Raw genomic sequence first — 54,986 nt, 5'->3', positions numbered from 1 at the left:
CCAGACGATCGACGTCGTTCAAATCACCGCTGAACGGCGCAAAGGGCGCGGCCAGGCGCACGATGCGCTGGGCGGCCTGGTCCAGCAGCGGCTGGCCGGACGACTCCAGCACCTGCACTTCATAGAGCGTGCCGTCGCGGTTGATTGAAACCAATAGACGCAAATTGCCGTAAATCTGTTGGCGTCGCGCTTCTTCTGGGTAGTTGAGGTTGCCGATGCGCTCGACCTTCTTGCGCCACTCGTCTTTGTACCAGGCACCTTTGTCGCGCATGGTCGAGGCGGCGTTGAGCCTATAGATGCGCGGGCGCTTGGCGTACAGCTGCTGTTCGTTGGCCAGTTCGGCTTCGAGGCTGGAGATTTCGTCGGACAGGGTCGAGCTGTCGAAGGTCGGCGCCGGCTTGACGGGCTCGGGCGTGGGTTCGGTCTTGGTCTTTTCGCGCTGGGTCGGGGCTTTTTGCGGCTTGGGTGCGACGGTGGTCACTGCCGCCTTGGGCGCGGCCTGCTTGACCTCCGGCTTGGGCACCGGCGGCGGGGTGACTTTATTCACCTTGTTGTCCTGGAACGGCGCCACTTCGGTGGTCTTGGGCACGGCTTTCTTGTCGAGGGTGCCACTGCCTTGCTGATTGTCCTGGGCGAGGAAGTCAGCCTTCTCGGGCTTCTTTTCACTTTTGAACGTGGCGAGGGTGATTTCCAGGGTTTTGCTGATCTGCTTGGGCTCTACCATGGTGAAACCCACGCCGAGGATCAGGGCCAGGTGAATCAACGCGGCCAGGAACAGGGTAAATCCGAGCCGATCAGCCGGGCGCACGCCGCTGTGGGAGAGTTCGGGGGGCAGGTCGGACGGGAGGGGCATAAAAACCAACATCGCGTGTTTCAGGGTTCGGCATGATAGCGCAATGTTGGTTTTTAGCTTCAAGCGGCAAGTTACAAGCGGCAAGACTAAGCGCGGTTTGCCTTAAACTTGCGGCTTGGCGCTTGTGGCTTGCAGCTTCGCGTCTATCGCGGCCATCAACATTTCGCCGATGTTCGTGCCAAATGCGTTGTCGATCTCGCGAATGCAGGTGGGGCTGGTGACGTTGATTTCGGTGAGGTTCTCGCCGATGACGTCCAGTCCCACGAACAGCAGGCCTTTTTCGCGCAGGGTCGGGCCGACCTGGGCCGCAATCCAACGGTCCTTGTCCGACAGGGGACGGGCTTCACCACGCCCACCGGCCGCCAGGTTGCCACGGGTCTCGCCCGCCGCCGGGATGCGCGCCAGGCAGTAATCCACCGGCTCGCCGTCGATCATCAGGATGCGCTTGTCACCGTCCTTGATCGCCGGCAGGTAAGCCTGGCCCATGATCTGCTGGGTGCCCAGGGCAGTCAGGGTCTCCAGGATCACCGACAGGTTCGGGTCGCCGGCACGGTGACGGAAGATCGAGGTGCCGCCCATGCCGTCCAGGGGCTTGAGGATCACATCGCCATGTTTGGCGGCGAATTCACGCAGCACATCGGCGCGGCGGCTGACCACGGTCGGCGGCGTGCACTGCGGGAAAAGGGTAGCGAACAGCTTTTCATTGCAATCGCGCAGGCTCTGCGGCTTGTTGACGATCAGCACACCGGCGCGCTCGGCCTGCTCCAGCAAGTAGGTGGAGTAGACGAATTCCATGTCGAACGGCGGATCCTTGCGCATCAGGATCACGTCCAGATCGCTCAATGGGCTGTCGATTTCGTCCGACAGTTCAAACCACTTCTCCGGGTTGGCAAACACCTGCAGCGGGCGCATGCGTGCACGGGCCTCGCCGTCGCCCTGGTAAAGATCGCGCTGTTCCATATAGAACAGGGTCCAGCCGCGGGCCTGGGCGGCCAGGAGCATGGCCAGCGAGCTGTCCTTTTTATAGGAAATGCTGGCGATAGGGTCCATGACAATGCCGACGCGAACGCTCATGGGGGATTTCCTCTAGCAAATAAGGGCGCATAAAAGTGGCGTCAGAGTGGCGCTGCGGCTGTTGTGGGTCAAGGAAAAACCACCTGGCCGGTTGCTCGATAGATTGCGCCCGGAGACTGTGCTAAAAAGACTGCCACGGCGCGTCAGCCCTTGAATTCCAAGGCTTGCGGCGCTCATCCTGTGCAACATCAGGCAGTACACACCGGAAACCGATTCGCTGTGGCGATGGCAGAGCAGATATGGAACAGCATTCCAACGCCTTGAGAGTGATGGTGATCGACGATTCGAAGACGATCCGCCGCACCGCTGAAACCTTGTTGAAGAACGTGGGGTGCGATGTCATCACGGCCATCGACGGTTTCGATGCCCTGGCCCGGATTGTTGATCATCATCCGCACATTATTTTTGTCGACATCATGATGCCGCGCCTGGATGGCTATCAGACCTGCGCGCTGGTGAAGAACAACCCGGCGTTCAAGTCGATCCCGGTGATCATGTTGTCGTCCAAGGATGGCCTGTTCGACAAGGCCAAGGGGCGCATCGTCGGTGTCGATCAGTTTTTGACCAAGCCTTTCAGCAAGGAAGAACTGCTGAGCGCGATCAAGGCCTACGTGCCGGGGTTCGCCGCAGTAGAACAAGCACACTGACACCGCCTCACAAGGGCCGGCGTCCACTTATGTAGTGGGGAAAACCATGGCACGTGTTCTGATCGTCGACGATTCGCCGACCGAAATGTACAAACTGACCGGCATGCTGGAAAAGCATGGCCACCAGGTCCTCAAGGCCGAAAACGGCGCGGACGGCGTGGCCCTGGCCCGCCAGGAACTGCCCGATGCTGTGCTGATGGACATCGTGATGCCGGGCCTCAATGGCTTCCAGGCCACCCGCCAGTTGTCCAAGGAGCCGGAAACCAACGGCATCCCGATCATCATCATCACCACCAAGGACCAGGAAACCGACAAGATCTGGGGCGCGCGCCAGGGTGCCAAGGATTACCTGACCAAACCGGTGGATGAAGAAACCCTGATCGCCACCCTGAACAAGGTGCTGGCCGGCTGACGGTTCGCCATCATGACCGAGTCGCAAACCGCCTTTGAGTTGTTGCTGGACATCGACCGCCGCTGTCGCCTGCTGGCCGCCGACCTGCCGTCCCAGGAAACCCGCCTGCAACGCTGGAGCGGGATTGGCTTCCGCCTGGGCCGGCACTGGTATGTGGCGCCCATGGGCGAAGTCGCCGAAGTCCTGCACGAACCGCGTTGCACCTTGATGCCCGGGGTCAAGCCCTGGGTCAAGGGCGTGGCCAACCTGCGCGGGCGCCTGTTGCCGGTGATGGACTTGGGTGGGTTCCTCGGCCTTGAACTGTCCAAGGCGCGCAAACAACGGCGAGTGCTGGTGGTGGAGTTCAACGACTTGTTTGTCGGGCTGCTGGTTGACGAGGTGGTGGGAATGCAGCATTTCGCACAAGACGCCTGGCGGGAGAACGCTACGCCCGACTTAGCGTTTATTCAGGGCCGGTTCGACGGTGACCCGTCGTGGCAGGTGTTCAGCCCCTTTGCTCTGGCCCAGGCCCCTGGCTTCATGGATGTTGCTGCATGACCACCGCTACCGCACTCAAGCCCCAGGCCGGCTCGCGCAGCCGTTCGCAGATCATCGTGCTGTTCATTGCACTGATCGTGTTCATCATGTTGCTGTTCGCCAACTTTGCGTACCTCAACACCCAGTCCACCTACGATAAACAGTACATCGGCCACGCCGGTGAGCTGCGCGTGCTGTCCCAGCGCATCGCCAAGAACGCCACCGAAGCCGCCGCCGGCAAGGCTGCGGCGTTCAAGCTGCTGGGCGATGCGCGCAACGACTTCGCCCAGCGCTGGGGCTTCCTGAAAAAAGGAGACCCGGAAACCGGCCTGCCTGCCGCGCCAAATGCAGTGCGTGCCGAAATGCACGCGGTGCAAACCGACTGGGAAGCGCTGCTGAAAAACACCGATGCGATTCTCGCCAGCGAACAGACCGTGCTGTCGTTGCATCAGGTGGCCGCGACCCTGGCCGAAACCGTGCCGCAATTGCAGATGGAGTCGGAAAAGGTCGTCGATATCCTCCTGCAACGTGGTGCCCCGGCCAGCCAGGTGGCTGTGGCGCAGCGCCAATCGTTGCTGGCCGAACGCATTCTCGGCGCGGTGAACACGGTGCTGGCCGGCGACGAAACCGCCGTGCAGGCCGCCGACGCCTTTGGCCGCGACGCCAACCGCTTCGGCCAGGTGCTCAACGGCATGCTCCAGGGCAACCCCGGCCTACGCATCACCCAGGTCGAAGACCGCGACGCCCGTGCGCGGCTGGCTGAAATCGCCGAGTTGTTCGAGTTTGTCTCCGGTTCCGTGGACGAAATCCTCGAGACCTCGCCGCAACTGTTCCAAGTGCGGGCCTCGGCGAGCAATATTTTCAACCTGTCGCAAACCCTGCTCGATGAAGCCTCGCACCTGGCCACCGGCTTTGAAAACCTCGCCAGCGGGCGCAGCTTCGACACCATCGGCGGTTATGTGCTGGGCCTGTTGGCGCTGACCTCGATCATCCTGATCGGCCTGGTGATGGTGCGCGAGACCAACCGCCAATTGCATCAAACCGCCGAGAAGAACGAGCGCAACCAGAATGCGATCATGCGCCTGTTGGATGAAATCGAAGACCTGGCCGACGGCGACCTCACGGTGACCGCCTCGGTGACCGAAGACTTCACCGGCACCATCGCCGACTCCATCAACTATTCCGTCGACCAGCTGCGTGATCTGGTCGCCACCATCAACCTCACCGCCGGGCAAGTCGCCGGTGCCGTGCAGGACACCCAGGCCACTGCCATGCACCTGGCCCAGGCCTCGGAGCACCAGGCTCAGCAGATTGCCGAGGCGTCTACTGCGATCAACCAGATGGCCCAGTCCATCGATCAGGTCTCGGCCAACGCCGCCGAATCCTCGGCGGTGGCAGAGCGCTCGGTGGAAATCGCCAACAAGGGCAACGAGGTGGTGCACAACACCATCCACGGCATGGATAACATTCGCGAGCAGATCCAGGACACCGCCAAGCGCATCAAGCGCCTGGGCGAGTCGTCCCAGGAAATTGGCGACATCGTCAGCCTGATCGATGACATTGCCGACCAGACCAACATCCTCGCCCTCAACGCGGCGATCCAGGCAAGCATGGCCGGGGATGCCGGGCGTGGTTTTGCGGTGGTCGCCGATGAAGTGCAGCGCCTGGCCGAGCGTTCATCGGCGGCGACCCGGCAGATCGAAACCCTGGTGCGGGCGATCCAGGCCGACACCAACGAAGCGGTCATTTCCATGGAGCAGACCACCACCGAAGTGGTGCGCGGCGCGCGGCTGGCCCAGGACGCCGGAGTGGCGCTGGAAGAAATCGAAGGCGTATCGAAGACCCTGGCGGCGCTGATCCAGAGCATTTCCAACGCGGCGCAGCAGCAGACGAGTTCGGCCGGGCAGATCTCCCTGACCATGAACGTGATCCAGCAGATTACCACCCAGACCTCGTCCGGCTCCACGGCCACCGCCGAAAGCATCGGCAACCTGGCGAAAATGGCCAGCCAGTTGCGCCGGTCGGTGTCGGGTTTCACCTTGCCGCCGGCGCGTCCGGTGGATGAACAGCCCCACAGCCATTCATGATTTCAACGCGGAGCAGTTATGGTTGATCGGCACGACTACGTGGCCCTCGAGTGGGTCAAGGGCGACATTGCCGAAACCCTGAAACAGGCTCGCTCGGCGCTCGACGCGTACGTCGAAATCTCAGACGGCGAGGCGATCAGCGAGTGCCTGGCGTGTGTCCATCAAGTGCATGGCGCGTTGCAGATGGTCGAGTTCTACGGCGCGGCGCTGTTGGCGGAGGAAGTCGAAGCGCTGGCCCTGGCCCTGCAAGCCGGAAGCGTCAGTCAGCGCGACGAAAGCATCCGCTTGCTGCAGCAGGCCCTGACTCAATTGCCGCTGTACCTGGACCGCGTACATAGCGCCCGGCGCGATCTGCCGCTGGTGGTGTTGCCACTGCTCAACGACCTGCGCAGCGCGCGCGGGGAAAGCCTGCTGTCGGAAACCAGCCTGTTCAGTCCGCAACTGCTGACCATCGCGCCGTTGCCGGATGAGGCCCTGGCCCAGCGCGCGATGCCCGACCTGAAAGAACAACTGCGCCAGTGGCACCAACTGCTGCAACAAGCCTTGGCCGGGCTGCTGCGTGAAGACCATGGCCCCAGCAACCTCGAAGACATGGCTCGGGTGTTCGCACGCCTTGAAGCCTTGTGCCAGGGCGCGCCGCTGTTGCCGCTGTGGCAAGTCACCTCGGCAATGGTCGAAGGCATGCTCACGGGTGTGATCGCCAACAGCCCGGCGCTGCGCAGCCTGCTCAAGGCCAGCGACAAACAACTCAAGCGGCTGCTGGCCCAGGGCATCGGCGGGATCAACCAGCCTGCGCCGGATGAACTGCTCAAGAGCCTGCTGTTTTATGTCGCCAAGGTCACCCGGCCAACGCCGCGCATGCAAAGCCTGAAAGAACGCTACGGCCTGGATGAAGCCCTGCCCGACAGTACCGTGGTCGATGCCGAACGCGCGCGCCTGGCCGGGCCGGACCGAAATGCCATGGGCTCGGTGCTGGGGGCCTTGTGTGAAGAACTGGTGCGAGTCAAAGAACGCCTCGATTTGTTCGTACGCAGCGACCGTCAGCACGCCAGCGACCTTGACGCGCTGCTCGCGCCGTTGAGGCAGATCGCCGACACCCTGGCCGTACTGGGCTTCGGCCAACCGCGTAAGGTCATCATCGACCAACTTGCCGTGGTGCTGAGCCTGGCCCAAGGCCAACGCGAGCCCAACGACGCCGTGCTGATGGACGTCGCCGGCGCGCTGCTCTATGTCGAGGCCACGCTGGCGGGCATGGTCGGCACCGTCGAACCGGAAAGCCGCGAAGAAAGCCGCCTGCCCACCACCGACCTGACCCAGATCCACCAGTTGGTGATCCGTGAATCCTGCCAGTGCCTCAAGCAAGCCAAGGAACTGGTGATCGACTGCATCGAAGCCGATTGGGACCGCCAGCGCTTGGAGTCCCTGCCGGAGCTGCTGAGCCAGGTTCGCGGCGCCCTGGCGATGATCCCGTTGCCCCGCGCTGCAAGCCTGATGCGCGGCTGTGCCGATTACGTCGACGAACCGTTGATGGGTAACGACGCACTGCCCTCCGAGATGCAACTGGCGCATTTCGCCGACGTGATCAGCAGCCTGGAGTACTACCTGGAGCGCATGCTCCAGGACCCGGACGCTGCGGGCGAACGCGTGCTGGAACTGGCCACCCAAGGCTTGGCCGCACTCGGTTACCTGCCCGTCGAAAAACCCTGGCGCGAGGCCCTGGTTGCACCGGATGGCGTACTCTCGGCCGAGGCAACGTCGAGCCAATCCCAGTTCGACGCACTCGCCAGCCCAACGTCGCGGCTGAACCCGCCGGCCCTGCAGCGCCCTGGCAGCCTGTTGCCGCCGCCGGCCGATGAAGAACCCATCGACGATGAACTGCGTGAAGTCTTCCTTGAGGAGACCGACGAAGTCCTCGAGGTGCTGCACCGTTACCTGCCCGACAGCACGGACAAAACCGCCCAAGGCGAAATGCGCCGTGCCTTCCACACCCTGAAAGGCAGCGGTCGCATGGTCCGTGCCCTGGTCTTGGCCGAGTTGGCCTGGGCGGTGGAAAACCTGCTGAACCGTGTGTTGGAGCGCAGCGTAGCCCTCGGCCCCGACGTGCAGCAGGTGCTGGACGAAGCGGTGGCCTTGCTGCCGGAGTTGATCGCCGACTTTGCCATCGACGACCAGTGCCAAAGGGATGAGGTCGACGCCCTGGCCGCCCGCGCCCACGCTTTGGCCAGCGGCACATCAGTGTCGGCTGCCGAGCCTCATGATCCGATGCTGCTGGAGATCTTCCGCAACGAAGCCCAAAGCCATCTGGACAGCCTCAATCATTTCCTGCACCAGGCCGCCGAGCATGTGCCGCTGCAAGTCAGCGATGAATTGCAACGCGCCCTGCATACCCTCAAGGGCAGCGCCTACATGGCTGGCGTGTTGCCGATCGCCGAGCTGGCGCGCCCGTTGGATCACCTGACCCGCGAATACAAGGCCCACCGCCTGCCGCTGGACCTGGACGAAGTGGAGTTGCTGCTGGAAGCCGAGGGCCTGTTTCAGCGTGGGCTGCGCGATCTGGACAGCGATCCCCTGGCGCCGATCAACGGTGCGCAAGACCTGATCAACCGCACCCAAAACCTGCTGGCTCAGCAGCTTGACGCGCTGCTCGATGTGCCCGTCAAGCGCGACCCCCAGCTGATCGCCAGCTTCCTGGCCCAAGGCATGGACATCCTGCTCGACGCAGAAAGCCTGCTGCGTCGCTGGCAGCAACACCCCGGCGAACGCCAGGAACTCACTGCGCTGCTGGATGAATTGACCACGCTGGGGGAGGGCGCACACGTTGCCGACCTGTACGCCATCGACGCACTCTGTGAAGCCTTGCTCGACCTGTACGGCGCTGTTGAGGAAAGCAGCCTGGCGGTCAGCGAGCGGTTTTTCCATGAGGCCGAACAGGCCCATGAAGCACTGATCAGCATGCTCGACCAGTTGGCCGCCGGCCAGGAAATTAGCCCGGCGCCGGCCCGTGTCCAAGCCCTGCGCGAGTTATTGGACGAAGCCCTCGACCCGTCCGCCACCGGACTGATCAAAAGCGACGGCAGCCGCACGCTGAGCATTTCCGAACTGGGCGCCGCCACACAGCAGTTGGATCACCAAACGGCGATGGACGATGAAATCGTCGAGATCTTCCTGGAAGAAGCCGTGGACATCCTCGACAGCGCCGGGCAGTCGCTCAAGCGTTGGTTGCTGGAGCCCGACAACGCCGCGCCGTTGTCGTCGTTGCAACGCGATCTGCACACCCTCAAGGGCGGTGCGCGCATGGCTGAAATCGAGGCCATTGGCGACCTAGCCCACGAGTTGGAATGCCTGTACGAAGGGCTGGTGGACCGCCGCTACAGCTACTCTGCCGAACTGTCCCAACTGCTGATGGCCAGCCATGAACGGCTCGCCTTGCAGCTTGAGGAACTGCAGCATCACCAGCCCCTGAGCGACAGCGCCGACTTGATCGCCAGGGTGCGCGCATTCCGCCAAGGCAGCGCGCCAGCCGCACCGGCTGCCACGCCGCCAGCGTCCGGGGCCGACCCCGAGCTACTGGATATCTTCCTCGAAGAAGCGGCCGACATCCTCGACAGCTCCAGTTCTGCGCTGTCGCGTTGGCAGGCCGAGCCGGGTAATCGCCAGGAAGTGGAGACCCTGCTGCGTGACCTGCACACTCTCAAGGGCGGCGCGCGCATGGTCGAGATTGCGCCCATCGGCGACCTGGCCCATGAGCTGGAATTTCTCTACGAAGGCCTGTCCGCCGGTTTGCTCGCGCCGTCCCCGGAGCTGTTTGCGTTATTGCAAGGCTGCCACGACCGTTTGGCGCAGATGATCGACGCGGTGGCCGACGGTTTGTCGGTCGGCTCGGTGGACAAGCTTATCGAGCGCATCAAAAGCCTGGTGCATCCGAGCGACGAACCGGTGACTCCGGTAGCGTTGCCTGCGGGCAAGGCGGAGGCCGTCGTCGATCCGATGACCGACATGGTGAAGATCTCTGCCGAGCTGCTCGACGATTTGGTCAACCTGGCCGGTGAAACCTCTATCTTCCGTGGCCGCATCGAACAACAAGTCAACGACGCGCGCATCGCCCTGACTGAGGTGGAAACCACCATCGAACGTATGCGCGACCAACTGCGTCGTCTCGACGCCGAAACCCAGGGCCGCATCCTCAGCCGCCAGCAAGCCGAAGCCGAGCGCCTGGGTTATGAAGAATTCGATCCGCTGGAAATGGACCGTCATTCGCAACTACAGCAACTGTCCCGAGCGCTGTCCGAATCCGCCTCCGACCTGCTCGACCTCAAGGACACCCTTGAGCGCCGCAACGAGGACGCCCACGACCTGTTGCAGCAACAGGCACGCATCAACACCGCGTTGCAGGAAGGCCTGATGCGCACGCGCATGGTGCCGTTCGAGCGCATGCTGCCACGCCTCAAGCGCATCGTGCGCCAGGTGGCCGGCGAACTGGGCAAGGACGTGGAATTCATTGTCGGCAATGCCGAGGGTGAGATGGACCGCAACGTGCTGGAACGCATGGCCGCGCCGCTGGAACACATGCTGCGCAACGCGGTGGACCATGGCCTGGAATCCCGTGATGCGCGGCTGCTGGCCGGCAAGCCGGAGAAAGGTCGCATCACCCTGGACCTCACCCACGAAGGCGGCGATATCGTCTTCGACATGCGCGACGACGGTGCCGGCGTGCCGCTGGAGGCCGTGCGGCGCAAGGCGATCAAGCGTGGTTTGCTCGACCCCAATCAAGAGATCAGCGACCGTGACGTGTTGCAGTTCATTCTGCAGCCGGGCTTCTCCACGGCGGAAAAAATCACGCAGATTTCCGGGCGCGGCGTGGGCATGGATGTGGTGCATGAAGAAGTGCGTCAGTTAGGCGGCTCAATGGTCATTGACTCGACGCCGGGCGTGGGGGTGCACTTCCGTATCCGCTTGCCGTTCACCGTGTCGGTCAACCGTGCGCTGATGGTGCAGTGCGCAGACGATCAGTACGCGATTCCGCTCAACACCATCGAAGGACTGGTGCGGGTGCTGCCCCATGAGCTGGCGGGGCACTATCAGCACAATCCCCCAAGTTATGAATACGCCGGCCAGCGCTATGAACTGTTCTATCTGGGCGACCTGCTGCACACCGTCAGTCGCCCGAAACTGCTGGGCCAGTATCAACCGGTTCCGGTGCTATTGGTGCAATGCAATGAGCGGCGCGTGGCCATTCATGTGGATGCCATGGCTGGTACGCGGGAGATCGTGGTCAAGGGCCTGGGGCCGCAGTTCGCCGGCGTGCAGGGCTTGTCTGGCGCGACGATTCTGGGCGATGGCCGCGTGGTGTTGATCATCGACTTGCTGGCGCATATCCGCGCCCGCCCACCGGCCTTGCCGGCCCAAGCGGTGGATGCGCCGCTGATCCTCAACGACCCGCTGAAAAAGCGCCCGTTGCTGGTGCTGGTGGTGGATGATTCAGTCACCGTGCGCAAAGTCACCAGCCGTCTGCTGGAGCGCAACGGTATGAACGTGCTCACCGCCAAAGACGGCATCGACGCGCTCGCATTGCTTGAAGAACACACCCCGGACCTGATGCTGCTCGACATCGAAATGCCGCGCATGGATGGTTTCGAAGTCGCCACCCAAGTGCGCAACGACCCCCGGCTGATGCGCCTGCCGATCATCATGATCACCTCGCGCACCGGCCAGAAACACCGCGACCGCGCCATGGCCATCGGCGTCAACGACTACCTCGGCAAGCCGTACCAGGAATCGGTGCTGCTCGAAAGCATCGCCTACTGGAGCAAGTCCCATGCTTGACCACCGCTCCAGCCAACTCACCGGCCTGCTGCTGCCCCTGGCCGACCGCCATCTGGTGCTGCCCAACGTGGCCATCGCCGAGCTGATCGACTTCCAACGCGGCGAACCGGCCAGCGATGCGCCGCCGTGGTATTTGCGGCAAGTGACCTGGCGTGACCGGCAGATACCGCTGATCAGCTTTGAAGCGGTGTGCGGTGAAGCCAGCGTGACCGGCGAACGCTCGCGGATAGTGGTGTTGAACGCGTTGGGTGGGCGGCCGACGCTGAAGTTTATTGCGCTGGTGATCCAGGGCATTCCACGGTCGTACAAGCTTGATAGTGAATTGAGCTACGTGGACGTGCCGCTGTGCCCGCTGGAGCTGGCGGCGGTGCAGGTGGGCGAGCATGTGGCGAAGGTGCCGGACCTTATGGGCATCGAAGCGCTCTTGGTTGAATCCGGCTTGGCTTGATTGCCCACCTATTCAAATCCCTATGAAGTTCCAAATGTGGGAGCGGGCTTTCGCGAGCAAGCCCGCTCCCACACTGAATTGTGCTCGCCTCCAAACCTCAATCAATCCGCGCAAACCGCTCAATCACCGGCTGCTCCCGATGCTCGGCCTGCCACAAATCATAAGCACTCTGCATCGACAGCCATAACTGCCCCGTGCTCACACCTGCCCGCTCAAGCCGCACCGCCAAGTCAGGACTAACAGGCGCACGCCCATGCAAAATCCTCGAAAACCTCTCACGGGCGAATCCCAGGCGCCGGGCCATTTCGGTGATGGTGATGTCCAGGGCAGGGATTACATCTTCAAGCAGGATTTCACCTGGGTGAGGTGGGTTGTGCATGGGCATGTTGGTCTGTCCGACGGCGATGAGTATCAGTCGCGAGGCTAGGCCGGTCATTTCCGAGCAGCAACCCTAAACCATTGTATGAATCTTCCTATCGGCCTTCCGAGTTTGCTCACTCTGGTGCAGTTTGACCCTACAAATGTCGGAATAGGATGGAGTTGTTGTAGGCAAGTTCTGTATCTGGATTGTGCGGGAGGTTCAGTGCCAGGTGGGGTGCTAGGTTCAGCGCTCCTCACAGCCAGCAAGGATTCGCAAATGGCCGTACCGTTAATGCCGCCGGGTGTTTCACTTCTCGAAAATATGGCGACCGCCAAGTGTAAAGGCACTCATCTCCAGCCAGGCTCGGCATTCGCTTATTCCTGGTTTTACTCACAGGTCAGGGCTGCCGGCCCATGGAACTACAAGAAGCGAGGGCGTCAGTACGAAGCTTTTGGTAACTTCAATTATGGTGCTACAGGTACGGTGCTGGGTATTCCCGAGCATGTTCTGTTACGGGCAGCAGGTGTCGCTCAAACATTCGCAAAAACCACCAAGCCGGAATTTGGGTCATGGTGGGGCGCAGACCCTTTTGGCGATGATCCTCGAGATCAATATTGGATAAGGAGGGGTATTGAGTATGCAATTTCTCAGGGCTACTAAGGGCCTCTTGCCGGTTCTGCGCAACTGCCTGCTGGTAGCCTGCCTGATTTATATCGGGGGCAATTGGATCATGTCATCCGGTACACCGGATTTGGACGAAGTGGTTTTGAAACACTCCTTGGGCAACGGCAGCTCAATTTATGGAGCACGTGACGGTCAGGGCGGCGCGACAGTGGGATTTTCCTACAGGTACTACGTTCATAAGGACTTAGGTAGTGATCGGGAGATACTGACAGCGCTGGTTTCGGCACATCCCTTTCTGAAAACTAAAGAGCCGGATGTTCAAGTCACCCGACAGGCTGGCCTCATCCGCCTTACTGTTCGTGGGGAGGTTTATGAATACCGTAGTTACCCGCTCGAAGGTTTGGGGGCTGTGAGAATAGACATGAAGTTGTAGACCGGCTGGCTTCGGATTTTTCCTGCAAGATTTTGGGCTGTGCATGAACTTGTCGCGTGCCGTCAGCGCGCCTAGTCTTTGTCCCGTCATCGCAAAAAACGGTGACACGGACGTGCAAGTCCGACGAAACTGTTTAGGCGTACGAACGCCCAGCCATCCAACGGGCGTTTTTTGTGCTCGCTGTTTTATGGCGGCTGCGCGCAGGAGGTCTTCGGACCTGCTGGGTGTCCTAAACAGGCCCGGTCTTGCACACCTGCGCACGGTCGCCACCCTCATTCGCGTGCAAGCGAACGGTGGCGCTCCTTACTCACTGTTTAGGAGCTTCATCATGGTCAAACCTACCCCCAATCCGCCCCTCTTCACCGTAAACCCGCACGAAAACACCGAAACCCTGCTGGTCAACGCCAGCGAAACCCTGTCTTCTCTTAACGCACTCACCTGCAATCTCGCCTTCGACCTGGACACCTCCCAGCGCGCGATCATGCTCGGCATCCAGCAAATGGCGGAGCTGGGGCAGCTATTAGTGGATCGGGCCCTGGAACAGATTTCCCCTTCTGCAGTCGCTTAAAACTTGATCGTTCCCAAAAAGGGACCTATCGTTCCCTTTTTGGGACTCTTTGGCCGTTGCCATGCACACCTTGCCGATCAGCACTGCACTCTTCACCGTCACCCAACAAAAAGTACTGGGCCTGCTGTTCGGCAAACCCGACCAAAGCTTCTTCACCAATGAGATTGCGCGATGGGCCCAGGTGGGCAAGGGCAGCCTCACTCGTGAGCTTGAACGTCTGCAATTGGCGGGCATCTTGAGCATGACGCGCCAAGGCAACCAGACCCATTACCAAGCCAACCCCCAATGCCCGATTTACTCGGAGTTGTTGGCCATCGTGCGCAAGACCCTGAGCCTGGATGAACCATTGCGCACTGCACTGGCGCCGTTCGCCAAGCAGATAACCTGGGCGTTTATCTACGGCTCCATCGCCAAGGGCGAGGCGCACTCATCCAGTGACATAGATCTCATGTTGATCGGTGAAAGCCTCAACTACAGTGAAGTCATGGAGCAGCTCATGCCGCTCGAAGAGCAACTGGGCCGCACCCTCAACCCGACGCTTTACACCCCTGAAGACTGGATCGGCAAATGGAATGCCGGGAACAGTTTTGTGCAGCGGGTCGTGCAGCAGGACAAGATCAACCTGATGGGGAGCAACCCCCTGGAATCCACGGATGGACAACAAGGTAAACCTGGAGAATCTGTAACGTAGCGGCGGTTTGAAGGCTGAGCCGCCGGATCGCAAAGAGTGTGATGGGCTGATGCGTTCAGCCAGGGATCGGCTGAGGGATGCCGGCAACCCACAGTTATCATTCGCCAGTCGTTTCGACCTGGCTTACAACGCGGCTCATGCTATCGCCCTTACGGCCTTGCGCTTGCAAGGTTATCGCTCGGATAAACGCTATCTGGTCTTCCAATGCCTGGTTCATACCGCAGACGCTGGCAAGGTGCAGGTGAGGTTGTTGGCGTTGTGTCATGAGCGTCGGAACCTCGCGGAATATGAAGGGTACATGGATGAAGATGAGGCGCTGCTGGGCCAATTAATGGAAGGTGCGAAGATATTAATGAGCAATGTGGAAGCATTGCTTGCTGGTCATAGGTGGGAATGAATCACCGGTCAACTGTAGGAGCCGGCTTGCCGGCGATGGCGTGCGGTCAGTTGGCACATTGTTCAATTAGCGACCGCTATCGCTGGCAAGCCAGCTCCTACACAGGCTTTGTTACTCCAGCCGTAACGGTTCACCGCCGAGCTTGATTGATGGCCCTCTCAATCACTCCTAAGGTAAGCCCCACGACAGCAAACCCGTGGAGCGACCATGACAACAACACTCACCCCCGACTCGCGCTGGACGCGGCGGCGCGACGAGAAGCAGCGGCGGCTCGGGCTGGTCAAACAATTTGCAGACGGCGCGGTGCTGCCCAGCGACAGGATCGTCGAGGCGCTTGAAGCATTGATCCTCCCCGGCGACCGCGTGGTACTGGAAGGCAACAACCAGAAACAGGCCGATTTCCTCTCCCGCTCCCTGGCCAAAACCGACCCGGCCAAGCTCCACGACTTGCACATGATCATGCCCAGTGTCGGCCGTTCCGAGCACCTGGACCTGTTTGAAAAAGGCATCGCCCGCAAGCTGGATTTCTCCTTCGCCGGCACCCAATCCCTGCGCATCAGCCAGTTGCTGGAAGACGGCTTGCTGGAAATCGGCGCGATTCACACCTACATCGAACTCTATGCGCGGCTGGTGGTGGACCTGATCCCCAACGTGGTGCTTTCCGCCGGTTTCATGGCCGACCGCGCCGGCAATATCTACACAGGAGCGAGCACCGAAGACACGCCTGCGCTGATTGAGCCTGCGGCATTCAGCGATGGCATCGTGATCGTGCAGGTCAACCAGTTGGTGGATGACGTCACCGATTTGCCCCGCGTCGACATCCCGGCGAGCTGGGTGGATTTTGTGGTGGTGGCCGACAAACCCTTCTACATCGAGCCTTTGTTCACCCGCGACCCACGCCATATCAAGCCAGTTCACGTGCTGATGGCGATGATGGCGATCCGTGGCATCTACGAAAAACACAATGTGCAGTCACTCAATCACGGCATCGGTTTCAACACCGCCGCCATCGAATTGATCCTGCCGACCTACGGTGAATCCCTTGGCCTCAAGGGCAAGATCTGCCGCAACTGGACCCTCAACCCGCACCCAACCCTGATCCCCGCCATCGAAAGTGGCTGGGTAGAAAGCGTGCACTGCTTCGGCACCGAACTGGGCATGGAAAACTACATCGCCGCCCGGCCGGATGTGTTCTTCACCGGCCGCGACGGCTCGATGCGTTCCAACCGGATGTTCTGCCAACTGGCCGGCCAATACGCGGTGGACCTGTTTATCGGCGCCACCCTGCAAGTCGACGGTGACGGCCATTCCTCCACCGTGACCCGTGGCCGCCTGGCCGGGTTTGGTGGCGCACCGAACATGGGCCATGACCCACGCGGCCGCCGTCATGGCACGCCGGCGTGGCTGGATATGCGCCATGACGATGCACCTGAAGCCTTGCTGGAGCGCGGCAAAAAACTCGTGGTGCAAATGGTCGAGACCTTTCAGGAGGGCGGCAAACCCACTTTCGTCGACACCCTCGACGCCGTGGAAGTCGCCCGCAAAAGCGGCATGCCCCTGGCGCCGATCATGATCTACGGCGATGACGTCACCCACCTGCTCACCGAAGAAGGCATCGCCTACCTGTACAAAGCGCGTTCACTCGAAGAGCGCCAGGCGATGATCGCTGCCGTTGCAGGCGTCACTACCATCGGCATGCGCCACAATCCCAAAGATACCGCGCGCATGCGCCGCGAAGGCTTGATCGCCTTGCCTGAAGACTTGGGCATCCGCCGCACCGACGCCACCCGCGAACTGTTGGCCGCCAAGAGCGTGGCCGACCTGGTGGACTGGTCCGGTGGTCTGTACAACCCCCCCGCCAAGTTCAGGAGCTGGTAAATGCGCGCACTCAAACTGCAGGAATTGACCCTCGCCGAACGTCTGGCGGACATGGCCGTCGATGCGTTGATCGATGAAGCGGACCTGTCGCCCAAACCCGCCCTGGTGGACCGGCGTGGCAACGGCGCCCACAGCGATCTGCACCTTGGCCTGATGCACGCCTCGGCGTTGTCGCTGTGGCCGATGTTCAAGGAGATGGCCGAGGCGGCGATTGAATTCGGTGAAGTCGGCTTGCCCCTGCGCGAAGCCCTCGGGCGTCTTGGTCGTGAAGGTGAGCAGGCAATGCTGACCACCACCAATGGTGTGAATACCCATCGCGGCGCGATTTGGGCCCTTGGTTTGCTCACCGCCGCCGCCGCCCTGGCACCACGCGCCGTCACGCTGACGGCAGCCAAACTGGCCTTGCTCAACGACCGCTATGCACCGCAGCCCATGAGCCACGGTGCTCAAGTCGCCCACCGTTACGGCGCCCGCGGCGCCCGTGAAGAAGCGCAGCTGGGCTTCCCGTCCGTGGTGCAACGCGGCTTGCCGCAGCTGCACCGAAGCCGTCAGCAAAACGCCGGCGAACAGAACGCGCGCCTGGACGCCTTGCTCGCGATCATGACGGACCTGGCCGACACCTGCGTGCTTTACCGTGCCGGCACCGAAGGCCTTCAAACTATGCAACGCGGCGCCCAGGCCGTGCTGGATGCAGGCGGCAGCGCAACCCTCGGCGGTCGTCGCCAACTGCACGCGCTGGACCTTCAACTGCTGGCCCTGAATGCCTCCCCCGGCGGCGCGGCCGACCTGTTGGCCGCCTGCCTGTTTATCGATCGCCTCGACGGAGCGTTGTGATGGAAACCTTATCCTTTGAATTCCCCGCCGGGCAGCCGCCAAAAGGCCGTGCGCTGGTGGGCTGCGTCGGTTCGGGCGATCTGGAAGTGCTGCTGGAACCGGGCACGCCGGGCACCCTGACCATCCAGGTGCAAACCTCGGTGAATGGCGCCGAACAACGCTGGCAGCATCTGTTCGAACGCATCTTTCAGGAGCAGACGCCACCGGCCTTGAACATTGATATCCATGACTTTGGCGCCACTCCCGGTGTGGTGCGCTTGCGCCTGGAGCAGGGTTTCGAGGAGATCGGCCATGACTGAGTTACTCGCCAAACACAGCTTCGTTGAGCTGGGTGCTCGGCAGCGGGCCAAGGCGTTGCTGGACAAAGGCTCTTACCGCGAATTGATCGACCCGTTCCAGCGCGTCATGTCACCGTGGCTCAGCCGTCAAGGCGTGGTGCCGCAGGCCGATGACGGTGTGGTGATCGCCAAGGGCAGCATTGATGGAAAGCCTGTGGTGATTGCGGCCATTGAAGGTAACTTCCAGGGTGGCAGCCTCGGTGAGGTCGGCGGCGCGAAAATCGCCGGCGCCCTGGAGCTGGCGGTGGAGGACAATCGCAAGGGCATTCCCACGCGGGCCGTCCTGTTGCTGGAAACCGGGGGCGTGCGCTTGCAAGAAGCCAACCTGGGCCTGGCGGCCATCGCTGATATTCATGCGGCGATTGTCGATCTGCGCCAATACCAGCCGGTGATCGGCGTGGTAGCCGGTAGTGTTGGCTGCTTTGGTGGCATGTCCATCGCGGCTGGCTTGTGCAGTTACCTTGTCGTCACCCGCGAAGCGCGCCTGGGTTTGAACGGCCCGCAAGTGATCGAACAGGAAGCGGGCCTTGAAGAATACGACTCCCGCGACCGGCCTTTCATCTGGAGCCTCACCGGCGGTGAGCAACGCTTCAACAGCGGCTTGACCGACCGGTATGTCGTTGACGATGTGGCCGAGATTCAACAGACCGTCAGCGCAGTGTTGGAACAGGGCTTGCCCGCCCAACAACGCAGCCGTCAGGCCCCATATTACTTGGCGCGCCTGGCCGAACTGGACGCCACGCCGCAAATCGACCCGGCGACGGTACGCGCGCTGTATCAAGGAGAACGCTCATGAGAGGTTTGCAGTGGTTCAACGCATTGAGCGTCGGGGCAATAGCCGTTGAGGGTTTGCCCAACTCGCTGAAAGTCGCCGATGGTGTGCTGGGTGAACAGCCGGTGCGCTATATCGCCGTGGTCACCGACGCGCAAAACCGCTTCCCCCGCGCGCGCCATGGCGAGGTCGGCCTGCTGGAAGGCTGGGGTCTGGCGAAGGCCGTCGATGAAGCCATCGCTCGTGGCGATAAGCGCCCCATCATCGCCATCGTCGATGTACCGAGCCAAGCCTACGGGCGTCGCGAAGAAGCCCTCGGCATCCACCAGGCCCTGGCCGCCGCCGCCGACAGCTACGCTCGTGCTCGCCTGGCCGGGCATCCGGTGATCGCGCTGCTGGTGGGCAAGGCCATGTCCGGCGCGTTTCTCGCCCATGGGTACCAAGCCAACCGTTTGATCGCCCTGCGCGATCCTGGTGTGATGGTGCACGCCATGGGCAAGGCCTCGGCCGCGCGCGTGACCTTGCGCAGCGTTGAAGAGTTGGAAGCCTTGGCCGCCAGCGTGCCGCCCATGGCCTATGACATCGACAGTTACGCCAGCCTGGGTTTGCTGTGGGAAACCTTGTCGGTCAGCCAAATTGAAGAGCCTACACCGGAGGATGTGGCGCGGGTCAGCGATTGCCTGGTGAGTGCGATCAAGGATATTGGTAGCACCGACTTGAGCGGCCGTCTTGGTGCGACCAATCGCGCTGCCTCCAGCCACGTGCGCCAACTGCTGCGGGAACAATGGTGAACGCCCACGACCTGCTCTGGGGCATGACTCCGGCGCATCTGCCTGCCAACGCTCCGGTGTGGGCGGTGGAGGCGATTGGCACGGTGGTGGTACGTCGCGCGATTGTCGCGCCGGGCTGGGTTGCGGTGGGCGTGCGCGGGCGTTTGCGTGAGCAGCGGTTTGCCGCCGAGATGCCGATTGCCGCTGTGCGGCGCAGAGTCGTACCGGAAGCGCTGCGTGACGTTGCCTCGACACGGGACTTACCGGCCTTGCAGGCACTCGAACAGCTGCGGCCGGTGCTGGCGCCTTTGAATTGGGGCATCACCGGCAGCGCGGGTTTTGAGCTGGCCACGGGCATTGAAGCTCTGCATGCCCAGAGCGATCTGGACCTGATTCTGCGCACGCCCGAGCCACTGGATCGCAACGACTCACGCGATCTGTTGGCAACCTTGGACAAGGCCGCATGCACTGTGGATCTGCAACTGCAGACACCTTTCGGCGCCGTCGCCTTGCGCGAGTGGGCCGGTTCGTCGCGACGGGTGTTGTTGAAAACCGCCAGCGGTGCGCACCTCGTCCTCGACCCTTGGCAGGCCGTAGCATGAGCAGCCTTCTCGTCTTCCCCGGCCAGGGCGCCCAACGCCCCGGCATGCTCCAGGCGTTGCCGGCCGATGTGTTGGAACATGCCAGCGATGCCTTGGGTGAAGACGTTCGCGCATTGGATTCGGCGCACGCCCTGGCGAATACCCGCGCGGTACAACTTTGCCTGTTGATCGTCGGCGTGGCCCACGCCCGCCTGCTGCAACACAGCCCCGATTACGTCGCGGGATTGTCCATCGGTGCCTACCCGGCGGCAGTGATGGCCGGTGCGCTGGATTTCGCTGACGCCCTCAAACTGGTCAGCCTGCGCGGCGAGCTGATGCAAAACGCGTATCCACAGGGCTACGGCATGACCGCGATCATCGGCCCGGAGTTATCCACCGTCGAAAGCCTGCTGGCCGAAATCCACAGCCCTGAAACCCCGGTGTACCTGGCCAATATCAACGCCGACAACCAAACCGTGATCGCTGGCAGCGACCAGGCCATGAAGCTCGTCGCCAACCGCATCAAGGGCAACGGCATCGCCAAGCGCCTGGCCGTCAGCGTGCCGTCCCATTGCGCATTGCTGGAGCAACCGGCACAGGCCCTGGCGCAAGCCTTCGTGCCACTCAAGGCGCCGCGTATCACCTACCTGAGCAGCACCCGCGCGCGGCCGATCCATAACTCTGAGCAACTGCGCGACGACCTGGCCTTCAATATGTGCCGCGTCGTCGACTGGCGCGGCACCGTGCAAAGCGCCTACGAGCGCGGCGTGCGCCTGCAGATCGAACTGCCACCGGGCGCCGTGCTCACCGGCCTGTCACGTCGCGTATTCGAACAAGGCACGGTGATCGCCTGTGAAGGTGCGCGCCTGGACACCTTGCAGGCCCTGCTGCAAGAGGAGGAGCGCCGCCACCGATAAAGCAGCACCCAAGGCTTTCGAAGCACAACAACAACAATTTCGATCGAGCACTTTGAGGACAACAACAATGATTATCTACGGTGTGGCATTGCTGGCGATCTGCACGCTTGCGGGCGTGATCATGGGCGACATGCTCGGCGTGTTGCTGGGCGTCAAATCCAACGTGGGCGGGGTGGGGATCGCGATGATCCTGCTGATCTGCGCCCGCTTGTGGATGCAAAAGCGCGGCGGCATGACCAAGGATTGCGAAATGGGCGTGGGTTTCTGGGGCGCGATGTACATCCCGGTGGTGGTGGCGATGGCCGCGCAACAAAACGTGGTGACCGCTCTGCATGGCGGCCCTGTTGCGGTGCTGGCTGCGATTGGTTCAGTGGTGGTGTGTGGTTGCACCATCGCGCTGATCAGCCGTACCCACAAGGGCGAACCCTTGCCCGATGAAGAGCCGATGATCGCTCCAGTGGGAGGACGCTGATATGTGGGATCTCATCGAAAAAGGCTTGGAACATAACGGCCTGATCACTGCCTTTGCCTTTGTTGGCGTGGTGATGTGGATTTCCGTGGTGCTGTCCAAGCGGCTGACCTTCGGACGTATCCATGGCTCGGCGATTGCCATTGTCATCGGCCTGGTACTGGCATGGGTCGGCGGTACGATCACCGGCGGTCAGAAAGGCCTGGCGGACCTGGCGCTGTTCTCCGGCATCGGTTTGATGGGCGGCGCGATGCTGCGCGACTTCGCCATTGTCGCCACGGCCTTTGAAGTGCAAGCCACCGAGGCGCGCAAGGCCGGGATGATCGGTGTGATCGCGTTGCTGCTGGGCACGATCCTGCCGTTTATCGTCGGTGCGAGTATGGCCTGGGCATTTGGTTATCGCGATGCGATCAGCATGACCACCATCGGTGCCGGTGCCGTGACTTACATCGTCGGCCCAGTGACTGGCGCGGCGATCGGCGCGACCTCGGATGTGATGGCGCTGTCGATTGCCACCGGGTTGATCAAGGCGATCCTGGTCATGGTGGGAACACCGGTCGCGGCACGCTGGATGGGCTTGGATAACCCGCGTTCGGCGATGGTGTTTGGTGGGTTGGCCGGCACTGTGAGCGGTGTGACGGCGGGCTTGGCGGCGACGGATCGGCGGTTGGTGCCGTATGGTGCGCTGACGGCGACGTTCCACACCGGGCTGGGTTGCCTGCTTGGGCCTTCGTTGCTCTATTTCATCGTACGCGGGTTGGTTGGGTAAGTTTGGACTTTGTGTTGCTAGTTAGGGCCTCTTCGCGAGCAAGCCCGCTCCCACACTTGACCGAGTTCCAGCATGAGAATGCGGTCAAAATGTGGGAGCGGGCTTGCTCGCGAAAGCGGTTTTTCAGGCTTGGCGATTGGCATACATCCGACACTCCGCCAACAACGCCAGCAAGTTCGGATCGCGCTCCTTGGCCTTCAGGAACACCACACCAATATGCTGCTGCAACCGATACCTGGGTTGCAGCGGTATCAGCTTCACGCGGTTTTCATACACCGCCGCAATCCTACCTGGCAGCAGTGCATAACCCACGCCCGAGCTGACCATGCTCAGCAGCGTGAAGATGTCATTGACCTGCATCGCCACCTTCGGCTCGAACCCTGCCTGCTTGAACACGCGATTTCCATCCTGGTGCGTAGCGAAGCCTTGGGTGAGGGTGATGAAGGTTGCGTCGCGCACGTCGGCAAGGTCGATCTCCCGCTCGCGGTCGAAGGGGGAATCGGCGGGGGTGGCGAGAAAGATATCGTCGGAAAACAGCGCAATCTGTTCGCAGTCGGGGTCGTTGGCGTGTTCGTCCAGGGAGATGAGGATCGCGTCCACTTCCATGTTCTTGAGCTTGTAGAGCAGGTCGAAGTTGGAGCCCAGGATCAAGTCGATATTGAGTTCGCTGCGGCGGATCTTCAGGCCCATGATCAATTGCGGCACGGTTTTCACCGTCAGCGAATACAGCGAGCCGAGCTTGAAGCGCTCGGCGGAAAAACCGGCCGCTTCGCGGGTCAGGCGCACGCTGTCGACCACATCGGCGACCAGCTTTTGCGCGCGTTCTTCCAGCACGTAGGCGCTTTCCAGCGGCGTGAGGTTGCGCCCTTCGTGTTTGAACAGCGGGCAGCGCAGGGCGTTTTCCAGGGAGTGGATGGCGCGGTGCACGCTGACATTACTGGTTTGCAGCTCGGCGGCGGCGCGGGCCAGGTTGCCGGTGCGCATGAATGCCAGGAAGATTTCCAGCTTCTTGAGGGTGAACTCTTCGTCGATCAGCATGGCCGTGGCTCTTGTTCGAATGCCGTTGATTGTGCCCGCAAAACGACTCGCCGTCCCTGGAACGTCACACGCCGCTTGCACTCTTATGCGCAAGGCTGGACGCTTGCCAGTCAGTTCTTAACGGTTACAGGAGGCCAGTGACAGATGTACCACGGGGAACGATTCAACGCCTGGAGCCATTTGCTCGGTGCAGTCGCGGCGTGTATTGGCGCCGTGTGGATGCTGGTGGTGGCAAGCCTGGATGGCAGCCCCTGGAAGATCGTCAGCGTGGCGATCTATGGCTTTACCTTGATGGTGCTGTACAGCGCGTCCACCGTGTACCACAGCGTTCAGGGGCGTCGAAAAGAAATCATGCAGAAGGTCGATCATTTTTCGATCTATCTGTTGATCGCCGGCAGCTACACGCCGTTTTGCCTGGTGACGCTGCGCGGGCCGTGGGGCTGGACGCTGTTCGGGATTGTATGGGGGCTGGCGGTGATCGGCATCCTGCAGGAGATCAAGCCGCGCTCTGAGGCGCGCATCCTGTCGATCGTGATCTACGCGGTGATGGGCTGGATCGTGCTGGTGGCGGTCAAACCGCTGCTCGCCGCGCTGGGCACGGCGGGGTTTATCTGGTTGGCGTCGGGCGGCGTTTTATACACCGTTGGCATTATCTTCTTTGCCCTGGAGGACCGTCTGCGGCATTCCCATGGGATCTGGCATTTGTTTGTGATTGGCGGGAGTTTGCTGCACTTCGTGGCGATCATGCATTACGTTTTATAGCCGCTCCAGAAGCTCACGGGCGCGCAGGCCAAAGATCTGCAGCAGATTGGCCAACATGTGCGGCGGCGGTTCATTGGCGCGGGTGAGGGCGTACAGAGTAATCGGCAACGGCGGCGTGAGAGTGCGGATGCATGTGGTGGCGGTCGAGGCACCGAGGGCGGTGAAGGGGTCGATCACCGTAAGGCCGGCGCCGGACTCCACCATGGCGCGGGCCAGGGAATAGGTTTGCACCGAGATCGTCACCCGCGGCGGTGGGTCGACGCTTTCCAGGTAGCTGTCGAGTTTCGTCGCCAACGGGTCGGCGCTGGAAAGACCAATCAGCGCGGTGCCTGCCAGATCTGCCAGGGGTAATGGTTGGCTTAGTTCGGCGTCAGACCAATAGCCTTTGGACGCCAGCGCCACCAGCACCCCGTTGGCCAGCACCAGTGTAGTCAAGCCCGGATGTCCGGAGAAGTTGAGCGTCAGCGCCAAGTCAATCTCACGCATCAGCAGCTTCTGCACCAACTCGCGGCTGTGGTCGCTGGACAGTTCGCAAGCCATGTCCGGGTAATTGCGCTTCCACTCCAGAATCGCCGGCGGCAGCAGTGACAAGGCCAGCGCCGGGATTGCGCCAATACGCACACTGTGGCCTGGTGCACGGCGCAAACTCTTGGCCAGGCGTCGCACGCCTTGCAGGCTTTCGGTGACCTTCTCCACTTCGTTTTCCAGCGCCAATGCTTCCGGTGTGGGCTGCAATTTGCCGCGCACCCGCAAGAATAGGGGGAAGCCCAGTTGCAATTCAGCGTGCTGCAACACCTTGGTCACCGCCGGTTGCGACACATGCAGCAATTGCGCGGCGGCGCTGACGGAGCCGGTCTGGCGGATGGCCTGGAAGATTTCGATATGACGCAAGCGCATGGCAAGTCCATAACCTTTGTTTATAGGTGAGCCATCTTTATTCATTGTCGGCGCGCTGTCACCTGCCTCTAGGCTTGAGGTCTCTGGATTCAACGGCGGGCGACGGAAATGGTGTGCATCATCGGGGGGGGAGTGATTGGTCTGGCCAGCGCCTATGCGTTGGTGCGTGCAGGTCATGAGGTGACGGTGATCGATGCGCGCGAGACCCTGGGCAGCGAGACCAGCTTTGCCAACGGCGGGCAGTTGTCTTATCGCTACGTGGCGCCACTGGCCGATGCGGGCGTGCCGCTGCAAGCCATCGGCTGGTTGTTGCGCGGTGATTCGCCATTGAAGCTGCGCCCGCGTCTCGATCCCCAACAGTGGCGCTGGATGGCGTCGTTTCTTGGCGCCTGCCGTGGCTCGGTAAACAAACGCAATGCGGGGCACCTGCTGCGCCTGGCATCTCTAAGCCAAGACACCTTGCAGAAATGGCGCGATGACGATCACCTGGACGGCTTTGACTGGCGACGTAACGGCAAGCTGGTGACCTTTCGCAGCGCCCGTTCCTTTGAACAGGCGCGCAGCAAGGTCACCGATATCCTGCAACAACAAGTGCTCTCAGCCGCCGATTGTGCACGCCTCGAACCCGCACTGGCGGGCGGTGATTTTGTCGGCGGGATCTACACGCCTAATGAAGAGGTCGGTGATTGTCACGCCTTCTGCCAGCAGTTGGCGGCGCGGCTGGAAGCGTCGGGACGTTGCCGCTTTTTGCTGGGCCGAAAAGTCTCCGGTATTCGCCAGACAGGTGGCACAGTGCAAGCCATTGAGTTGGGTGATGAGGTCATGCCGGTCGAGCACCTGGTGCTGGCGGCCGGGTATCGCAGCGCCGAATTGGGTGTGCCGTTGCCGCTGTACCCACTCAAGGGCTACAGCCTCAGCGTGCCAATTGGCACGCATCATCAGGCGCCGAATGTGAGCATCACCGACTACGACCGTAAGATCGTCTACGCGCGCATCGGTGAACAGCTACGGGTAGCGGCCATGGTGGATATCGTTGGCTTCGACGCCAGCCTGGAGCCCAAACGCCTGGCATTGATGAAGCATCAGGCATTAGAGATATTTCCTAATGCTGGCGACTACGCCCAGGCGGTGGAATGGGCCGGCATGCGCCCGGCGACGCCGACCGGCGTACCGCTGATTGGCGCCGGTCACTGCCGCAACCTGTGGCTGAACCTTGGTCACGGAGCCCTCGGCTTTACCCTGGCCTGCGGTAGCGGCCAACTGCTGGCCGAGCTGATCAGCCAGCGTGCCCCTTCCATTGATATGCAGGGCCTTGCGCCCCGCGCTGCATGAGGATGTACCGATGACCATCACCCGAATCAGCAGCAACGAACGCCTGAGTGGCGCGGCCATTTTCAAGGACCTGGTGTTTCTCTCGGGTCAAGTGCCCGGCGGTGGCCAGGATGTGGCGACGCAAACCCGCGAAGTGCTGGCCAAGATCGATGCGCTGTTGGCCCAGGCAGGCAGCGACAAGGACCACCTGCTCAACGCGACGATTTACCTGAAAGACATCGGTGAAGGTTTTGCGCCGATGAACCTCGAGTGGTCGGCCTGGCTGTCGCCGGGCATGGCGCCGACGCGTACTACCCTGCAAGCAGAACTGGCGCGACCGAGTGTGCTGGTGGAAATCAGTGTGATCGCTGTACGTAAATAACTTCAAAGACCAACGGAGAATAACAATGAAAAAAATCCTGTTGACCGGCTGCACCCTGGGCCTTTTGCTGGGCGCGCAGGCCCATGCGAACCAAGCGCCGCTGGACGGCACGCTGGCCAAGATCGCCAGCGCCAAGTCAATAACGTTGGGCTATCGCGATGCATCGGTGCCGTTTTCCTACGTGGGGGATCACAGTGGCAAGCCCATGGGCTATTCGGTGGAGCTGGCGAACAAGATCGTCGAGCGCATTCAGCAGAAAACCGGGGTGGCCACGCTCAATGTGAAATACAACCTGGTGACCTCGCAAACCCGCATCCCGCTGGTGCAGAACGGCACCGTTGACCTGGAATGCGGCTCCACCGGCGTGACCGTCGAGCGGCAGAAGCAGGTAGCGTTTTCCTACGGGTTTATCTACGTGAAGGGGCAATTGCTCACGGCCAAGGACAGCGGCATCAAAGGCTTTGCCGACCTGGCAGGCAAGAACGTGGTGACCACCGCCGGCACCACCAACGAGCGCTTCCTCAAGAGCTACAACGCCGAGCACAAGGCCAACATGTTCGTGATCAGCGCCAAGGACCACGGCGAAGCTTTCAAGATGCTGGAGACCGGCCGTGCGGCGGCGTTCTACATGGACGATGCGTTGCTCTACGGCGAACGCGCCAAAGCCAAGGATCCGCACAACTGGGTGGTGGTGGGCGAGGAGCAGTCGCGGGAGATCTACAGCTGCATGGTGCGCAAGGACGACCCGCAGTTTCTCGCGGTGGTCAACGAAACACTCGGCGACCTGTACCGCAGTGGCGAGATCAATGGGATTTACCAGCGCTGGTTCGAACAGCCGATTCCGCCCAAGGGCCTGAACCTGGAGTTCCCGATGACCAGCGAGCTAAAGGCGATCATTGCCAAGCCGGTCAGCGACCCGGTGGAGTAATCCCTAGAAGTCGCCCCACAACTGTTGGGCGACTGCCAACGCCACCACCGGTGCAGTCTCGGTACGCAACACACGCGGACCGAGGCGCGCAGCGTGGTAGCCCGCGGCTTGTGCGGTTTCGACTTCGTTGTCGGTCAGCCCGCCTTCAGGACCAATCAGAAAAGCCAGGCTGGAAGGCGTGGCGTGACTGACCATCGGCTCCGCCACCGGATGCAGCACCAGTTTCAAATCCGCCTCGGTCTGCTTCAACCAGTCCGCCAGCAGCAGCGGTGGGTGAATCACCGGCACCGTGGAGCGCCCGCATTGTTCGCAGGCGCTGATCGCCACCTGGCGCCAGTGCAGCAGGCGTTTGTCGGCGCGTTCATCCTTGAGGCGCACTTCGCAGCGCTCGCTGAAAATTGGCGTGATCGTGTTGACGCCCAGTTCGGTCGCCTTCTGAATCGCCCAATCCATGCGCTCGCCACGGGACAGGCCCTGGCCGAGGTGGATATGCAGCGGCGACTCGGTCTGGCCTGCGAAGCTTTCGGTGAGTTGCACGGTCACGCGCTTTTTACCGACTTCCAGCAGGCTGCCCAGGAACTCCTGGCCCGAGCCGTCGAACAATTGCACGGCATCGCCTTCGCCCATGCGCAGCACACGGCTGATGTAGTGCGCCTGGGCTTCGGGCAGTTCGTGATCGCCAATGCTCAGCGGGGTGTCGGTGAAAAAACGGGACAGTCTCATTTCTGTTCTCTGAAAAGGGGCGGGCCATCAGCCCGGATCACGGAAGCCTGGGTGGAAATCTTTCGGTACGGCAATGCTGACGCTGCTGTTGGTGGCGATATCGATGCCTTCGCTGGCCACTTCGGCGAGGAAGTCGATCTGCTCCGGCGTAATCACATAGGGCGGCAAGAAGTACACCACGCTGCCCAGAGGCCGCAACAGTGCACCACGTTCCAGGGCGTGCTCGAACACCTTCAGGCCACGGCGTTCCTGCCAGGGGTAGGCGGTCTTGGTGGCTTTGTCCTGGACCATCTCGATGGCCAGCACCATGCCGGTCTGGCGCACTTCCGACACGTGAGGGTGGTCCCCCAAGTGTGCCGTGGCGGTAGCCATGCGCTGGGCCAGGGCTTTGTTGTTTTCGATGACGTTGTCTTCTTCGAAAATATCCAGGGTCGCCAACGCCGCCGCGCACGCCAGCGGGTTGCCAGTGTAGCTGTGGGAGTGCAGGAAGGCGCGCAGGGTCGGGTAGTCGTCGTAGAACGCGTCGTACACGTCATCAGTGGTGACCACGGCCGCCAGCGGCAGGTAACCGCCGGTGAGGGCTTTGGACAGGCACAGGAAATCGGGGCGGATACCGGCTTGTTCACAGGCGAACATGCTGCCGGTGCGGCCGAAGCCCACAGCGATTTCATCGTGGATCAGGTGTACGCCATAGCGGTCGCAGGCCTCGCGCAGCAGCTTGAGGTACACCGGGTGGTACATGCGCATGCCGCCGGCGCCCTGGATCAGCGGTTCGATGATCACCGCGGCGACGGTGTCGTGGTGCTCGGCCAGGGTCTGCTCCATCACCTGGGCCATCGTGCGCGAGTGGTCTTCCCAGCTCACGCCTTCGGGGCGCAGGTAGCAATCGGGGCTTGGCACTTTGATAGTGTCGAGCAGCAGCGCTTTGTAGGTTTCGGTGAACAGCGGCACGTCGCCCACCGACATCGCGGCGATGGTTTCGCCGTGGTAGCTGTTGGTCAGGGTGACGAAGCGCTTCTTGTTCGGTAGGCCACGGTTGAGCCAATAGTGGAAGCTCATCTTCAGCGCGACTTCGATGCACGACGAACCATTGTCGGCGTAGAAGCAACGGGTCAGCCCTTCGGGTGTCATCCGCACCAGGCGCTCGGACAGCTCGATCACTGGTTGGTGGCTGAAACCGGCGAGGATCACATGCTCCAGCTGGTCGACCTGGTCTTTGATGCGCTGGTTGATGCGCGGGTTGGCGTGCCCAAACACGTTGACCCACCAGGAACTGACGGCATCGAGGTAGCGCTTGCCTTCGAAGTCTTCCAGCCACACGCCTTCGCCGCGCTTGATCGGGATCAGCGGCAGTTGCAGGTGGTCTTTCATCTGGGTGCAGGGATGCCACAGCACCGCAAGGTCGCGTTGCATCCACTGGTTGTTCAAGCCCATCGGTGTTCTCCTCGAAGCGGTCCTGCGGCAAGCGCAGGTAAAACAATCGCGCAAGCCTATGCAATGGTGGCGCGTGTCACAACCTATTGTGAGTGAATTCGCGGTAAACACAGGACGGTCTGTCACGTTTCTTAGGAATAGTCCTTAATCCTTCGTTAACTTATTGTGCCTACGCTCTAGATCGTATTTCTCGATATTTCAAAGCAAGATTTTCCGCTTTAATTCGATAGGTAAATCGCTAGTCTTGGGCATAGCTCTTACGGGATTTGGGACATGCAGCTACGTAATTCATCGGTCCGCTATGGTTGGGTCAGTATTGTTTTGCACTGGGGCGTTGCCCTGGTGGTGTTTGGCCTGTTCGCCCTGGGTTTGTGGATGGTCGGTCTCGACTACTACAGCGCCTGGCGCAAAGACGCGCCGGACTTGCACAAGAGCATTGGCATCACGCTGTTCGCCATCATGCTGGTGCGTATTGTCTGGCGCCTGGTAAGCCCACCGCCACCACCGTTGGCCAGCTACAGCCGCATGACCCGCATCGGTGCTGCATTTGGTCACGCGTTCCTTTATCTCGGGCTGTTTGCCGTGATGATCGCCGGTTACCTGATTTCCACCGCAGACGGTGTCGGTATCCCGGTGTTTGGCCTGTTTGAGATTCCTGCCGTGGTTTCCGGGCTACCGGACCAGGCAGATAACGCAGGCCTGGTACACCTGTACCTCGCCTGGGTGTTGGTGGTCTTCGCCGGCTTGCATGGCGTGGCTGCGTTCAAACACCACTTCATTGACCGTGATGCGACCCTGGTTCGTATGCTGGGGCGCAAAGCCTGATGTTCAACCTCGACTCACAAGGAATAGAAAGCATGTTGAAAAAGACCCTCGCCGCTCTGGCAATCGGTACTGCCCTGCTGTCTGCAGGTCAGGTGATGGCAGCTGACTACAAGATCGACAAAGAAGGCCAGCACGCCTTCATCGACTGGAAAATCAGCCACCTGGGCTACAGCTACATTCACGGTACCTTCAAGGATTGGGATGGCACGTTCAGCTGGGATGCCGCCAAGCCGGAAGCCAGCAAAATCGCGGTCGACGTGAAAACCGCCAGCCTGTGGTCCAACCACGCAGAACGTGACAAGCACATCGCCAGCAAAGACTTCCTGGACGTTGCCAAGTTTGCTGACGCCAAGTTCGTCTCCACCGCCGTTAAATCGACCGGCGAAAAAACCGCTGACGTGACCGGTGACCTGACTTTCCACGGCGTGACCAAGCCTGTGACCTTCAAGGCCACTTTCAATGGTGAAGGCAAAGACCCGTGGGGCGGCGAACGTGCTGGCTTCAACGCCAAGACCACCGTCAACCTGAACGACTTCGGCATCAAGGGCCCAGGTCCGTCCTCGCAGACTGTGGACCTGGACATCTCGCTGGAAGGCGTCAAGCAGAAGTAATTTCTGCCTGACAATGCGGACCCTTGTGGGAGCGGGCTTGCTCGCAAAGGCGGAGTGTCAGTTGACACATGTATTGACTGATCACCGCATTTGCGAGCAAGCCCGCTCCCACATTTGATTGTACCGGGTCAAAAAAAATGCCCCGTCTCGAAAGAGACGGGGCATTTTTTATGGGGCTTTAGACTCAGCGGTTACGTGTCAGCAACGCTGGTTTTTCACCACGAGGACGGCCTGGCAACTGATCCAGTTGCTCCGGTGTCGGGAAACGATCTGCCTTCGACTCCTTGTGGATGATCTTCGGCGCCGGGCCACCGCGTGGGTTCTGCACAGCCGGTTCGGACAAGCGAGGCTGGTCATCACGGGCCGGGCGACGGTTGTTGCTGCGCGAATCGTCGCGACGGGCCTGGCCGTCACGAGGTGCGCCATTGCGCGGGCCGTTGCGCTTGGCAGGCGGCGTACCGGTGGTACCGCCGTTGCTGTTGCGTGGACCGTTCTGGCGACCGCCCTGTGGCTGACCGCCACGGGGAGCGCCTGCGCCCTGTGCGGGGGCGCCTGGGCGACGGCCACGGCCTTGGGCCGGTTTGGCCTGTGGCACGTAGTCGACGCGGTTACCGAAGTTATCCACATCGTCGTCAAGGAACTCGTCCGGCGCACGGTCAGCAGCGGCGCGTGGTGGCTGGCTCGGCTGGCGCTGTTCGCGGGCCGGGGTGCCTTCACGGGGCTTCTGCTCGCGGGCTGGGCGTTCGCCACGGCCGCTGGAGGCAGATTTTTCCTTGCCTTTGTCTTTGCCCTTGTCGCGACGACCACCGCCACCACCGCCGCCGTTCGGGCCATCGCCCTTCGGGCCGCGTGGGTTGCGTGGGTTGCGCACGTCCGGCCGCTCACGGGCTTCAGGCTTCTCGGCCTCCACGGCGCTGGCATCGAAGCCCATCAGGTCGCCGTCGGCGATTTTCTGCTTGGTCATGCGCTCGATGCTTTTCAGCAGTTTTTCTTCGTCGGGAGCAACCAGGGAGATGGCCTCACCCGAACGACCGGCACGGCCGGTACGGCCGATACGGTGCACATAGTCTTCATCGACGTTTGGCAGCTCGAAGTTGACCACGTGTGGCAGTTGATCGATATCCAGGCCACGGGCGGCGATATCGGTGGCGACCAGGATGCGTACGGTGCCGGCCTTGAAATCGGCCAGAGCCTTGGTGCGCGCGTTCTGGCTCTTGTTGCCGTGGATGGCGACGGCGGTCAAGCCGTGCTTGTCCAGGTACTCGGCCAGGCGGTTGGCGCCGTGCTTGGTACGGGTGAAGACCAACACCTGTTCCCACGCACCGGCGGTTATCAGGTGGGCCAGCAGCGCACGCTTGTGGCTGGCTGGCAGGCGGAAGACGCGTTGCTCGATGCGCTCGACCGTGGTGTTCGGCGGCGTGACTTCGATGCGTTCCGGGTTGTGCAGCAGCTTGCCGGCCAGGGCGGTGATGTCCTGGGAGAACGTGGCCGAGAACAGCAGGTTCTGACGTTTGGCCGGCAGGCGGGCAAGGACCTTTTTCACGTCATGGACAAAGCCCATGTCGAGCATGCGGTCGGCTTCGTCCAGCACGAGGATCTCTACGTGGGACAAATCGACGCTGCCTTGGCCGCACAGGTCGAGCAAACGACCTGGGCAGGCCACCAGCACGTCTACACCACGGGACATGGCCTGAACCTGTGGGTTCATGCCGACGCCGCCGAAGATGCAGGCACTGACGAACTTCAAGTCGCGGGCATACAGCTTGAAGCTGTCATGCACCTGGGCGGCGAGTTCGCGGGTGGGGGTCAGGACCAGTACGCGGGGTTGGCGCGGGCCGTGACGCTGGGATTTGTCCGGGTGACCATTGGGAAACAACCGCTCCAGAATCGGGAGGGCGAAGCCGCCGGTTTTACCAGTACCTGTCTGAGCCGCAACCATTAGGTCGCGACCTTGCAACACGGCGGGAATGGCCCGCTGTTGCACCGGAGTAGGCTCGGTATAGCCCGCTGCCTCGATGGCGCGGACTAAAGCCTCGGAGAGACCGAGGGAAGCAAAGGACATGAGTAATCCTGTTTTAGTTAGGGCTTGGCCCAAAGGGATAATCTTGCCGGGCGTGAATGACGCTTAGGGGAGCGAAATCCCGTCCGGTCCAGCTGCGTCTGGCGGGCACTCCACCGGCTCGCGCGGGCTGAAAGCTGCGCTGTAGCGGGGTTGGGTGCCTTTTTCAAGACCTCAGCGGCCGGGCGTGAGCCTGGCGGAAAGGCCGGAGTATAACAGAGCAATCACGGCGCGCTGCTTTCCTGCTGCTCAACGGTGCGTCCCGAGCCCGTAATCGCTTGGATTCCGCCATATCTGGCGCTCAAGGTGCTATAGGCCGGTTCTTGTTTGAAGCGTTTGAGCTCGGCGGCAAAGCGTTGTACCAGCAGGTCCATGCCCGCGCCACGACGCACTGCGAGGAACTGTTGCTGACGGCTGACCACGACGGGTGCCTGGCTGACCTTGCCTTCCAGGCCCAGCGCCTTGATCACATGCTGGCCCACTCGGCGGTCAGTGATCACCAGGTCGATGCGCCCCAGCATCAGCTTGCCGAAGTTGGCCTCATGGCTGGGAGCGGGCTCGCGGTTGAACTGGGAGGAGTCAGAGAATTCGGCACCGTACAGATAACCCGGCGACGTCCCAACGGTAAGGCCGCGCAAATCTTCGAGGCCCTGGACGGGGTGTGGATGTTCATTGGCATAGAAGAGTACGAACTCCACTTCCGACAGCGGTTCGCTGGGGTAGAGCAACAACGCGTCGCGTTCATGGCTGTGGAAAATATCCAGGGCCCCGTCGGCATGAGCCTGATCGAGCATGGCCAGGCAGCGCTTCCACGGCAGGAACTGCCATTGCACCTCCACCCCCAGGCGCTGGAATACGATCATTGTGGTTTCGTAGTCCAGTCCCTGCATGCTGCCCTGTTGCTCATACACATAGGGCGCCCAAGGCTCGGTCACAATGCGCAGTTTCTCGCCATAAGCAGCCAGGCTCAGGCAAGTAAAAAGGGCAGCGGTCGCAAGCTTAAGAATGACGGGCATGGCCTGAGATTACGACGCTCCAGCGCTAAAGAGAAGCTCTGGCACACGCATCTGCGGGCGGCGCTATTTTGTGTCTGAAGTCATCAAGTGTTCGTAGATGGCTGCACGCCGTTCGCCGAGAATCACGCGCACGAGGGGGTTGGCGAACCAGTTCTCCAATTGGTGCGCGTCGACCGGGCATTTCTGGCGCTCTTCCTGATTCTGTCGCGCCTTTTCCCACCAAACCGGGCCACATGCCTGATCGAATTCGTTTTCGTGCTCGTAGCAGCCGTACAGAATCTCGCGGATGAATTGTTGCTTGCGCTTGGGCAAGGCCAGCGTGATCAGCTTGTACATCAGGCGTTGCAGGCGCGGTGGACGCGGCAGGTGGGCGGATACCTTGCGTGTGTCGGCCAGTGCCTCGGCGCTGATGGGGGCGGCGGCGTGCTTGATGATCCATGCCTTGACCTTGGCGCGGAACAGCTGTTTGCGGCTCCAGTAGTGGTGGATCAGGTCCGGGCACTGGCGTACGTTGGCCTTGCGGTACGCGGCAACCGACAAGCAGAACTCTTCAAGGGTATAGGCGCCGTGGGCCATCGGAAACAGTTCGTCCATCAGCTCGATCGAGTGATCCAGCAGGTGCGCGTCTTGCCGGGCCAGGCCCATGACGCCGGAGTTGAGCAGGCACATAGTGTCGTCGGCGAGACCTTTATCGGCCAGGTACTTGGCCAGTGCCTCATACAGCACGCTTTCTCGGTTATCGCCGTATTTGGCGTGGAAGGCGTTGCACAGCAAGGTGCCGGGGGCGACGCGCTCGAACAGTGCCATGGGCGAATCGTGGAAGAACGTATCGGTGTCGATCAGCAGTGCGCGTTCCGCGGTTTCGAGGACCTGGCGCAACAGCACATGTTTGGTGCGGAAATGGTAGCCGTGGGGCTCGCTCCAGCGTTTGCGCGTGGCTTCGTCCAGCGTGTAGACCTGTACCGGCAAGCCAAGGTAGGGCGCTGGATTGTCGCTGAACACCTGAATGTCCAGAGGCATGTCCTGAGTGTCGCCCAGATGCGCCAAGGCGCTGGCGATGCTGAATATCGCTTCCTGATGATAGGTCTCGGCGCCGAATACCAGGTAAACCAGCTGTGGGCGGAGAGTCGGGGACGCTGTATTCATTTACTGCTGGCTTCCATTCCGGGGATATTCGAATAAAAAAAGCCCCCGTAAGAACGAGGGCCCGGATGCGTCTTGAACAGACCTCAGCGTGGCAGCTTGAGGTTGTTCCAGATGGCAAGGCTCGGTTCAGCCTGATTCAGGGTATAGAAATGCAGGCCTGGCGCACCACCTTGTAACAATTCTTCACACATTGTGCTGATGACCTGTTCGCCGAATGCCTGGATGCTCAGGACGTCGTCGCCATAGGCTTCCAGTTGTTTGCGCACCCAACGTGGGATCTCGGCACCGCAGGCGTCGGAGAAACGCGCCAGCTTGCTGTAATTGGTGATCGGCATGATGCCTGGCACGATCGGGATGTTCACGCCCATCGCCTGTATGCGCTCGACGAAGTAGAAGTAGCTGTCGGCGTTGAAGAAGTACTGGGTGATCGCGCTGTCGGCGCCGGCGTTGGCCTTGCGCACGAAATTTTGCAGATCGTCTTCGAAATTGCGGGCTTGAGGATGCATCTCCGGGTAAGCCGCTACTTCGATATGGAAATGGTCGCCGGTTTCTTCACGGATGAAGCTCACCAGGTCGTTTGCGTAGCGCAGCTCTCCGCTTGCCATGCCCATGCCGGACGGCAGGTCACCGCGCAGGGCAACGATGCGCTTGATACCGGCTTGCTTGTACTGGGTCAGCAGGCCGCGTAGGTCGTCCTTGCTGTCGCCCACGCACGACAAGTGCGGAGCGGCGGGAACTTTGACTTGGCTTTCCAGCTGCAGCACGGTGTTGATCGTACGATCACGGGTCGAGCCACCGGCACCGTAAGTGCAAGAGAAGAAGTCGGGGTTGTAGCTGGCCAGCTGCGTGGCAGTCGCCATCAGTTTTTCATGCCCAGCATCGGTCTTGGTCGGGAAGAACTCGAAGCTGTAGCGACGGTCTTGGGACATGGAGGATATCTCCAGCTGCAAGTTGCAAGCTTCAAGCTGCAAGAGGGCGGTGCGCCCGGTCTCATAGCTTGGAACTCACAACTCATAGCTGCTTAAAGAGCATTGAAGTAGCAAACCTTCAGCGCAAACGCTTTTTCTTGCCGCTTGTAGCTAAAAGCTTGCAGCTGCTTAGTACCGATAGGCGTGCGGCTTGAACGGACCTTCGACGGTCACACCGATGTAGTCGGCCTGGGTCTTGGTCAGTTGAGTCACCACGCCGCCGAAGCCGCGGACCATTTCCAGGGCCACTTCTTCGTCGAGTTTCTTCGGCAGGACTTCCACGGTCAGACGCTCGGCTTTCTGCGCGGGCGACAGGTCGGCGTACTTCTGGCCGAACAGGAAGATCTGCGCCAGTACCTGGTTGGCGAACGAGCCATCCATGATGCGGCTTGGGTGGCCAGTGGCGTTGCCCAGGTTAACCAGGCGGCCTTCAGCCAGCAGGATCAGGTAATCGTCGTTCTGCGGATCGAAATCACCTGCACCGGTACGGTGAACCTTGTGTACCTGTGGCTTCACTTCTTCCCATGCCCAGTTTTTGCGCATGAAAGCGGTGTCGATTTCATTGTCGAAGTGACCGATGTTGCAGACAACGGCACGCTTCTTCAGCGCCTTGAGCATGTTCGCGTCGCAGACATTCACGTTGCCGGTGGTGGTCACAATCAGGTCGATCTTGCCCAGCAGGGCTTTGTCGATGCTTGCTTCGGTGCCGTCATTGACGCCATCGATGAACGGCGAAACCACTTCGAAACCGTCCATGCAGGCTTGCATGGCGCAGATCGGGTCAACTTCGGAAACCTTGACGATCATGCCTTCCTGGCGCAGGGACTGGGACGAACCCTTACCCACGTCACCGTAGCCGATCACCAGGGCTTGCTTGCCCGACAGCAGGTGGTCGGTGCCGCGCTTGATGGCATCGTTCAGGCTGTGACGGCAGCCGTACTTGTTGTCGTTCTTGCTCTTGGTCACGGAGTCGTTGACGTTGATGGCCGGAATTTTCAGCTCGCCCTTGGCCAGCATGTCCAGCAGGCGGTGTACGCCGGTGGTGGTTTCTTCGGTCACGCCGTGGACGCGGTCGAGGATCTGCGGGTACTTCTTGTGCAGCAGCTCGGTCAGATCGCCGCCGTCGTCGAGGATCATGTTGGCGTCCCATGGCTTGCCATCTTTCAGGATGGTTTGCTCCAGGCACCACTCGTACTCTTCTTCGGTCTCGCCTTTCCAGGCAAATACCGGGATACCGGCAGCAGCGATGGCGGCAGCGGCCTGGTCTTGGGTCGAGAAAATGTTGCAGGACGACCAGCGTACTTCGGCACCCAGGGCAACCAGGGTTTCGATCAGCACGGCGGTCTGGATGGTCATGTGGATGCAGCCGAGGATCCTGGCGCCTTTGAGCGGTTGCTCAGCGGCGTACTTGCGGCGCAGACCCATCAGGGCAGGCATTTCGGATTCGGCGATAAAGGTTTCGCGACGGCCCCAGGCGGCGAGGGACATGTCGGCGACTTTGTAGTCGTTGAAATCTGCAGGCGTGTTTACTGCGCTCATGAAGAGCCTCCATTCGTAGTGTGCGAATGGGCGCCGTTGTGCGTTTAGTATCAGGCCAGATGGACCAGGCCGGACAACGCCCCATCCGAGCCTGACAGGTTGAACCTGCTGCAGCGCCCCTCGGACAGGTGGCGGGAGAACGGTAGTAGCCGTTCTAAATCGGCGGCGATTATAGCTTTCTTTGTCTGGCAAGTGGCAAGTGGCAAGTGGCAAGTGGCAAGTGGCAAGCTACAAGCTACAAGCTACAAGCGGCAAGTTAACAGCGAATCGGCTTTTACTTGCAGCTTGCAGCTTGAAACTTACAGCTGGGGGCGCAACCTTATGGATCACACCCCTCGAACCTGGAACCCCCATGAACTTCCACACCCGCAAATGGGTAAAACCCGAAGACCTCAACCCCAACGGCACCTTGTTCGGCGGCAGCCTGCTGCGCTGGATCGACGAAGAAGCGGCCATCTACGCCATCGTCCAACTGGGTAACCAGCGCGTAGTGACCAAGTACATTTCCGAAATCAACTTCGTCAGCGCCTCGCGCCAGGGCGACATCATCGAACTGGGCATCACCGCCACCGAGTTTGGCCGCACCTCCATTACCCTGACGTGTGAAGTGCGCAACAAAATCACCCGCAAAAGCATCCTCACCGTGGAAAAAATGGTGTTCGTCAACCTGGGCGAGGACGGTTTGCCGGCTCCCCATGGCCGTACCGAGATCAGATACGTGAAGGATCAGTTCAAGGATGACAGCCTTCCCGAGTAATCCTGCGCTCGGCCAGTGAACGCTCTTGATGGGCGACAGGTCGTACTTGAACAACACCCTGTTCAGGTACGCCCATGGCCACGCAAGAAGACGGCAAGACCCCCAACCTATCGCAGGAAGAACAGCAGGATGTCGACAAGAACCAGCCGCCCCGCGCGGCGGTTCTGCATGAAATCATCCGTACCCAGGGCGACCAGGAGCTGGAGCGCAATGTGGCGGCATTGTGGTGGTCGGCGCTGGCCGCAGGCCTGACCATGGGCCTGTCGCTGATGGGCATGGGGTTGCTTAACTCGCGCCTGCCGGATGGCGAGGCGTTCAAGGTCATTGCCAGTTTCGGTTATTGCGCGGGCTTCCTCGCGGTGATCCTCGCGCGCCAGCAACTGTTCACTGAGAACACCCTGACCGCCGTGCTGCCGGTGATGAGCAAGCCGACCCTGGCCAATGCCGGGCGCCTGCTGCGGCTGTGGACGGTGGTGCTGGTGGGTAACCTGTGCGGCACCTTGCTGGTGGCCTATGTGATGCTGCACTTGCCGATCTTTGATACCAAAACCGATCTGGCCTTTCTCGAGATCGGCCGCAAGGTCATGGAAAACGATCCCGGCCAGATGTTCGCCAAAGGCATCGTTTCCGGCTGGATGATCGCCACCATGGTGTGGATGATCCCGTCGATGGAAAGCGCCAAGCTGTGGATCATCATCCTGATCACCTACTTGATGGCGCTGGGGGACTTCACCCACATCGTCGTCGGCTCGGCGGAAGTGTCTTATCTGGTCTTTGCCGGTGAATTGCCGTGGAAGGATTTCTGGTTAGTGTTCGCTGGACCAACCCTGGCGGGCAATATCATCGGTGGCAGTTTTATCTTTGCGCTGATCAGTCACGCGCAAATTCGCAGTGAAAGCAGCCTGCCTGGGAATAAGGCTGCAGACCCGAGGCATCCGCGGCAGATCAAGAAAGATCAGTGAGCGCCAGGCGCGTTCTGGGGTTCGTCCCGAGTCACGCGCTTGACCAGCTTGCCGATGCTCAAACCCTGCAACAAGATCGACGACAGCACCACGATGTAGGTGATGCTCAGCAGCAGGTCACGCTCCGGGCCCAGCGGCAGGGCCAATGCCAGTGCCACCGAAACCCCACCGCGCAAACCTCCCCAGGTCAGGATGCGAATGGTGCCGCGTGGCACCGTGCGCCAGCGACGCAGCAGCAGGATGGCCGGGGCGACTGTCAGCAGGCGCGACAGCAGGATTGCCACTGCCAGCAAACTGGCTGCAAAAACATGCAGCCAGTTGAATGGCAATAGCAGCAATTCCATGCCGATCAATGCGAACAGTAGCGCGTTGAGCATGTCATCGAGCAGCTCCCAGAAGCCGTCGAGGTAGCGACGGGTCATGTCGTTCATTGCCAGCTTGCGCCCGAGGTTGCCGATGATCAGGCCCGCAACCACCATGGCAATCGGTGCGGAGACGTGCAACTCGGTGGCCATTGCCGAGCCGCCGATCACCAGGGCGAGGGTCAGCATCACCTCAATCTGGTGCTGCTCGATGCTCTTGATCATCAGGTACACCAGGTAGCCGATCAGGCCACCGAACACCACGCCGCCAATAGCTTCGTGGGCAAACAGCATCGCCGTTGCGCCTACGGTGGGTGTTTCGCCCAACTGTGCGATGCCCAGTAATACGGTGAAAACCACCACCGCCGTGCCGTCGTTGAACAGTGACTCGCCGACGATGGTGGTTTTCAGCGGTTTCGAGGCATTGGCGGTACGCAACACACCCAGTACGGCAATCGGGTCGGTGGGGGAAATCAGCGCGCCGAACAGCAGGCAGTAGAGGAAACTCACGTGCCAGCCAAACAGGGCGAAGATGTAGTACGCCAGGCTGCCGATCACCAAGGTGGCGATTAGCACGCCAAAGGTCGCCAGCAGGCCGATGGGCCAGCGATAGCTGCGCAGATCATTCAGATTCACGTGCAAGGCGCCGGCAAACAGCAGGAACGAGAGCATCCAGTTCATCAGCAAGTCGCCGAAGTCGATCTGGCCGATCAGTTGCTGGATGCGTTCTTCCAGGCCTGGATAGCCAAGAAAACTCAAGCCTTGCAGGATCAATGAAAACACCAGCGCCGTGACCATCACACCGATGGTGGGTGGCAGGCCGATAAAGCGGAAGTTCACATAGGTTAGCAGTGTGGTGAGGCAAATGAAGGCGGCGACAAGTTCAAGCATCCGGGGTCCTTGGAAGTTGGTGCAAGTGCATTGATGGGGGATGGACCGCAACCGCGGCGCGATGTTGCAGGTCTGGGGGAAAAACACCGGTAGAACCTTTCCAGTCTCGGCGGCTCATAGCGGTGGGTGCGGTTTTAAATATTTAGTGCTAAAACTCTAATTTTAGCCTTCAAACAAAAAAGGAATCAGTGATGACGGTGGCCTTCTGGTGTGTATTGATCGCAATTTTCCTGCCTTACCTGTGCACGGGAGTGGCCAAATTCAGTGGCGGCAAGTTCGGGCCACGGCAGAACCACGACCCTCGCGCATTCCTGGACACCCTCGAAGGGTTTGCCAAGCGTGCCCACAGTGCCCAGCTCAACAGCTTTGAAGTCACGCCAGCGTTTGCGGCGGCAGTGATCATCGCGCACCTGGCCGGTACGGCTGAATTGGTGACCATAAACGTGCTAGCGGTGCTGTTTATCACCAGCCGCCTGCTGTACATCATCTGCTACCTGGCGGATTGGGCAATGCTGCGCTCGCTGGTGTGGTTTGTAGGGATGGCGCTGATTGCGAGTTTCTTCTTCGTCTCGATCTGACGTTTAATGCAAACCCCGTATGGGAACTGGATTTTGTGGTGAGCGGGTTTGCCCACTCACCACAATGAACCGAATGTGGCAGCGCGTTTTCAGGTTCCGGCAGGTGCATCCGGCACCTGCGGCAACGCTGCACCCTTCGGCCACAACATCCAGATCTGACCCTGCTGCTTCATATTCCCTGCCAGCTCACCCGCTGCATCGCCGGTGCCCCAAAACAGATCCGCACGCACTTCGCCGGTGATTGCGCCACCGGTGTCCTGCGCGGCGACGGGTCTTGTGATCGGCGACCCATCCGGCTTGGTGGTCGACAGCCACAACAGGCTGCCCAACGGAATCACCTTGCGATCCACTGCCACGCTATAGCCGGCCGTCAATGGCACGTTCAGCGAGCCGCGTGGCCCTTCGTTGCTGTCGGGGCGTGCGCTGAAAAACACATAGCTCGGGTTGCTCGCCAGCAGTTCTGGAATGCGCTGCGGATGCGCCTTGGCCCAGGCACTGATGGCACCCATGGTCACCTCTTCTTTCTTCAACTCGCCTTGCTCCACCAGCCAGCGGCCGATCGGGCGGTAGGGGTAACCATTCTGGTCGCCATAGCCGACGCGCAGTTGGCGCCCTGTGGCCAGTTGAATCCGCCCCGAGCCCTGGATTTGCAGGAATTGCAGGTCCATCGGGTTGGTCAGCCAGGCAATCGGTTTGGCCGTGGAGCCCTGGCCGTTGATGGTGCTGGCATCGTCGTAGGGCTTGAGCACACGGCCTTCCAGGCGACCGCGCAGGCGCTTGCCCTTGAGTTCTGGGTAGATGCTTTCCAGGTTGACGATGATCATGTCGTCCGGCACGCCGTACACCGGCACGTTGGCCTTGGCGGTCTTGGTCAGGCTGCCGGGGTAGACCGGTTCGTAGTAACCGGTGATCAAACCGTTCGGGGTATTGTCGGCCGAGCGCAGGCCGAACACATCCAGGCGCTCCTTCAGAAACCCGCGCACCGCCACGGCGTTGCTCGGCACCGTGGCGGCTGCCGCACAGGTTGCGCCCCACACTGGGTCGGCCTTGAGGCGTTGACAGGCGCTGCGCCAGGATTCAAAGCCGGCCAGCAGGTCGCTGTCGGACACTGCCGGCAGGGCTTCCCACGGTGCGCTGACATAGGTGGCGACAGCATGAGGTTTTGAAGTTTCATCTTTGGCTGTTTCTTTGCCCACGTCGCAGCCGGCCAGCAGCGCAATCATTGGCAGAGCCCACGCCAGGCGGCGGCTCCAGAGGTTTGAGGTGACGTTCATACAAGCAGTTCCTGAAGTGATTGCCTGCGGTGCGGCGCTGCGGGCAACCCTTATTAATAATAGGGCTATTGGTCTTTGCGGGCGGGGCGAGGATACTGGCCGCCGTTTCCCGTGACCTCGATGCCAACATGACTTTGAAAAGACTGACCGTTGTACTGCTGGCCTGCCTGACACTGTCCGCCTGTGGCGGTGTTGATCCGAATTCGCCGCTGGGCCAGCGCAAGGCGATCTTCAAGCAGATGCTCAAGACGGGCGAAGACCTGGGCGGCATGCTCCGTGGGCGCATCCCGTTCGACGGCACAAAATTCGCTGAAGGCGCGGTCAAGCTGGATGCGTTGTCCCATGAACCATGGAAGCATTTCCCGAGCGTGCGTGAACAAGATCACACCAGCGCCAAGGATGATGTCTGGCACAAACAGGCGCAATTCCAGCAATTGGCGCGCGACCTGGAAGCAGCCACCGGTGAGTTGGTGACCGCCAGCCAAGTTCAACCTTACAAGGCCAGCAATCTGGGGCCTGCGGTGCAGAAAGTCGAAGATGCCTGCAGCGCCTGCCATAAACAGTTCCGCGACCATTGACCGGTTTTACTGGTCGAGTTCTTCTACCGCGTCCTGTAGTTCTTTACGGGATTCGGCGAGTTTGTCCTTACGTTTGTTGATCTTGTCCGCGTCACCTTTTTTCATGGCCTTGTCGAGGTCGGCCTGACGGCGGCTGACTTCGTGCTTAGCGTCGAGCACTTTATTTTCTCGCTCCTTCTTCAAGGACGCGTCGGTGCAGTTGGCGGTGACTTCACTCAGGGCTTTTTCCAGGCCAGCTTGTTGCGCACTGTTGCCATGGGCCTTGGCTTGTTCGATCTGGGTGCTGATGGCTTGGCGCTTGGCGGCGCAGCCGGTGAGCTGAGTGGTTTCTTCGGCGGCCAGCAAGGGCGTGGCCATGAAGCTTGCGACGGTCAGTAACGCAAAAGGGGCGAGAAAATTCATATGGGGCTCCAAAGTCGCAATCTGATGGCGGGGATAGCGGGGTTCAAAACCCTTCAATACCCGCCACGCGTAATGTGTCAGCCAAGGCCTGTACGTGCGGGTCGCGAAAAAAGGCGCTCAGTTGCGCCGCGCGGCCCGGGCCGATGCCGTCGATGGCCTGCCAGGCTTGGGTGTCTCTGGCGACCAGCGTTTGCCAGTCGCTTTCCAGGTTGTTACGTGCCGAAGGCGGTACACCCAGGGCTTTGAGCCATTGTGTGAAGGGCCGTTGCCGCGCGCTGTGAAGGCTTTCGAGTATTCGCGCACGGCTGCGATCTCCGAAGCCATCAATGTTAGCAAGCTCTTCTGCATCCAGGGTTAACCAATCGAGTAAGCCTGCGATTAGACCGGCCTGGATCAATACGTTCCAGGTCTCGCCACCTATGTGTGGCAAGGCGAGTCCCTGATTGCTGCTCAGCCAGGTGAGACGCGCCAGCAACTGTTCCTCGCAACCGGGGTCCAGTTGCCAGCAACTCAATGCATGGAATTTTCCAGGATCTGGCACTGACAGGTCCTCTCTTGTGGTGCTGCGCAGGATCACTTCATCCAATCGAGGGATCACCTGGCCCGCCAGGCTGATGGAGACCTGGTCGCCAGGACGGATGTCCAGTGCTTGCCAGCGTTTCAATGAGCCGACGCTCACCCGGCTGATCTGCCGGTCATCCAGTCGTATCGGCTCCAGTTCCAGCAAAGGCGTGATGCGCCCGGTGCGCCCGATCTTGAATTGTACGTTGCGCACCAGCGCAAGGGCCTTGGTCACCGGGTATTTCCAGGCGATTGCCCAATAGGGTGCAGTGACATGCCAACGTTCGGCGGGGGGGCGTTGCGCCTGGTGCAGTACCACCCCATCGCTGGCAAACGGTAATGGATGGTTGTACCAGTAGGCTCGCCAGTGTGTGGCCTCTATGCTGTTGTTGATGGGCTGGGTATAGCGCTGAGTATCCGTGAATCCCCAGTGTGCCAGGTTGGCCAGGTGTTCGTTAAACGCTGCTGGCCCCGCTGGCCAGGCCCAGACGAACAGGCCAATGCCGGCGGCATCGGTGTCATTCAAGTGCTTGCGATTCATCAGCCCGGCCACCTTGCTGCGGGCGCCGAGCCCTCCGCTGATTGATTGCACGTGATCGGCGAGGCGCCAATAGAGTTCGCCTTGCAGCACCAGGTCGATGGGGTCGGGCAACTGCTGGACTATGCCGGGGATTTTGCGCGCGGAGGCGGACCAGTCGTGGCCCATTACGCCATCGCCTCGACTGATGACCTGGCTCAAGCGCCCTTGGCGATACACCAGCGTCACCGCAACCCCATCCACTTTGGGTTGGATCCAGACATCCTGGCGTGTCTCCAGCCAGGCGCCGATTGCCTTTTCGTCCAGCAGTTTCTCCAGACCGGTATGAGCAAACGGATGAGGCAAGATGCCGCGTGAGCTTGCCAGTGGGTTGTCGGACGCCGTTGTGGGTGTGGGTGCGCAGCGGCGCCACTGAGCCAGACGCTGGCGCGCCTGGTCGTAGAGTTCATCGCTCACAGGGGAGTGGCCAAGCCTGTGGTAACTGTCGTCCCACTGGGCAATCTGTGTGGCCAGTGTGCTGACCTGTGTTCGGGCTTGATCGGGGCAATCGTCAGCCCACACCCAGGCAGGTAAGACGCTGAGTAAAAGGACAAGCAGCACGCGCATCATGAGCATCCTTGCTCGGAAGGGGCGCCCAGCCTAAAGGATTCACACGTGTCTAGTCCTGAAATAGGTTTACACCTGTTTCAGTCTCAAAACGCTCGATGCACCGCATCGGGCGTTTTGTATTTCAGGGACATGTGTGGCCTTTCCCCGTTGTAGATCAGCACCGACTCACCCACCATCTTCACTGCATCCGCCAGATTTTTAGGGCGATACAGCAGAAACTCGGTCTTCAAAATGCCGTTTATCCGTTCCGCCAGAGCATTCTGGTAGCAGTCATAGCCGTCGGTCATCGAGCATCTGATGCCATGACTGGCGTGCAAGCGCTGATAAAGCTCAGAGCAGTATTGGGCTCCGCGGTCTGAATGATGGATTAGTGGAAGCGTGGTTTGGCGTTCACCAACTGCCTTTTCCATCGCTTTGATCACCGACTCGGTATGCAAACTCGCATGCACATGATGGCCTACGATCTTGCGCGAGTAAGCGTCTGTCACCAGGCTCACATAAGCCACGCTTTCCTGTGTCGGCAGGTAGGTTATGTCTGCAACCCACACCTGCTCTGGTCTGTTGGGTACGATCTGCTTCTGGCCCGCTTTGAGCAGGTTAGGATGGCGGCGAAAGCGGTGATGGCTGTCCGTCGTTTTGTGGTAAGCCCGTTTGCGCACAACCAGTTCTCGAGCGTTGCGCAGGATGCTGAACAGGCGGTCTCTGCCGACCTGCACTGATGCGCCAAATTCGACGCTCATCAGGTAATGCAGCTTGCGCGTGCCGATCCGTGGCTGGCGTCGGCGCTTTTCAAGAACAAAGTCCATCACCTCTTGATCTTGGCGAGCCCTCGCGTCGAAAGCCCGATTTCGTTGGTAATATGCTTGGCGCGAAATGCCCATGAACAGGCAAGCCCTGGTGATGCTCAGGTCTTGGATTTGCCCTTGCGAGAGGACTTGCCGGGTCGCTTTTTTACGACAGAAACACCGTAGTCATTCTTCAGAACATTCACGACGGCTTCGAAGAACTGCGCTTTCTGGTTGCTTAGCGCCAACTGCTCTTCGAGCTCTTTGATCCGCTGCTCGGGTGTTAGCGGGAGGGGTGGCTCAGTCATGGACCTGCTCCTCGGTTCTCGAATTGAGGCGCCCTGACTCCAGTCCTGCCGGCCGTGCTTGCGCAGCCAGACCAGTACCGTGGACCGGCCCTGAATGCCGTAGCGCCGTTGAGCCTCTTTATAACTCAACTCGCCCTTTTCGACCTGGTCTACGACCGATAATTTAAAGGCTAGCGTGTAGTCACGCTGGCTTCGCCTTTTGCCCGCATCCATTGGCTCCTCCTGAAGATAGGTCAGAAGGTGTAAACCTTATTCAGGACGGGACAACGGCCACAAAAAAGCCCCGACAGTGCGAGGCTTTTTACGAGGTGTTTCTACTTACCTGAACAGACCGCCCAAGGCCTTCACGGTGTCGTGCTTGTCGGCCTTGGCCTCCTGCGTTTGCTGCTTGGCGTCGGCCTTGGCCTGGGTTTCAGCGATTTTGTTGCAACCTTTGTTGATCTGGTCTTGCGCGGCTTTGAAGGCCTTCACTTTCAAGGTGTCCTTCTGGGCTTCAGCGGCATCGATCTTGGCTTGCAAGTCGTTGGCTTGCTTCTGGCAATCGCCGGAGTTACCACCACCCAGTTGAGAACTCAGGGCGCCACTCAGAGCGCTCAGGTCGGCGGCGTTTACCGACAGGGCGAACAGGCTGAGCAGAAGGGCCGCAGGGGCAAGCGTGGAAATGCGCATGAAAACCTCAATGTTCGATTGCCTGCGCGCTTATGAGTCTCGGGCTGGCGCAGGGCAATATCCAAATAAGATGAAGGGCCCGAGAGGGCGCGGATTCTAGAGGGCCACCATTGGGCCTGCAAGGGTTGGATCCAAAAAAACGTGAAGTTCATCGCGCAAACCGCTACGCAATAAAAAGCCCCGCCGGGCGAACCCGGCAGGGCTTTTGTGCACCGAGTGCGATTACAGGCCGGCGGCAGTCCGCAGGTCGTTGGCGCGGTCGGTTTTTTCCCAGGTGAAGGTGGTGAAGGTGTCGTCGCCAACGGTCTTCTGCGCTGGGGTACGACCGAAGTGGCCGTAGGCTGCGGTTTCCTGGTACATCGGGTGCAGCAGGTCGAGCATGGTGGTGATCGCGTAAGGGCGCAGGTCGAAGATCTCACGCACCAGTTTTACGATCTTGTCATCGCTGATCTTGCCGGTGCCGAAGGTATTCAGTGAGATCGACGTAGGCTGGGCCACACCAATGGCGTAGGAAACCTGAATCTCGCAACGCTCGGCCAGGCCGGCGGCGACGATGTTCTTGGCCACGTAACGACCGGCGTAGGCCGCCGAGCGGTCAACCTTGGATGGATCTTTACCGGAGAACGCGCCGCCGCCGTGACGGGCCATGCCGCCGTAGCTGTCGACGATGATCTTGCGGCCGGTCAGGCCGCAGTCACCCACCGGGCCGCCAATGATGAACTGGCCCGTCGGGTTGATGTGGAACTGAGTGTCTCTGCTCAGCAGTTCGGCCGGCAACACGTGCTTGACGATCAGCTCCATCACGCCTTCGCGCAGGTCGGCGTAGGATACGTCCGGGTTGTGTTGGGTCGACAGCACGACCGCGTCGATACCCACCACCTTGCCGCCTTCATAACGACAGGTCACCTGGGACTTGGCGTCCGGACGCAGCCACGGCAACAGGCCGGATTTACGGGCTTCGGCCTGGCGCTGTACCAACTGGTGCGAAAAGGTGATGGGAGCAGGCATCAGCACGTCGGTTTCGTTGCTGGCATAACCGAACATCAGGCCTTGGTCGCCTGCGCCTTGATCTTCAGGCTTGGCACGGTCGACACCCTGGTTGATATCCGGTGACTGCTTGCCGATGATGTTCATCACCCCGCAGGTCGCGCCGTCGAAACCGACGTCGGAGCTGTTGTAGCCAATGTCGGTGATCACGTCACGCACCAGCTGCTCCAGGTCAACCCAGGCGGAAGTGGTCACCTCGCCGGCGATGATCGCTACGCCGGTTTTCACCAGGGTCTCGCACGCCACACGGGCGAACTTGTCTTCAGCAATGATGGCGTCCAGCACCGCGTCAGAAATCTGGTCGGCGATTTTGTCCGGATGCCCTTCAGACACGGACTCGGAGGTGAAAAGGGAGTATTCGCTCATCTCGATGTTTTCCTGATATTTACCGATGGTGAGTGTCGCCAGCCGGTCGCTGAAAATGGCGGACCTGGATCTGGAAACCATTACGTAAACCTACATAGAGGCTTTCCCCGGGAACGAGTCCCGCAGCGGTGGCCCAACGGGCCAGATCATCCTGTTCAAAACCCAACCAGAGATCACCGCAGGCCTCCCTGGCCCAATTCTGGTTGTGGCTGCATAAATCCGTAACCAGCAGGCTACCGCCGGGGTGCAGCAGCCCGGCCATTTGCTTGAGGGCGTCGGCGGGGGCGGCGAAATGGTGCAGCACCATATTCAACACCACGCAGTCGGCCTTGATCATCGCGCTATTCAATGCGTCCGCCAGTTGCAGGCTGACGTTGCCCAGCGACTCGCGCTCGCAAAGCTGGCGCGCCAGTTCCAGCATCGCCGGGCTGTTGTCCAAGGCTGTGACTTGCTGAAAACGCCGCGCCAGCTCCGGCAGGAAACCGCCATCGCCGGGGCCGACTTCCAGTGCCGTGGCCTCTTCACTGAAGCTCAGCTTGTCGAGCAACGCCAATACGCTGTCGCGGTATTGGGCAAGGCCGGCAATCAGGTCTTGCTGGGCGCGAAACTTCTCGGCAACCCGTGCGAAAAAATCTTGGCTCGCGGCAGCGCGTTGTCCATGAACCTGGCTGATGCGCGACTGCACGTCGCCTGGCAGGCTCAGGTTGTCCACTTCTTCGAGCAAGGCCGTGTGCAGCTTGCCGCCGAGCAGTTCGGTATGGGGCAGGGCGCGGCGGTAGAAAATCGCATTGCCTTCACGGCGGGTGGCCACCAGGTCGGCCTGGGCGAGCACCTTCAAATGGTGGCTCATCCCGGACTGGCCGATGGCGAAGATCTGTGCCAGTTCCAGTACGCCGAAGGAGTCGTTGGCCAATGCGCGCAACACGTTCAGACGCAACGGATCGCCAGCGGCCTTGCATAAGGCTGCCAGTTCATCGCCGTCGTCGGGGCGCAGTGAGGGCATGGGTAGGTTCATAAGGCCAGCAGTCTAGTGACGGGTAAGGTGTATCGCAAGGTCAATATCAAAAAGTTTTGATATTGATCGATAAGTGGCGGTTATAAGCCGCAGCCATAACCTTCAGACGAACCCGTAACCGGTTTCTGCAAAGGATCCACAGGAAAAACACCCACAAGTGACTATCTGTCATTGCCCGCAGGCGGTGGCTGAGGGAAAATGCCGGTCCTTTTTTCCGTTTCTTTTCAGCAGACCCCAGGAGATCAGCGATGCCCAGCCGTCGTGAGCGTGCCAACGCCATTCGTGCCCTCAGCATGGATGCCGTGCAAAAAGCCAACAGCGGCCATCCCGGTGCCCCAATGGGCATGGCGGATATCGCCGAGGTACTTTGGCGTGACTACCTGAAACACAACCCGAGCAATCCGTCGTTCGCCGACCGTGACCGCTTCGTGCTGTCCAACGGCCACGGCTCGATGCTGATCTACTCGCTGCTGCACCTGACCGGCTACGATGTCACCATCGATGACCTCAAGAGCTTCCGCCAATTGCACAGCCGCACGCCGGGTCACCCGGAATTCGGCTACACCCCAGGCGTCGAGACCACCACCGGTCCCCTGGGCCAAGGCCTGGCCAACGCCGTTGGCTTCGCGCTGGCTGAAAAAGTCCTGGGCGCACAATTCAACCGCCCGGGCCACGATATCGTCGATCACCACACCTATGTGTTCCTGGGCGATGGCTGCATGATGGAAGGCATCTCCCACGAAGTCGCCTCCCTGGCCGGTACCTTGGGCCTGGGCAAGCTGATCGCGTTCTACGATGACAATGGCATCTCCATCGACGGCGAAGTCGAAGGCTGGTTCACCGATGACACCCCCAAGCGCTTCGAAGCCTACAACTGGCAGGTGATCCGCAACGTTGACGGCCACGATCCGGAAGAGATCAAGACCGCCATCGACACCGCTCGCAAGAGCGCGCAGCCGACCTTGATCTGCTGCAAGACCACCATTGGTTTCGGTTCGCCGAACAAGCAGGGCAAGGAAGACTGCCACGGCGCCCCACTGGGTGACGCGGAAATCGCCCTGACCCGTGAAGCCCTGAAGTGGAACCACGGCCCGTTCCAAATCCCGGCCGACATCTACGCCGAATGGGATGCCAAGGAAAAAGGCCTGGCTGCCGAAGCCGAGTGGGACCAGCGTTTCGCGGCCTACTCCGCCGAATTTCCTGAGCTGGCCAATGAGCTGGTCCGCCGCCTCGCCGGCGACCTGCCGGCCGACTTCTCGGAAAAAGCCTCGGCCTATATCGCCGAAGTTGCGGCCAAGGGCGAGACCATCGCCAGCCGTAAAGCCAGCCAGAACACCCTGAACGCCTTTGGCCCATTGCTGCCTGAGATCCTCGGCGGTTCGGCTGACCTGGCCGGTTCCAACCTGACTCTGTGGAAAGGTTGCAAAGGTGTTTCGGCGGAAGACGCCAGCGGCAACTACATGTACTACGGTGTCCGTGAGTTCGGCATGAGCGCGATCATGAACGGCGTGTCTCTGCACGGCGGCCTGGTGCCTTACGGCGCAACCTTCCTGATGTTCATGGAATACGCCCGCAACGCCGTGCGCATGGCCGCACTGATGAAGAAGCGCGTGATCCACGTGTACACCCACGACTCCATCGGCCTCGGCGAAGATGGCCCGACGCACCAGCCGGTCGAGCAACTGACCAGCCTGCGTACCACGCCAAACCTGGATTGCTGGCGCCCAGCCGACGCGGTGGAATCCGCCGTGGCTTGGAAGCACGCTATCGAGCGTAAGGACGGCCCTTCGGCGCTGATCTTCTCGCGTCAGAACCTGCAGCACCAAGTGCGTACCGACGCCCAGATCGCCGACATCAGCCGTGGCGGCTACGTGCTCAAGGACTGTATCGGCGAGCCGGAGTTGATCCTGATCTCCACTGGTTCCGAGGTGGGCCTGACCGTCCAGGCGTACGACAAGCTGACCGCCCAGGGCCGCAACGTACGCGTTGTGTCCATGCCGTGCACCAGCGTGTTCGAAGCCCAGGACGCCGGCTACAAGCAATCGGTGCTGCCGTTGCAGGTCAGCGCACGTATCGCTATCGAGGCGGCACACGCCGACTATTGGTACAAGTACGTGGGCCTGGAAGGTCGCGTAATCGGCATGACCACCTACGGTGAGTCGGCGCCGGCGCCGGCGTTGTTCGAAGAGTTCGGTTTCACCCTGGAAAACATCCTGGGTCAGGCTGAAGAGCTGCTGGAAGACTAAGGCTGTAGATTGAGGTGGCTGTACTGGCCTCTTCGCGAGCAAGCCCGCTCCCACATTGGAATGCAATCTGATGTGGGAGCGGGCTTGCTCGCGAAGGCGATGGCACATTCACCCCATTACCCAAGGTAATCGAGAACCCCATGCCTCAACCGCGTCCCTACAAAGTTGCACTCAACGGCTACGGCCGCATTGGTCGTTGCGTCTTGCGTGCTCTGTTCGAGCGAGGGGCGGCGGCCGGGTTCGAAATTGTTGCGATCAACGATCTGGCTGACATGGCCAGCATCGAATACCTGACACGCTTTGACTCCACCCACGGCCGCTTCCCTGGAGAAGTGCGGGTCGAAGGCGATTGTCTGCACATTAATGGCAACTGCGTGCAGGTCTTGCGCAGTGCCACCCCCGAAGGCATCGACTGGAAAGCACTGGGCGTCGACCTGGTGCTGGAGTGTTCCGGTGTCTACCACACCCGTGCCGATGGCCAGCGTTTCCTCGACGCCGGCGCACCACGTGTGCTGTTTTCCCAGCCGATGGCCAGCGAGGCGGATGTCGACGCCACCATCGTCTATGGCATCAACCAGGATTGCCTGACCGGCGATGAGCTGCTGGTGTCCAACGCTTCCTGCACCACCAATTGCAGCGTGCCGCTGTTGCACCTGCTGGATCAGGCGATTGGCCTGGACTACGTGTCGATCACCACGATTCACTCGGCGATGAACGACCAGCCGGTGATCGACGCCTATCATCACGAAGATCTGCGCCGTACCCGCTCGGCGTTTCAGTCCGTGATTCCGGTCTCCACGGGCCTGGCACGGGGTATCGAGCGACTGTTGCCGGAACTTGCCGGGCGAATCCAGGCCAAAGCCGTACGGGTACCGACGGTGAACGTGTCCTGCCTGGACATCACCATGCAAACCGTCAGCGACACCGATGCGACGGAGGTCAACCAGATCCTGCGCGACGCCGCCACCAGCGGCCCGCTCAAAGGCCTGCTGGCCTACACCGAGTTGCCGCACGCCAGTTGTGATTTCAACCATGACCCGCATTCGGCGATTGTCGATGCCAGCCAGACCCGCGTTTCCGGCCCGAGGCTGGTGAACATCCTGGCCTGGTTCGACAACGAATGGGGCTTTGCCAACCGAATGCTGGATGTTGCGGAACATTATCTGCACATCGCCTCTAAACAACCTCAACAGTAATTCAGGAACTGCGACCCATGACCGTGTTGAAGATGACCGACCTCGATCTGCAAGGTAAGCGCGTACTGATCCGCGAAGACCTCAACGTCCCAGTCAAGGACGGTGTTGTCACCAGCGATGCGCGAATCCTGGCCTCGCTGCCGACCATCAAGCTGGCCCTGGAAAAAGGCGCAGCCGTGATGGTCTGCTCCCACCTGGGTCGTCCGACCGAAGGTGAGTTCTCCGCCGAAAACAGCCTCAAGCCTGTCGCCGATTACCTCAGCAACGCCCTGGGCCGTGACGTACCGCTGGTGGCTGACTACCTGGGCGGCGTTGACGTTAAAGCTGGCGACATCGTGCTGTTTGAAAACGTGCGCTTCAACAAGGGCGAGAAAAAGAACAGCGACGAACTGGCCCAGCAATACGCTGCGCTGTGCGATGTGTTCGTGATGGACGCCTTCGGCACCGCTCACCGCGCAGAAGGCTCCACCCATGGCGTGGCCAAGTTCGCCAAGGTTGCCGCTGCTGGCCCGTTGCTGGCCGCTGAACTGGACGCACTGGGCAAGGCGCTGGGTGCTCCAGCCCAACCGATGGCGGCCATCGTTGCCGGTTCCAAGGTGTCCACCAAGTTGGACGTGCTGAACAGCCTGAGCCAGATCTGCAATCAACTGATCGTTGGCGGCGGTATTGCCAATACCTTCCTGGCCGCTGCCGGTCACCCGGTGGGCAAGTCCCTGTACGAGCCGGACCTGCTCGATACCGCCCGCGCCATCGCTGCCAAAGTCAGCGTGCCATTACCGGTAGACGTAGTCGTCGCGAAGGAATTTGCCGAAAGCGCCGAAGCCACCGTCAAGCTGATCGCTGATGTGGCCGCCGACGACATGATCCTGGATATCGGCCCGCAAACCGCAGCCAACTTTGCCGAACTGCTGAAAGCCTCCCAGACCATCTTGTGGAACGGTCCGGTGGGTGTGTTCGAATTCGACCAGTTCGGCAACGGCACCAAAGTGCTGGCCAAGGCCATCGCTGAAAGCTCGGCTTTCTCCATCGCGGGCGGCGGCGACACCCTGGCGGCCATCGATAAATATGGCGTTGCTGACCAGATCTCCTACATTTCTACCGGTGGCGGCGCGTTCCTGGAGTTCGTCGAAGGTAAAGTACTGCCCGCTGTTGAAGTGTTGGAAACCCGAGCCAAAGGTTGAGGCTCGTGATCCGGAAAAGGAGTGTTCCCATGATCAAGTCGTTGGCATTGTTTATCGCAGCGGGCCTGTTGACCGGCTGCGGCAGCACGCCAAACGCAGAGCCGGACGCTGGAAAGCCTGCGGCGCAGCAGAAAAAAAGCTGCTACCAGGCCGACTGGCAAGCCGAGACCATGCCGGTGATCAACAAGCGCATCGGCAACGAACGGCTGGAGAAATACGACGCCGCGCCCAACGGTCAGGAACAGGGTTGCCCTTGACGGGTCTGATCAACTGGCGGCCATCGGTCGCCTCACGAGGATTGGCAATGAAAGGCGTTTTCGCCCTGGTAGCCCTGGCCCTGTTGGCCGGCTGCAGCAGCATGAACATGTTCAGCAACAAGGCAGAAACTGCCGACAAGTGGACCACGTGGACCTGCGACAGCAAAGCCGAGGTGAACTGGCGCTTTGCTAATCAGGCCAAATCCGAGGTGGATGTCCGTTTGGGCGGTTCCGATCAGGTTTATCGCCTCAAGCAGGACGTTGCCGCCTCGGGCGTGCTGTACAGCGACGGCCAATTGGCGTTTCACACAAAAGGTGAGGAAGGCCTGATTTACTGGGTCGCCACCGATGATTTGATCGGGCGCGGCTGCAAAGCGCGGTAAGCCTGACAGAAATAACGATTCAGCAGGCCAGGTATTGAAAGCCTGACCTGCAATAACTTGAATAGCAGCCGCCGCTACGGCAGGCTTGCACGATTAACGACCCTCGACCGGGAGAGACAA

55 protein-coding genes and 1 riboswitch (1 of these 56 cut by a window edge) are annotated in these 54,986 nt (G+C 60.7%); of the genes, 35 read left to right on the top strand and 20 right to left on the bottom strand.

Annotated features, from left to right (window positions below; translation table 11 throughout):
* On the bottom strand, positions 1 to 853 hold the 5' portion of the coding sequence (locus tag LVW35_RS26900) for an energy transducer TonB (RefSeq protein WP_233892754.1). It extends 53 nt beyond the left edge of the window; the window shows 853 of its 906 coding nt (coding positions 1–853); its start codon is at positions 851 to 853; its stop codon lies beyond the left edge, outside the window.
* Between the two features lie 102 nt (positions 854 to 955).
* A complete protein-coding gene (gene gshB, locus LVW35_RS26895) occupies positions 956 to 1,927 on the bottom strand; it encodes a glutathione synthase (protein ID WP_233892753.1) in 972 nt (323 codons plus the stop codon).
* Between the two features lie 239 nt (positions 1,928 to 2,166).
* Here gshB and pilG point away from each other — a divergent pair, with 239 nt between their 5' ends.
* From pilG to LVW35_RS26865, 6 genes are read left to right on the top strand one after another with little or no spacing between them, the layout of a single operon-like run.
* Positions 2,167 to 2,574, top strand: a complete 408-nt coding sequence (pilG, locus tag LVW35_RS26890) for a twitching motility response regulator PilG (protein WP_003176671.1) — start codon at positions 2,167 to 2,169, stop codon at positions 2,572 to 2,574.
* Positions 2,575 to 2,620: 46 nt separating this feature from the next.
* Complete coding sequence (gene pilH / locus LVW35_RS26885; RefSeq protein ID WP_016976047.1) at positions 2,621 to 2,986, top strand: twitching motility response regulator PilH; 366 nt, start codon at positions 2,621 to 2,623, stop codon at positions 2,984 to 2,986.
* 12 nt (positions 2,987 to 2,998) lie between these two features.
* Complete coding sequence (locus tag LVW35_RS26880; protein WP_233892752.1) at positions 2,999 to 3,523, top strand: chemotaxis protein CheW; 525 nt, start codon at positions 2,999 to 3,001, stop codon at positions 3,521 to 3,523.
* A complete protein-coding gene (locus LVW35_RS26875) occupies positions 3,520 to 5,589 on the top strand; it encodes a methyl-accepting chemotaxis protein (RefSeq protein WP_233892750.1) in 2,070 nt (689 codons plus the stop codon). The genes LVW35_RS26880 and LVW35_RS26875 overlap by 4 nt, the downstream gene beginning before the upstream one ends.
* Before the next feature lie 18 nt (positions 5,590 to 5,607).
* Positions 5,608 to 11,412, top strand: a complete 5,805-nt coding sequence (locus tag LVW35_RS26870; RefSeq protein WP_233892749.1) for an Hpt domain-containing protein — start codon at positions 5,608 to 5,610, stop codon at positions 11,410 to 11,412.
* Complete coding sequence (locus LVW35_RS26865; protein WP_233892748.1) at positions 11,405 to 11,860, top strand: chemotaxis protein CheW; 456 nt, start codon at positions 11,405 to 11,407, stop codon at positions 11,858 to 11,860. Before LVW35_RS26870 ends, LVW35_RS26865 begins: the two co-directional genes overlap by 8 nt.
* A 97-nt stretch (positions 11,861 to 11,957) precedes the next feature.
* Here the strand turns inward: LVW35_RS26865 and LVW35_RS26860 are convergent, their stop codons facing one another.
* On the bottom strand, positions 11,958 to 12,245 hold the full coding sequence (locus tag LVW35_RS26860) for a HigA family addiction module antitoxin (RefSeq protein ID WP_233892746.1): 288 nt from the start codon (positions 12,243 to 12,245) through the stop codon (positions 11,958 to 11,960).
* 252 nt (positions 12,246 to 12,497) lie between these two features.
* Here LVW35_RS26860 and LVW35_RS26855 point away from each other — a divergent pair, with 252 nt between their 5' ends.
* From LVW35_RS26855 to madM, 14 genes are all read left to right on the top strand, one after another.
* Complete coding sequence (locus tag LVW35_RS26855) at positions 12,498 to 12,881, top strand: polymorphic toxin type 44 domain-containing protein (protein WP_073860050.1); 384 nt, start codon at positions 12,498 to 12,500, stop codon at positions 12,879 to 12,881.
* The gene (locus LVW35_RS26850; RefSeq protein WP_233896554.1) at positions 12,859 to 13,278 is read left to right on the top strand and encodes a hypothetical protein; all 420 of its coding nucleotides are present in this window, start codon (positions 12,859 to 12,861) and stop codon (positions 13,276 to 13,278) included. Before LVW35_RS26855 ends, LVW35_RS26850 begins: the two co-directional genes overlap by 23 nt.
* A gap of 328 nt (positions 13,279 to 13,606) precedes the next feature.
* Positions 13,607 to 13,846 carry a DUF6124 family protein gene (locus LVW35_RS26845; protein WP_028618292.1) on the top strand — a complete coding sequence of 80 codons (240 nt, stop codon included), beginning with the start codon at positions 13,607 to 13,609 and terminating at the stop codon, positions 13,844 to 13,846.
* Positions 13,847 to 13,907: 61 nt separating this feature from the next.
* The gene (locus LVW35_RS26840; protein ID WP_233892745.1) at positions 13,908 to 14,537 is read left to right on the top strand and encodes a nucleotidyltransferase domain-containing protein; all 630 of its coding nucleotides are present in this window, start codon (positions 13,908 to 13,910) and stop codon (positions 14,535 to 14,537) included.
* A gap of 7 nt (positions 14,538 to 14,544) precedes the next feature.
* Positions 14,545 to 14,934, top strand: a complete 390-nt coding sequence (locus LVW35_RS26835; RefSeq protein WP_233892744.1) for a hypothetical protein — start codon at positions 14,545 to 14,547, stop codon at positions 14,932 to 14,934.
* Positions 14,935 to 15,141: 207 nt separating this feature from the next.
* The gene (mdcA, locus tag LVW35_RS26830) at positions 15,142 to 16,812 is read left to right on the top strand and encodes a malonate decarboxylase subunit alpha (protein ID WP_233892743.1); all 1,671 of its coding nucleotides are present in this window, start codon (positions 15,142 to 15,144) and stop codon (positions 16,810 to 16,812) included.
* The gene (locus LVW35_RS26825) at positions 16,813 to 17,646 is read left to right on the top strand and encodes a triphosphoribosyl-dephospho-CoA synthase (protein ID WP_233892742.1); all 834 of its coding nucleotides are present in this window, start codon (positions 16,813 to 16,815) and stop codon (positions 17,644 to 17,646) included.
* Complete coding sequence (locus tag LVW35_RS26820) at positions 17,646 to 17,945, top strand: malonate decarboxylase subunit delta (protein WP_015886328.1); 300 nt, start codon at positions 17,646 to 17,648, stop codon at positions 17,943 to 17,945. The genes LVW35_RS26825 and LVW35_RS26820 overlap by 1 nt, the downstream gene beginning before the upstream one ends.
* The gene (locus LVW35_RS26815) at positions 17,938 to 18,780 is read left to right on the top strand and encodes a biotin-independent malonate decarboxylase subunit beta (protein WP_233892741.1); all 843 of its coding nucleotides are present in this window, start codon (positions 17,938 to 17,940) and stop codon (positions 18,778 to 18,780) included. The genes LVW35_RS26820 and LVW35_RS26815 overlap by 8 nt, the downstream gene beginning before the upstream one ends.
* The gene (gene mdcE / locus LVW35_RS26810; protein ID WP_233892740.1) at positions 18,777 to 19,547 is read left to right on the top strand and encodes a biotin-independent malonate decarboxylase subunit gamma; all 771 of its coding nucleotides are present in this window, start codon (positions 18,777 to 18,779) and stop codon (positions 19,545 to 19,547) included. Before LVW35_RS26815 ends, mdcE begins: the two co-directional genes overlap by 4 nt.
* Positions 19,541 to 20,128, top strand: coding sequence for a malonate decarboxylase holo-ACP synthase (locus LVW35_RS26805; RefSeq protein ID WP_233892739.1), 588 nt, complete (start codon positions 19,541 to 19,543; stop codon positions 20,126 to 20,128). Before mdcE ends, LVW35_RS26805 begins: the two co-directional genes overlap by 7 nt.
* Positions 20,125 to 21,024 carry a malonate decarboxylase subunit epsilon gene (mdcH, locus tag LVW35_RS26800; protein ID WP_233892737.1) on the top strand — a complete coding sequence of 300 codons (900 nt, stop codon included), beginning with the start codon at positions 20,125 to 20,127 and terminating at the stop codon, positions 21,022 to 21,024. The genes LVW35_RS26805 and mdcH overlap by 4 nt, the downstream gene beginning before the upstream one ends.
* A gap of 67 nt (positions 21,025 to 21,091) precedes the next feature.
* On the top strand, positions 21,092 to 21,496 hold the full coding sequence (gene madL / locus LVW35_RS26795) for a malonate transporter subunit MadL (protein WP_095013852.1): 405 nt from the start codon (positions 21,092 to 21,094) through the stop codon (positions 21,494 to 21,496).
* Position 21,497: 1 nt separating this feature from the next.
* On the top strand, positions 21,498 to 22,262 hold the full coding sequence (gene madM / locus LVW35_RS26790; protein WP_010207194.1) for a malonate transporter subunit MadM: 765 nt from the start codon (positions 21,498 to 21,500) through the stop codon (positions 22,260 to 22,262).
* Between the two features lie 123 nt (positions 22,263 to 22,385).
* On the opposite strand, the gene LVW35_RS26785 is transcribed toward madM, so the two are convergent.
* Entirely contained in the window at positions 22,386 to 23,300 is a 915-nt protein-coding gene (locus LVW35_RS26785; protein ID WP_100491958.1) for a LysR family transcriptional regulator, read from the bottom strand.
* Between the two features lie 144 nt (positions 23,301 to 23,444).
* On the opposite strand from LVW35_RS26785, the gene trhA reads away from it, so the two are divergent.
* Complete coding sequence (trhA, locus tag LVW35_RS26780) at positions 23,445 to 24,062, top strand: PAQR family membrane homeostasis protein TrhA (RefSeq protein ID WP_058426584.1); 618 nt, start codon at positions 23,445 to 23,447, stop codon at positions 24,060 to 24,062.
* Here trhA and LVW35_RS26775 read toward each other — a convergent pair.
* Positions 24,057 to 24,959 (bottom strand): LysR family transcriptional regulator, encoded by a 903-nt coding sequence (locus LVW35_RS26775; RefSeq protein WP_233892736.1) that lies wholly within the window; start codon positions 24,957 to 24,959, stop codon positions 24,057 to 24,059. The genes trhA and LVW35_RS26775 overlap by 6 nt on opposite strands.
* Before the next feature lie 108 nt (positions 24,960 to 25,067).
* Here LVW35_RS26775 and LVW35_RS26770 point away from each other — a divergent pair, with 108 nt between their 5' ends.
* The 3 genes from LVW35_RS26770 to LVW35_RS26760 are packed head-to-tail and all read left to right on the top strand — an operon-like array spanning position 25,068 to position 27,580.
* On the top strand, positions 25,068 to 26,291 hold the full coding sequence (locus LVW35_RS26770) for a D-amino acid dehydrogenase (RefSeq protein WP_233892735.1): 1,224 nt from the start codon (positions 25,068 to 25,070) through the stop codon (positions 26,289 to 26,291).
* Between the two features lie 10 nt (positions 26,292 to 26,301).
* The gene (locus LVW35_RS26765; protein ID WP_233892734.1) at positions 26,302 to 26,652 is read left to right on the top strand and encodes a RidA family protein; all 351 of its coding nucleotides are present in this window, start codon (positions 26,302 to 26,304) and stop codon (positions 26,650 to 26,652) included.
* Positions 26,653 to 26,677: 25 nt separating this feature from the next.
* Positions 26,678 to 27,580 (top strand): transporter substrate-binding domain-containing protein, encoded by a 903-nt coding sequence (locus LVW35_RS26760; protein WP_233892733.1) that lies wholly within the window; start codon positions 26,678 to 26,680, stop codon positions 27,578 to 27,580.
* Positions 27,581 to 27,583: 3 nt separating this feature from the next.
* Here LVW35_RS26760 and LVW35_RS26755 read toward each other — a convergent pair whose 3' ends face one another.
* Both LVW35_RS26755 and LVW35_RS26750 read right to left on the bottom strand, forming a co-directional pair.
* Entirely contained in the window at positions 27,584 to 28,303 is a 720-nt protein-coding gene (locus tag LVW35_RS26755) for a 16S rRNA (uracil(1498)-N(3))-methyltransferase (RefSeq protein WP_233892732.1), read from the bottom strand.
* 27 nt (positions 28,304 to 28,330) lie between these two features.
* The gene (locus tag LVW35_RS26750; RefSeq protein WP_233892731.1) at positions 28,331 to 29,737 is read right to left on the bottom strand and encodes an adenosylmethionine--8-amino-7-oxononanoate transaminase; all 1,407 of its coding nucleotides are present in this window, start codon (positions 29,735 to 29,737) and stop codon (positions 28,331 to 28,333) included.
* Between the two features lie 273 nt (positions 29,738 to 30,010).
* Here LVW35_RS26750 and LVW35_RS26745 point away from each other — a divergent pair, with 273 nt between their 5' ends.
* A complete protein-coding gene (locus tag LVW35_RS26745; RefSeq protein ID WP_233892729.1) occupies positions 30,011 to 30,562 on the top strand; it encodes a cytochrome b in 552 nt (183 codons plus the stop codon).
* A 32-nt stretch (positions 30,563 to 30,594) separates the two neighbouring features.
* The gene (locus tag LVW35_RS26740) at positions 30,595 to 31,173 is read left to right on the top strand and encodes a YceI family protein (protein WP_046034960.1); all 579 of its coding nucleotides are present in this window, start codon (positions 30,595 to 30,597) and stop codon (positions 31,171 to 31,173) included.
* A 184-nt stretch (positions 31,174 to 31,357) separates the two neighbouring features.
* Here LVW35_RS26740 and LVW35_RS26735 read toward each other — a convergent pair whose 3' ends face one another.
* From LVW35_RS26735 to ahcY, 5 genes are all read right to left on the bottom strand, one after another.
* The gene (locus LVW35_RS26735) at positions 31,358 to 33,235 is read right to left on the bottom strand and encodes a DEAD/DEAH box helicase (RefSeq protein WP_233892728.1); all 1,878 of its coding nucleotides are present in this window, start codon (positions 33,233 to 33,235) and stop codon (positions 31,358 to 31,360) included.
* A gap of 221 nt (positions 33,236 to 33,456) precedes the next feature.
* A complete protein-coding gene (locus LVW35_RS26730) occupies positions 33,457 to 34,248 on the bottom strand; it encodes a substrate-binding periplasmic protein (RefSeq protein ID WP_233892727.1) in 792 nt (263 codons plus the stop codon).
* A gap of 63 nt (positions 34,249 to 34,311) precedes the next feature.
* Entirely contained in the window at positions 34,312 to 35,394 is a 1,083-nt protein-coding gene (locus tag LVW35_RS26725; RefSeq protein ID WP_233892726.1) for a hypothetical protein, read from the bottom strand.
* Positions 35,395 to 35,477: 83 nt separating this feature from the next.
* Positions 35,478 to 36,323, bottom strand: coding sequence for a methylenetetrahydrofolate reductase [NAD(P)H] (gene metF, locus LVW35_RS26720; RefSeq protein WP_233892725.1), 846 nt, complete (start codon positions 36,321 to 36,323; stop codon positions 35,478 to 35,480).
* 168 nt (positions 36,324 to 36,491) lie between these two features.
* Positions 36,492 to 37,901, bottom strand: coding sequence for an adenosylhomocysteinase (ahcY, locus tag LVW35_RS26715; protein WP_233892724.1), 1,410 nt, complete (start codon positions 37,899 to 37,901; stop codon positions 36,492 to 36,494).
* A gap of 21 nt (positions 37,902 to 37,922) precedes the next feature.
* Positions 37,923 to 38,029, bottom strand: a riboswitch (S-adenosyl-L-homocysteine riboswitch).
* A 224-nt stretch (positions 38,030 to 38,253) separates the two neighbouring features.
* Between ahcY and LVW35_RS26710 the strand changes: the two genes are divergently transcribed.
* A complete protein-coding gene (locus LVW35_RS26710) occupies positions 38,254 to 38,658 on the top strand; it encodes an acyl-CoA thioesterase (protein WP_010207175.1) in 405 nt (134 codons plus the stop codon).
* Between the two features lie 74 nt (positions 38,659 to 38,732).
* Positions 38,733 to 39,620 (top strand): formate/nitrite transporter family protein, encoded by an 888-nt coding sequence (locus LVW35_RS26705; RefSeq protein WP_233892723.1) that lies wholly within the window; start codon positions 38,733 to 38,735, stop codon positions 39,618 to 39,620.
* On the opposite strand, the gene LVW35_RS26700 is transcribed toward LVW35_RS26705, so the two are convergent.
* The gene (locus tag LVW35_RS26700; protein ID WP_233892721.1) at positions 39,614 to 40,873 is read right to left on the bottom strand and encodes a cation:proton antiporter; all 1,260 of its coding nucleotides are present in this window, start codon (positions 40,871 to 40,873) and stop codon (positions 39,614 to 39,616) included. The two genes, LVW35_RS26705 and LVW35_RS26700, sit on opposite strands and share 7 nt — an antisense overlap.
* A gap of 191 nt (positions 40,874 to 41,064) precedes the next feature.
* Between LVW35_RS26700 and LVW35_RS26695 the strand changes: the two genes are divergently transcribed.
* Positions 41,065 to 41,451 carry an MAPEG family protein gene (locus LVW35_RS26695; protein ID WP_010207167.1) on the top strand — a complete coding sequence of 129 codons (387 nt, stop codon included), beginning with the start codon at positions 41,065 to 41,067 and terminating at the stop codon, positions 41,449 to 41,451.
* Between the two features lie 89 nt (positions 41,452 to 41,540).
* Here LVW35_RS26695 and mltA read toward each other — a convergent pair whose 3' ends face one another.
* The gene (gene mltA, locus LVW35_RS26690) at positions 41,541 to 42,725 is read right to left on the bottom strand and encodes a murein transglycosylase A (protein WP_233892720.1); all 1,185 of its coding nucleotides are present in this window, start codon (positions 42,723 to 42,725) and stop codon (positions 41,541 to 41,543) included.
* Between the two features lie 128 nt (positions 42,726 to 42,853).
* Here mltA and LVW35_RS26685 point away from each other — a divergent pair, with 128 nt between their 5' ends.
* On the top strand, positions 42,854 to 43,303 hold the full coding sequence (locus tag LVW35_RS26685) for a c-type cytochrome (protein ID WP_233892719.1): 450 nt from the start codon (positions 42,854 to 42,856) through the stop codon (positions 43,301 to 43,303).
* A 6-nt stretch (positions 43,304 to 43,309) separates the two neighbouring features.
* Here LVW35_RS26685 and LVW35_RS26680 read toward each other — a convergent pair whose 3' ends face one another.
* From LVW35_RS26680 to LVW35_RS26655, 6 genes are all read right to left on the bottom strand, one after another.
* Positions 43,310 to 43,705, bottom strand: coding sequence for a DUF1090 domain-containing protein (locus LVW35_RS26680; RefSeq protein ID WP_233892718.1), 396 nt, complete (start codon positions 43,703 to 43,705; stop codon positions 43,310 to 43,312).
* Positions 43,706 to 43,748: 43 nt separating this feature from the next.
* A complete protein-coding gene (ligB, locus tag LVW35_RS26675; protein WP_233892717.1) occupies positions 43,749 to 45,413 on the bottom strand; it encodes an NAD-dependent DNA ligase LigB in 1,665 nt (554 codons plus the stop codon).
* Positions 45,414 to 45,496: 83 nt separating this feature from the next.
* Positions 45,497 to 46,719, bottom strand: a protein-coding gene (locus LVW35_RS26670) for an IS3 family transposase (RefSeq protein ID WP_233892000.1) whose coding sequence is annotated in 2 segments (ribosomal slippage) — positions 45,497 to 46,368 and positions 46,368 to 46,719 — 1,224 coding nt in all. Because the reading frame shifts where the segments join, the coding sequence is not laid out codon by codon here.
* 105 nt (positions 46,720 to 46,824) lie between these two features.
* On the bottom strand, positions 46,825 to 47,175 hold the full coding sequence (locus LVW35_RS26665; RefSeq protein ID WP_233892716.1) for a hypothetical protein: 351 nt from the start codon (positions 47,173 to 47,175) through the stop codon (positions 46,825 to 46,827).
* A gap of 222 nt (positions 47,176 to 47,397) precedes the next feature.
* Positions 47,398 to 48,588 (bottom strand): methionine adenosyltransferase, encoded by a 1,191-nt coding sequence (gene metK, locus LVW35_RS26660; protein WP_233892715.1) that lies wholly within the window; start codon positions 48,586 to 48,588, stop codon positions 47,398 to 47,400.
* A gap of 19 nt (positions 48,589 to 48,607) precedes the next feature.
* Positions 48,608 to 49,603, bottom strand: coding sequence for an ArsR/SmtB family transcription factor (locus LVW35_RS26655; protein WP_233892714.1), 996 nt, complete (start codon positions 49,601 to 49,603; stop codon positions 48,608 to 48,610).
* Positions 49,604 to 49,851: 248 nt separating this feature from the next.
* Between LVW35_RS26655 and tkt the strand changes: the two genes are divergently transcribed.
* The 5 genes from tkt to LVW35_RS26630 all read left to right on the top strand — a co-directional run bounded on the left by tkt (position 49,852) and on the right by LVW35_RS26630 (position 54,866).
* Complete coding sequence (gene tkt / locus LVW35_RS26650) at positions 49,852 to 51,849, top strand: transketolase (RefSeq protein ID WP_233892712.1); 1,998 nt, start codon at positions 49,852 to 49,854, stop codon at positions 51,847 to 51,849.
* Between the two features lie 140 nt (positions 51,850 to 51,989).
* The gene (gene epd / locus LVW35_RS26645) at positions 51,990 to 53,045 is read left to right on the top strand and encodes an erythrose-4-phosphate dehydrogenase (RefSeq protein WP_233892711.1); all 1,056 of its coding nucleotides are present in this window, start codon (positions 51,990 to 51,992) and stop codon (positions 53,043 to 53,045) included.
* 17 nt (positions 53,046 to 53,062) lie between these two features.
* The gene (locus tag LVW35_RS26640) at positions 53,063 to 54,226 is read left to right on the top strand and encodes a phosphoglycerate kinase (RefSeq protein ID WP_233892709.1); all 1,164 of its coding nucleotides are present in this window, start codon (positions 53,063 to 53,065) and stop codon (positions 54,224 to 54,226) included.
* Between the two features lie 29 nt (positions 54,227 to 54,255).
* A complete protein-coding gene (locus tag LVW35_RS26635) occupies positions 54,256 to 54,483 on the top strand; it encodes a hypothetical protein (RefSeq protein WP_233892708.1) in 228 nt (75 codons plus the stop codon).
* A gap of 47 nt (positions 54,484 to 54,530) precedes the next feature.
* Positions 54,531 to 54,866, top strand: a complete 336-nt coding sequence (locus LVW35_RS26630) for an MliC family protein (RefSeq protein ID WP_233892707.1) — start codon at positions 54,531 to 54,533, stop codon at positions 54,864 to 54,866.
* Positions 54,867 to 54,986: the final 120 nt, after the last annotated feature.

Origin of the sequence: Pseudomonas sp. HN11 (genome assembly GCF_021390155.1) — a bacterium.
Taxonomy (GTDB): Bacteria; Pseudomonadota; Gammaproteobacteria; order Pseudomonadales; family Pseudomonadaceae; genus Aquipseudomonas.
The sequence above is the reverse complement of the archived record's forward strand: the minus strand, read 5'-3'. Positions and strand labels throughout refer to the sequence as shown.

What these genes read in the sequence shown, in the direction of transcription:
- gshB (WP_233892753.1), bottom strand. Translation starts at nt 1,927, where the DNA reads ATGAGCGTTCGCGTCGGCATTGTCATGGACCCTATCGCCAGCATTTCC.
- pilG (WP_003176671.1), top strand. Translation starts at nt 2,167, where the DNA reads ATGGAACAGCATTCCAACGCCTTGAGAGTGATGGTGATCGACGATTCG.
- pilH (WP_016976047.1), top strand. Translation starts at nt 2,621, where the DNA reads ATGGCACGTGTTCTGATCGTCGACGATTCGCCGACCGAAATGTACAAA.
- LVW35_RS26880 (WP_233892752.1), top strand. Translation starts at nt 2,999, where the DNA reads ATGACCGAGTCGCAAACCGCCTTTGAGTTGTTGCTGGACATCGACCGC.
- LVW35_RS26875 (WP_233892750.1), top strand. Translation starts at nt 3,520, where the DNA reads ATGACCACCGCTACCGCACTCAAGCCCCAGGCCGGCTCGCGCAGCCGT.
- LVW35_RS26870 (WP_233892749.1), top strand. Translation starts at nt 5,608, where the DNA reads ATGGTTGATCGGCACGACTACGTGGCCCTCGAGTGGGTCAAGGGCGAC.
- LVW35_RS26865 (WP_233892748.1), top strand. Translation starts at nt 11,405, where the DNA reads ATGCTTGACCACCGCTCCAGCCAACTCACCGGCCTGCTGCTGCCCCTG.
- LVW35_RS26860 (WP_233892746.1), bottom strand. Translation starts at nt 12,245, where the DNA reads ATGCCCATGCACAACCCACCTCACCCAGGTGAAATCCTGCTTGAAGAT.
- LVW35_RS26855 (WP_073860050.1), top strand. Translation starts at nt 12,498, where the DNA reads ATGGCCGTACCGTTAATGCCGCCGGGTGTTTCACTTCTCGAAAATATG.
- LVW35_RS26850 (WP_233896554.1), top strand. Translation starts at nt 12,859, where the DNA reads ATGCAATTTCTCAGGGCTACTAAGGGCCTCTTGCCGGTTCTGCGCAAC.
- LVW35_RS26845 (WP_028618292.1), top strand. Translation starts at nt 13,607, where the DNA reads ATGGTCAAACCTACCCCCAATCCGCCCCTCTTCACCGTAAACCCGCAC.
- LVW35_RS26840 (WP_233892745.1), top strand. Translation starts at nt 13,908, where the DNA reads ATGCACACCTTGCCGATCAGCACTGCACTCTTCACCGTCACCCAACAA.
- mdcA (WP_233892743.1), top strand. Translation starts at nt 15,142, where the DNA reads ATGACAACAACACTCACCCCCGACTCGCGCTGGACGCGGCGGCGCGAC.
- LVW35_RS26825 (WP_233892742.1), top strand. Translation starts at nt 16,813, where the DNA reads ATGCGCGCACTCAAACTGCAGGAATTGACCCTCGCCGAACGTCTGGCG.
- LVW35_RS26820 (WP_015886328.1), top strand. Translation starts at nt 17,646, where the DNA reads ATGGAAACCTTATCCTTTGAATTCCCCGCCGGGCAGCCGCCAAAAGGC.
- LVW35_RS26815 (WP_233892741.1), top strand. Translation starts at nt 17,938, where the DNA reads ATGACTGAGTTACTCGCCAAACACAGCTTCGTTGAGCTGGGTGCTCGG.
- mdcE (WP_233892740.1), top strand. Translation starts at nt 18,777, where the DNA reads ATGAGAGGTTTGCAGTGGTTCAACGCATTGAGCGTCGGGGCAATAGCC.
- LVW35_RS26805 (WP_233892739.1), top strand. Translation starts at nt 19,541, where the DNA reads ATGGTGAACGCCCACGACCTGCTCTGGGGCATGACTCCGGCGCATCTG.
- mdcH (WP_233892737.1), top strand. Translation starts at nt 20,125, where the DNA reads ATGAGCAGCCTTCTCGTCTTCCCCGGCCAGGGCGCCCAACGCCCCGGC.
- madL (WP_095013852.1), top strand. Translation starts at nt 21,092, where the DNA reads ATGATTATCTACGGTGTGGCATTGCTGGCGATCTGCACGCTTGCGGGC.
- madM (WP_010207194.1), top strand. Translation starts at nt 21,498, where the DNA reads ATGTGGGATCTCATCGAAAAAGGCTTGGAACATAACGGCCTGATCACT.
- LVW35_RS26785 (WP_100491958.1), bottom strand. Translation starts at nt 23,300, where the DNA reads ATGCTGATCGACGAAGAGTTCACCCTCAAGAAGCTGGAAATCTTCCTG.
- trhA (WP_058426584.1), top strand. Translation starts at nt 23,445, where the DNA reads ATGTACCACGGGGAACGATTCAACGCCTGGAGCCATTTGCTCGGTGCA.
- LVW35_RS26775 (WP_233892736.1), bottom strand. Translation starts at nt 24,959, where the DNA reads ATGCGCTTGCGTCATATCGAAATCTTCCAGGCCATCCGCCAGACCGGC.
- LVW35_RS26770 (WP_233892735.1), top strand. Translation starts at nt 25,068, where the DNA reads ATGGTGTGCATCATCGGGGGGGGAGTGATTGGTCTGGCCAGCGCCTAT.
- LVW35_RS26765 (WP_233892734.1), top strand. Translation starts at nt 26,302, where the DNA reads ATGACCATCACCCGAATCAGCAGCAACGAACGCCTGAGTGGCGCGGCC.
- LVW35_RS26760 (WP_233892733.1), top strand. Translation starts at nt 26,678, where the DNA reads ATGAAAAAAATCCTGTTGACCGGCTGCACCCTGGGCCTTTTGCTGGGC.
- LVW35_RS26755 (WP_233892732.1), bottom strand. Translation starts at nt 28,303, where the DNA reads ATGAGACTGTCCCGTTTTTTCACCGACACCCCGCTGAGCATTGGCGAT.
- LVW35_RS26750 (WP_233892731.1), bottom strand. Translation starts at nt 29,737, where the DNA reads ATGGGCTTGAACAACCAGTGGATGCAACGCGACCTTGCGGTGCTGTGG.
- LVW35_RS26745 (WP_233892729.1), top strand. Translation starts at nt 30,011, where the DNA reads ATGCAGCTACGTAATTCATCGGTCCGCTATGGTTGGGTCAGTATTGTT.
- LVW35_RS26740 (WP_046034960.1), top strand. Translation starts at nt 30,595, where the DNA reads ATGTTGAAAAAGACCCTCGCCGCTCTGGCAATCGGTACTGCCCTGCTG.
- LVW35_RS26735 (WP_233892728.1), bottom strand. Translation starts at nt 33,235, where the DNA reads ATGTCCTTTGCTTCCCTCGGTCTCTCCGAGGCTTTAGTCCGCGCCATC.
- LVW35_RS26730 (WP_233892727.1), bottom strand. Translation starts at nt 34,248, where the DNA reads ATGCCCGTCATTCTTAAGCTTGCGACCGCTGCCCTTTTTACTTGCCTG.
- LVW35_RS26725 (WP_233892726.1), bottom strand. Translation starts at nt 35,394, where the DNA reads ATGAATACAGCGTCCCCGACTCTCCGCCCACAGCTGGTTTACCTGGTA.
- metF (WP_233892725.1), bottom strand. Translation starts at nt 36,323, where the DNA reads ATGTCCCAAGACCGTCGCTACAGCTTCGAGTTCTTCCCGACCAAGACC.
- ahcY (WP_233892724.1), bottom strand. Translation starts at nt 37,901, where the DNA reads ATGAGCGCAGTAAACACGCCTGCAGATTTCAACGACTACAAAGTCGCC.
- LVW35_RS26710 (WP_010207175.1), top strand. Translation starts at nt 38,254, where the DNA reads ATGAACTTCCACACCCGCAAATGGGTAAAACCCGAAGACCTCAACCCC.
- LVW35_RS26705 (WP_233892723.1), top strand. Translation starts at nt 38,733, where the DNA reads ATGGCCACGCAAGAAGACGGCAAGACCCCCAACCTATCGCAGGAAGAA.
- LVW35_RS26700 (WP_233892721.1), bottom strand. Translation starts at nt 40,873, where the DNA reads ATGCTTGAACTTGTCGCCGCCTTCATTTGCCTCACCACACTGCTAACC.
- LVW35_RS26695 (WP_010207167.1), top strand. Translation starts at nt 41,065, where the DNA reads ATGACGGTGGCCTTCTGGTGTGTATTGATCGCAATTTTCCTGCCTTAC.
- mltA (WP_233892720.1), bottom strand. Translation starts at nt 42,725, where the DNA reads ATGAACGTCACCTCAAACCTCTGGAGCCGCCGCCTGGCGTGGGCTCTG.
- LVW35_RS26685 (WP_233892719.1), top strand. Translation starts at nt 42,854, where the DNA reads ATGACTTTGAAAAGACTGACCGTTGTACTGCTGGCCTGCCTGACACTG.
- LVW35_RS26680 (WP_233892718.1), bottom strand. Translation starts at nt 43,705, where the DNA reads ATGAATTTTCTCGCCCCTTTTGCGTTACTGACCGTCGCAAGCTTCATG.
- ligB (WP_233892717.1), bottom strand. Translation starts at nt 45,413, where the DNA reads ATGATGCGCGTGCTGCTTGTCCTTTTACTCAGCGTCTTACCTGCCTGG.
- LVW35_RS26665 (WP_233892716.1), bottom strand. Translation starts at nt 47,175, where the DNA reads ATGCGCATTTCCACGCTTGCCCCTGCGGCCCTTCTGCTCAGCCTGTTC.
- metK (WP_233892715.1), bottom strand. Translation starts at nt 48,588, where the DNA reads ATGAGCGAATACTCCCTTTTCACCTCCGAGTCCGTGTCTGAAGGGCAT.
- LVW35_RS26655 (WP_233892714.1), bottom strand. Translation starts at nt 49,603, where the DNA reads ATGAACCTACCCATGCCCTCACTGCGCCCCGACGACGGCGATGAACTG.
- tkt (WP_233892712.1), top strand. Translation starts at nt 49,852, where the DNA reads ATGCCCAGCCGTCGTGAGCGTGCCAACGCCATTCGTGCCCTCAGCATG.
- epd (WP_233892711.1), top strand. Translation starts at nt 51,990, where the DNA reads ATGCCTCAACCGCGTCCCTACAAAGTTGCACTCAACGGCTACGGCCGC.
- LVW35_RS26640 (WP_233892709.1), top strand. Translation starts at nt 53,063, where the DNA reads ATGACCGTGTTGAAGATGACCGACCTCGATCTGCAAGGTAAGCGCGTA.
- LVW35_RS26635 (WP_233892708.1), top strand. Translation starts at nt 54,256, where the DNA reads ATGATCAAGTCGTTGGCATTGTTTATCGCAGCGGGCCTGTTGACCGGC.
- LVW35_RS26630 (WP_233892707.1), top strand. Translation starts at nt 54,531, where the DNA reads ATGAAAGGCGTTTTCGCCCTGGTAGCCCTGGCCCTGTTGGCCGGCTGC.